58 protein-coding genes and 1 rRNA gene are annotated in these 57,671 nt (G+C 29.6%); 56 read left to right on the top strand and 3 right to left on the bottom strand.

The window, feature by feature from the left end; genetic code table 11:
* The first annotated feature begins 58 nt into the window (after positions 1-58).
* Both ABCP60_RS12190 and ABCP60_RS12185 read left to right on the top strand, forming a co-directional pair.
* Complete coding sequence (locus ABCP60_RS12190) at positions 59-1,174, top strand: M20/M25/M40 family metallo-hydrolase (RefSeq protein ID WP_092921473.1); 1,116 nt, start codon at positions 59-61, stop codon at positions 1,172-1,174.
* A gap of 230 nt (positions 1,175-1,404) precedes the next feature.
* A complete protein-coding gene (locus tag ABCP60_RS12185; RefSeq protein ID WP_092921471.1) occupies positions 1,405-2,205 on the top strand; it encodes a hypothetical protein in 801 nt (266 codons plus the stop codon).
* A gap of 51 nt (positions 2,206-2,256) precedes the next feature.
* Here the strand turns inward: ABCP60_RS12185 and murC are convergent, their stop codons facing one another.
* Positions 2,257-3,609, bottom strand: a complete 1,353-nt coding sequence (murC, locus tag ABCP60_RS12180; protein ID WP_092921469.1) for a UDP-N-acetylmuramate--L-alanine ligase — start codon at positions 3,607-3,609, stop codon at positions 2,257-2,259.
* A gap of 221 nt (positions 3,610-3,830) precedes the next feature.
* On the opposite strand from murC, the gene purR reads away from it, so the two are divergent.
* The 52 genes from purR to ABCP60_RS11920 all read left to right on the top strand — a co-directional run bounded on the left by purR (position 3,831) and on the right by ABCP60_RS11920 (position 54,588).
* A complete protein-coding gene (gene purR, locus ABCP60_RS12175; protein ID WP_343101824.1) occupies positions 3,831-4,700 on the top strand; it encodes a pur operon repressor in 870 nt (289 codons plus the stop codon).
* 148 nt (positions 4,701-4,848) lie between these two features.
* Positions 4,849-5,127 (top strand): septation regulator SpoVG, encoded by a 279-nt coding sequence (gene spoVG, locus ABCP60_RS12170; RefSeq protein WP_343101823.1) that lies wholly within the window; start codon positions 4,849-4,851, stop codon positions 5,125-5,127.
* Between the two features lie 201 nt (positions 5,128-5,328).
* A complete protein-coding gene (gene glmU / locus ABCP60_RS12165) occupies positions 5,329-6,702 on the top strand; it encodes a bifunctional UDP-N-acetylglucosamine diphosphorylase/glucosamine-1-phosphate N-acetyltransferase GlmU (protein ID WP_343101822.1) in 1,374 nt (457 codons plus the stop codon).
* 86 nt (positions 6,703-6,788) lie between these two features.
* Positions 6,789-7,739, top strand: coding sequence for a ribose-phosphate pyrophosphokinase (locus ABCP60_RS12160; RefSeq protein WP_092921462.1), 951 nt, complete (start codon positions 6,789-6,791; stop codon positions 7,737-7,739).
* Positions 7,740-8,280: 541 nt separating this feature from the next.
* The gene (locus ABCP60_RS12155; RefSeq protein ID WP_092921460.1) at positions 8,281-9,345 is read left to right on the top strand and encodes a type IV pilus twitching motility protein PilT; all 1,065 of its coding nucleotides are present in this window, start codon (positions 8,281-8,283) and stop codon (positions 9,343-9,345) included.
* A 181-nt stretch (positions 9,346-9,526) separates the two neighbouring features.
* Positions 9,527-10,303 (top strand): prepilin peptidase, encoded by a 777-nt coding sequence (locus tag ABCP60_RS12150; protein WP_343101821.1) that lies wholly within the window; start codon positions 9,527-9,529, stop codon positions 10,301-10,303.
* A gap of 56 nt (positions 10,304-10,359) precedes the next feature.
* Positions 10,360-10,989: a prepilin peptidase gene (locus tag ABCP60_RS12145; RefSeq protein ID WP_092921456.1), complete on the top strand. Its 630-nt coding sequence runs from the start codon at positions 10,360-10,362 to the stop codon at positions 10,987-10,989.
* Positions 10,990-11,002: 13 nt separating this feature from the next.
* On the top strand, positions 11,003-11,563 hold the full coding sequence (gene pth, locus ABCP60_RS12140; RefSeq protein WP_092921454.1) for an aminoacyl-tRNA hydrolase: 561 nt from the start codon (positions 11,003-11,005) through the stop codon (positions 11,561-11,563).
* Between the two features lie 15 nt (positions 11,564-11,578).
* Positions 11,579-14,965 (top strand): transcription-repair coupling factor, encoded by a 3,387-nt coding sequence (mfd, locus tag ABCP60_RS12135; protein ID WP_195238523.1) that lies wholly within the window; start codon positions 11,579-11,581, stop codon positions 14,963-14,965.
* A 19-nt stretch (positions 14,966-14,984) separates the two neighbouring features.
* Positions 14,985-15,989 carry a peptidylprolyl isomerase gene (locus ABCP60_RS12130; RefSeq protein ID WP_271893864.1) on the top strand — a complete coding sequence of 335 codons (1,005 nt, stop codon included), beginning with the start codon at positions 14,985-14,987 and terminating at the stop codon, positions 15,987-15,989.
* Positions 15,990-16,088: 99 nt separating this feature from the next.
* Positions 16,089-16,628: a stage V sporulation T C-terminal domain-containing protein gene (locus tag ABCP60_RS12125; protein ID WP_092921448.1), complete on the top strand. Its 540-nt coding sequence runs from the start codon at positions 16,089-16,091 to the stop codon at positions 16,626-16,628.
* Positions 16,629-16,888: 260 nt separating this feature from the next.
* Complete coding sequence (locus ABCP60_RS12120; RefSeq protein WP_166504667.1) at positions 16,889-18,502, top strand: polysaccharide biosynthesis protein; 1,614 nt, start codon at positions 16,889-16,891, stop codon at positions 18,500-18,502.
* Between the two features lie 209 nt (positions 18,503-18,711).
* Entirely contained in the window at positions 18,712-20,166 is a 1,455-nt protein-coding gene (gene mazG, locus ABCP60_RS12115; RefSeq protein WP_092921444.1) for a nucleoside triphosphate pyrophosphohydrolase, read from the top strand.
* Between the two features lie 71 nt (positions 20,167-20,237).
* Entirely contained in the window at positions 20,238-20,516 is a 279-nt protein-coding gene (locus ABCP60_RS12110) for an HU family DNA-binding protein (protein WP_092921443.1), read from the top strand.
* Between the two features lie 88 nt (positions 20,517-20,604).
* Positions 20,605-20,847 (top strand): RNA-binding S4 domain-containing protein, encoded by a 243-nt coding sequence (locus tag ABCP60_RS12105; RefSeq protein ID WP_092921441.1) that lies wholly within the window; start codon positions 20,605-20,607, stop codon positions 20,845-20,847.
* A 61-nt stretch (positions 20,848-20,908) separates the two neighbouring features.
* The gene (locus ABCP60_RS12100; protein WP_092921439.1) at positions 20,909-21,163 is read left to right on the top strand and encodes a YabP/YqfC family sporulation protein; all 255 of its coding nucleotides are present in this window, start codon (positions 20,909-20,911) and stop codon (positions 21,161-21,163) included.
* Positions 21,164-21,658, top strand: coding sequence for a spore cortex biosynthesis protein YabQ (gene yabQ / locus ABCP60_RS12095; RefSeq protein ID WP_092921437.1), 495 nt, complete (start codon positions 21,164-21,166; stop codon positions 21,656-21,658).
* A 6-nt stretch (positions 21,659-21,664) separates the two neighbouring features.
* Positions 21,665-21,949 carry a septum formation initiator family protein gene (locus ABCP60_RS12090; protein WP_343101820.1) on the top strand — a complete coding sequence of 95 codons (285 nt, stop codon included), beginning with the start codon at positions 21,665-21,667 and terminating at the stop codon, positions 21,947-21,949.
* Positions 21,950-22,078: 129 nt separating this feature from the next.
* Complete coding sequence (locus tag ABCP60_RS12085) at positions 22,079-22,999, top strand: Ppx/GppA phosphatase family protein (protein WP_166504669.1); 921 nt, start codon at positions 22,079-22,081, stop codon at positions 22,997-22,999.
* 89 nt (positions 23,000-23,088) lie between these two features.
* Positions 23,089-25,458, top strand: a complete 2,370-nt coding sequence (gene spoIIE / locus ABCP60_RS12080) for a stage II sporulation protein E (RefSeq protein ID WP_166504670.1) — start codon at positions 23,089-23,091, stop codon at positions 25,456-25,458.
* Between the two features lie 439 nt (positions 25,459-25,897).
* Complete coding sequence (gene pepF / locus ABCP60_RS12075; RefSeq protein WP_166504671.1) at positions 25,898-27,793, top strand: oligoendopeptidase F; 1,896 nt, start codon at positions 25,898-25,900, stop codon at positions 27,791-27,793.
* Positions 27,794-28,499: 706 nt separating this feature from the next.
* A complete protein-coding gene (gene glpX, locus ABCP60_RS12070) occupies positions 28,500-29,501 on the top strand; it encodes a class II fructose-bisphosphatase (protein ID WP_092921429.1) in 1,002 nt (333 codons plus the stop codon).
* 260 nt (positions 29,502-29,761) lie between these two features.
* Entirely contained in the window at positions 29,762-31,267 is a 1,506-nt protein-coding gene (gene rho / locus ABCP60_RS12065) for a transcription termination factor Rho (RefSeq protein ID WP_092921427.1), read from the top strand.
* 116 nt (positions 31,268-31,383) lie between these two features.
* Positions 31,384-31,584, top strand: a complete 201-nt coding sequence (gene rpmE, locus ABCP60_RS12060; RefSeq protein WP_092727659.1) for a 50S ribosomal protein L31 — start codon at positions 31,384-31,386, stop codon at positions 31,582-31,584.
* Between the two features lie 72 nt (positions 31,585-31,656).
* Positions 31,657-32,241: a thymidine kinase gene (locus ABCP60_RS12055; protein WP_092921425.1), complete on the top strand. Its 585-nt coding sequence runs from the start codon at positions 31,657-31,659 to the stop codon at positions 32,239-32,241.
* 139 nt (positions 32,242-32,380) lie between these two features.
* Positions 32,381-33,280, top strand: a complete 900-nt coding sequence (locus tag ABCP60_RS12050) for a DUF1385 domain-containing protein (protein ID WP_092921423.1) — start codon at positions 32,381-32,383, stop codon at positions 33,278-33,280.
* 10 nt (positions 33,281-33,290) lie between these two features.
* The gene (prmC, locus tag ABCP60_RS12045; protein ID WP_343101819.1) at positions 33,291-34,139 is read left to right on the top strand and encodes a peptide chain release factor N(5)-glutamine methyltransferase; all 849 of its coding nucleotides are present in this window, start codon (positions 33,291-33,293) and stop codon (positions 34,137-34,139) included.
* Positions 34,140-34,183: 44 nt separating this feature from the next.
* The gene (gene prfA / locus ABCP60_RS12040; protein ID WP_092921419.1) at positions 34,184-35,248 is read left to right on the top strand and encodes a peptide chain release factor 1; all 1,065 of its coding nucleotides are present in this window, start codon (positions 34,184-34,186) and stop codon (positions 35,246-35,248) included.
* A 118-nt stretch (positions 35,249-35,366) separates the two neighbouring features.
* Entirely contained in the window at positions 35,367-36,047 is a 681-nt protein-coding gene (locus ABCP60_RS12035) for a ZIP family metal transporter (RefSeq protein ID WP_092921417.1), read from the top strand.
* 28 nt (positions 36,048-36,075) lie between these two features.
* The gene (locus ABCP60_RS12030) at positions 36,076-37,116 is read left to right on the top strand and encodes an L-threonylcarbamoyladenylate synthase (protein ID WP_166504673.1); all 1,041 of its coding nucleotides are present in this window, start codon (positions 36,076-36,078) and stop codon (positions 37,114-37,116) included.
* A 59-nt stretch (positions 37,117-37,175) separates the two neighbouring features.
* Positions 37,176-37,628 carry a ribose 5-phosphate isomerase B gene (gene rpiB, locus ABCP60_RS12025; protein WP_166504674.1) on the top strand — a complete coding sequence of 151 codons (453 nt, stop codon included), beginning with the start codon at positions 37,176-37,178 and terminating at the stop codon, positions 37,626-37,628.
* 12 nt (positions 37,629-37,640) lie between these two features.
* A complete protein-coding gene (upp, locus tag ABCP60_RS12020) occupies positions 37,641-38,270 on the top strand; it encodes a uracil phosphoribosyltransferase (protein ID WP_166504675.1) in 630 nt (209 codons plus the stop codon).
* A 544-nt stretch (positions 38,271-38,814) separates the two neighbouring features.
* Entirely contained in the window at positions 38,815-39,042 is a 228-nt protein-coding gene (locus ABCP60_RS12015; RefSeq protein ID WP_092921409.1) for an AtpZ/AtpI family protein, read from the top strand.
* Positions 39,043-39,046: 4 nt separating this feature from the next.
* The gene (locus tag ABCP60_RS12010; protein WP_092921407.1) at positions 39,047-39,436 is read left to right on the top strand and encodes an ATP synthase subunit I; all 390 of its coding nucleotides are present in this window, start codon (positions 39,047-39,049) and stop codon (positions 39,434-39,436) included.
* A gap of 2 nt (positions 39,437-39,438) precedes the next feature.
* On the top strand, positions 39,439-40,143 hold the full coding sequence (atpB, locus tag ABCP60_RS12005) for a F0F1 ATP synthase subunit A (RefSeq protein WP_166504676.1): 705 nt from the start codon (positions 39,439-39,441) through the stop codon (positions 40,141-40,143).
* A gap of 57 nt (positions 40,144-40,200) precedes the next feature.
* Positions 40,201-40,446 carry an ATP synthase F0 subunit C gene (gene atpE, locus ABCP60_RS12000; RefSeq protein ID WP_092921403.1) on the top strand — a complete coding sequence of 82 codons (246 nt, stop codon included), beginning with the start codon at positions 40,201-40,203 and terminating at the stop codon, positions 40,444-40,446.
* 97 nt (positions 40,447-40,543) lie between these two features.
* Positions 40,544-41,044, top strand: a complete 501-nt coding sequence (gene atpF / locus ABCP60_RS11995) for a F0F1 ATP synthase subunit B (RefSeq protein WP_092921401.1) — start codon at positions 40,544-40,546, stop codon at positions 41,042-41,044.
* Positions 41,041-41,583, top strand: coding sequence for a F0F1 ATP synthase subunit delta (locus tag ABCP60_RS11990; RefSeq protein WP_166504677.1), 543 nt, complete (start codon positions 41,041-41,043; stop codon positions 41,581-41,583). The genes atpF and ABCP60_RS11990 overlap by 4 nt, the downstream gene beginning before the upstream one ends.
* Before the next feature lie 15 nt (positions 41,584-41,598).
* Positions 41,599-43,101 (top strand): F0F1 ATP synthase subunit alpha, encoded by a 1,503-nt coding sequence (gene atpA / locus ABCP60_RS11985; RefSeq protein ID WP_166504678.1) that lies wholly within the window; start codon positions 41,599-41,601, stop codon positions 43,099-43,101.
* A 27-nt stretch (positions 43,102-43,128) separates the two neighbouring features.
* Positions 43,129-43,986 (top strand): ATP synthase F1 subunit gamma, encoded by an 858-nt coding sequence (atpG, locus tag ABCP60_RS11980; RefSeq protein WP_092921398.1) that lies wholly within the window; start codon positions 43,129-43,131, stop codon positions 43,984-43,986.
* Positions 43,987-44,001: 15 nt separating this feature from the next.
* On the top strand, positions 44,002-45,396 hold the full coding sequence (atpD, locus tag ABCP60_RS11975; protein WP_092921397.1) for a F0F1 ATP synthase subunit beta: 1,395 nt from the start codon (positions 44,002-44,004) through the stop codon (positions 45,394-45,396).
* 2 nt (positions 45,397-45,398) lie between these two features.
* A complete protein-coding gene (atpC, locus tag ABCP60_RS11970) occupies positions 45,399-45,659 on the top strand; it encodes an ATP synthase F1 subunit epsilon (RefSeq protein ID WP_092921396.1) in 261 nt (86 codons plus the stop codon).
* Between the two features lie 192 nt (positions 45,660-45,851).
* Positions 45,852-46,232, top strand: coding sequence for a holo-ACP synthase (gene acpS / locus ABCP60_RS11965; RefSeq protein ID WP_092921394.1), 381 nt, complete (start codon positions 45,852-45,854; stop codon positions 46,230-46,232).
* A gap of 4 nt (positions 46,233-46,236) precedes the next feature.
* Complete coding sequence (locus ABCP60_RS11960) at positions 46,237-46,698, top strand: CBS domain-containing protein (protein ID WP_092921392.1); 462 nt, start codon at positions 46,237-46,239, stop codon at positions 46,696-46,698.
* A 21-nt stretch (positions 46,699-46,719) separates the two neighbouring features.
* Positions 46,720-47,310, top strand: coding sequence for a germination lipoprotein GerS (gene gerS, locus ABCP60_RS11955; protein WP_166504679.1), 591 nt, complete (start codon positions 46,720-46,722; stop codon positions 47,308-47,310).
* 15 nt (positions 47,311-47,325) lie between these two features.
* On the top strand, positions 47,326-48,483 hold the full coding sequence (gene alr, locus ABCP60_RS11950; protein ID WP_166504680.1) for an alanine racemase: 1,158 nt from the start codon (positions 47,326-47,328) through the stop codon (positions 48,481-48,483).
* A gap of 30 nt (positions 48,484-48,513) precedes the next feature.
* Entirely contained in the window at positions 48,514-48,798 is a 285-nt protein-coding gene (locus ABCP60_RS11945) for a ribbon-helix-helix protein, CopG family (RefSeq protein ID WP_092921386.1), read from the top strand.
* A complete protein-coding gene (locus ABCP60_RS11940) occupies positions 48,788-49,150 on the top strand; it encodes a type II toxin-antitoxin system PemK/MazF family toxin (protein WP_092921385.1) in 363 nt (120 codons plus the stop codon). Before ABCP60_RS11945 ends, ABCP60_RS11940 begins: the two co-directional genes overlap by 11 nt.
* 286 nt (positions 49,151-49,436) lie before the next feature.
* Entirely contained in the window at positions 49,437-50,264 is an 828-nt protein-coding gene (locus tag ABCP60_RS11935; protein ID WP_092921383.1) for a transketolase, read from the top strand.
* Complete coding sequence (locus ABCP60_RS11930; RefSeq protein ID WP_092921381.1) at positions 50,257-51,192, top strand: transketolase family protein; 936 nt, start codon at positions 50,257-50,259, stop codon at positions 51,190-51,192. The genes ABCP60_RS11935 and ABCP60_RS11930 overlap by 8 nt, the downstream gene beginning before the upstream one ends.
* Before the next feature lie 340 nt (positions 51,193-51,532).
* Complete coding sequence (locus tag ABCP60_RS11925) at positions 51,533-51,955, top strand: hypothetical protein (RefSeq protein WP_092921379.1); 423 nt, start codon at positions 51,533-51,535, stop codon at positions 51,953-51,955.
* 239 nt (positions 51,956-52,194) lie between these two features.
* Positions 52,195-54,588: an ATP-binding protein gene (locus ABCP60_RS11920; RefSeq protein WP_343101818.1), complete on the top strand. Its 2,394-nt coding sequence runs from the start codon at positions 52,195-52,197 to the stop codon at positions 54,586-54,588.
* A gap of 62 nt (positions 54,589-54,650) precedes the next feature.
* Here ABCP60_RS11920 and ABCP60_RS11915 read toward each other — a convergent pair whose 3' ends face one another.
* Positions 54,651-55,226 (bottom strand): 5-formyltetrahydrofolate cyclo-ligase, encoded by a 576-nt coding sequence (locus ABCP60_RS11915; protein WP_092921375.1) that lies wholly within the window; start codon positions 55,224-55,226, stop codon positions 54,651-54,653.
* Positions 55,227-55,381: 155 nt separating this feature from the next.
* Here ABCP60_RS11915 and ABCP60_RS11910 point away from each other — a divergent pair, with 155 nt between their 5' ends.
* Entirely contained in the window at positions 55,382-56,533 is a 1,152-nt protein-coding gene (locus ABCP60_RS11910) for a S41 family peptidase (RefSeq protein ID WP_195928989.1), read from the top strand.
* 418 nt (positions 56,534-56,951) lie between these two features.
* Here the strand turns inward: ABCP60_RS11910 and ABCP60_RS11905 are convergent, their stop codons facing one another.
* Positions 56,952-57,143: a hypothetical protein gene (locus ABCP60_RS11905; RefSeq protein WP_092921369.1), complete on the bottom strand. Its 192-nt coding sequence runs from the start codon at positions 57,141-57,143 to the stop codon at positions 56,952-56,954.
* Positions 57,144-57,605: 462 nt separating this feature from the next.
* Here ABCP60_RS11905 and ABCP60_RS11900 point away from each other — a divergent pair.
* A 16S ribosomal RNA gene (locus ABCP60_RS11900) occupies positions 57,606-57,671 on the top strand; the annotation flags it as partial.

Raw genomic sequence — 57,671 nt, 5'->3', positions numbered from 1 at the left:
AAATTTTTGGTAATGCTCTAAAATTATAGGTAGACCAAGTATAACTGGAGGAGAATATATGATAAATAATCAAAGACTAATCAATGAATTTTTAGAGCTAGTTCAAATCGACAGTCCATCTTCAAAAGAAGGTAAAATAGCTGAAGTTTTAGTTGAAAAACTAAAAGAAATAGGTTTAGAAGTTGTGATAGATGGTGCTGGTGTAAAAGCTGGTGGAGAAACAGGAAATGTAATTGCTACATTAAAAGGAAATAGAGAGGGTAAAACATTACTTTTCACTTCACATATGGATACAGTTAGTCCTGGTATAGGAGTAAAGCCTATAATAGATGAAGCTAATGGTATAATAAAAAGTGATGGAACAACAGTACTAGGGTCTGATGATAAAGCTGGTATAGCTGCTATATTAGAAGCATTAAGAACAGTTAAGGAAAATGATATCCAACATGCGGATATACAAGTTGTATTCTCAATATGGGAAGAAGGCGGATTATATGGTGCTAAGTACTTAGATTATTCTAAAGTAAATGCAGATTATGCATTTGTTTTAGATAGTGGTGGAGCTCCAGGAGAAATAATAATTCAAGCGCCAGCACAAGATGCTATAAAGGTCAAAATAATAGGAAAACCAGCTCATGCAGGTCTTGAACCAGAAAATGGAGTAAGTTCAGTAATGGTTGCAGCAAGAGCTATAGAAAATATGAATTTATTAAGAATAGATGAAGAAACTACTGCTAATATAGGTATAATAAATGGTGGAATAGCAACAAATATAGTTATGCCAGAATTAGAAATAGCAGCAGAAGCTAGAAGCTTAAGCGAAGAAAAGTTAGATGCTCAAACAAACCATATGGTAGATGTATTTAAAAAAGCAGCTAAAGAATTTGGAGCTAAAATAGAAATAGAAACTACAAGAGCTTATGCACCATTTAATATATCTGAAGATGATGAAATAGTAGTGCTAGCTAAAAAAGCTTTTGCTAATATGAATGTAGAAGGTCACACAACATCTACAGGTGGAGGTAGTGACACTAATATATTAAATAAAAATGGAATAAAAGCAGTTAACCTAGGTATAGGTATGAAAAATGCTCATACATTAGAAGAATATATAGCTATAAAGGATATAGAAAATTCTGCTAAAATGGTAACTGAGTTAATAAAAGAAGCATAAATTAAAAATTAAAAACTAATTAGAAAATAGTATCTAAATTGCTTTTAGATACTATTTTTATGTTAAAAGATAAGAGAAAAATGTATAAAATTTAAAAAATGTACAAGTATTTGTGTAGAAGGGTGTAGTAATTTCCCTGGAAATAAGTATAATAAGTAATTATGTCTTACAAAAACTACATAAAAGTAATATAATTATCTTATGATTATATGGATAAAGGAGGCGTGAAGATGGCTAAGAAGAAAAAAATCAAAAAAAAGGTTTTAGTAGCTCTTACTGTAGTGTTATTCTTTGTATGCTATTTCTTAGGATTTACCTTGTTCAAAGATACAAAAGACAAAGAACCAGGACAACAAACGACAGAGGCATTAGAAGATGACACAAGATCATTAATAAAACAATTGAGCTCTAAAAGTAAAATATACTTATCAGATTCAAAAGTAGAAAGTGTTAGAATAGAAAAGGATTATTGGGATAATATAACTGTGTTATTTACAGAATTTACAAAAATAAGAAAGCCACAATCATACACTCCTATATACAATGGTAACTCAGATGATGGAATTAGATTTTCAACAGACTTGAATTACTTTAGGGTATACACTGTCAGCAAAGAAGAGTACTATAAAGTTCCGGTTGCTACAAAAAAAGAACTTAGTAAGCTTTTAAGTGAGAGTATATATTTGTCATTTGACTTTATAAAGCAGTATAAGAGTTGGGATACTGTAAAAATAACTTATAAAGATGAAACTAAGAAAATATTTGGCTGGAATTTTAAAGACCTAGCACTTAAAATGGTTCAAAAGAGAATGGTTGGCAAAGTTCAGCCAGAAAAGAGTAAAGAAAGAAGTAAGTACAACTTTACTATAAACATTCAAGGCGAGAACTATGATGCGAAAGTAGAAACAATGGGTAAAGATTATGTAAAAATAACACAGGGTGAAGGAAAGAATAAAATTCAAGCATATTATGAAGTCCACACTGGATTATATGATTATCTTGTAAAAGACATATTTAAATTAGAGGAATAAGTATTTTAATAAGCAAAAAGGATATACTAGCTAGTATATCCTTTTTGTTTATTAATTTTCAACTAATTCTTCAGCTACCTTGTATATAGGTCCTGCACCAGCAGTTATTACTAAATCATTAGAAGAGACATTATCACGAAGATAGTCAACTATATCTTCAAACTTACTTATATAAGCAACATCAACATGGTTTTGATATAACTTTTCAACTAAATCTTTAGAATGAATATCTCCTGGATCATTTTCTCTGGCAGCGTATATGTCAGTTATAATAACTTTATCAGCAGAATAAAATGCTTCAGCAAATTCATTTAAAAGAGACTTAGTTCTAGTGTAAGTATGAGGTTGGAATATACACCATAACTTAGACTTCTTCATCTTTTTAGCAGCAGATAAAGTAGCCTTTAATTCAGTAGGGTGATGAGCATAATCATCAATTATTAAGGCATCATTATATTTACCCTTAACCTCAAATCTTCTTCCAACACCAGAATAAGATTTTATATTTTCTCTTATAAGCTCTAATTCTATATTAGAAACATAAGCAACTAATATAGCAGCAGTAGCATTGTAGATGTTATGAAGTCCTGGAACAGAAAGTTCAAATACACCTAAATTTTTACCATTCAATTCTATCTCGAATATACCATGACCTTTTTCATTGAAGCTTATATTTTTAATTAAAGCATCATTATCTAAATTTGTACCGTATTTTATAACAGTAGCTTTTACGTCGTGTAATATATCATTTGTATTTTCGTCATCTCCATTTATTATGAAATAACCATCTTTAGGAAGTAATTTACCAAATTTATTAAAAGATGCTTTTATTTCATCTAAGCCTGAGAAGTAATCTAAATGGTCTTCCTCTATATTTAAAACTGTTGATATCTTAGGGTTAAAGTTTAGGAAACTATCAACATATTCACATGCCTCTGTTATGAAATGATCAGAGTTACCTATTTTAACATTACCACCTATACTACTTAAATTTCCACCAACTAATATAGTTGGATCTAAATCCGCATATTGGAATATAGTAGATAACATAGAAGTAGTTGAAGTTTTACCATGAGTACCAGAAATTGCTATAGAATTTTTGTACTCTCTCATTATTTGACCTAAGAAAGTAGCTCTGTTTACAACAAGTTTATTCTTTTCTCTAGCTGCAATAAGCTCAGCATTATCATCATGAACTGCCGCAGTGTAAACAACCATATCTACATCATCTGCCAAATGTTCTTTTTCATGTCCTATAAATATATTAGCGCCTTGAGATCTAAGTTTATCTAATAAGTAAGATTCGTTTGAATCTGAACCAGAAACTTTATATCCTTTATTAAGGCATATTTCAGCTAAAGCACTCATGCTTATGCCACCGATTCCAATGAAATGTATCTTCATAAGAAAACCACCTTTCTTTTAATTAAGCCCTACAATATGAACTATGTTTGTGGTATAATAGTATAATGTTCAATATTTAATGATTAATATACATATACTATATTACATATACAATATATTAAAAAATTGCTTAAAACATAACCATTATTATATCATAATAAACATGGTTATGCATTATTTAGTTTATATAGAAGAAGCTGCAATCGTAGGAGGTTAAATGCATGAAATTTAAAAGAACGGAAAGAATTGGTGCCATAGTAAAGATATTATCGGACAATCCAAATAAGATATTTACATTAGGCTATTTTACAAATAAATTTAATGCTGCTAAATCTACAATAAGTGAAGATTTAATAGTAGTAAAAAATGTCTTTGAAAAATTAGAACTAGGGAAAGTAATAACAATATCAGGAGCAGCTGGTGGAGTAAAATATATACCAAAGACATCAAAAGCAGAAAATGAAGAATTTTTAATGGAATTATGTCAAAAAATAAGTGACGAATCTAGAGTATTATCAGGAGGATTTTTATATTTAATAGACTTAATATATGATCCTACTATAGCATCAAAAATAGGTAAAATATTTGCATCAAATATAGATTATGCAGAAGCTGATTGCGTAGTGACAATGGAAACTAAAGGAATTCCAATGGCTCTTATGACAGCTAAAGCAATGAATTTACCACTTGTTATAATAAGAAAAGATATAAAAGTATCAGAAGGACCTACACTAAGTATGACTTATGTTAGTGGAAATACTTCTAAAGTGGAAAGTATGAGTTTACCAAGAAGAGCAGTTAAGCCGAATAGCAAAGTTATATTAATAGATGACTTCATGAGAGGTGGAGGTACAATCAAAGGTATGACAGATCTTATGAGTGAGTTTGGAGCGGAAGTTATAGGAACGGGAGTATTTATATCTACAATGAAGCCAGAAGACAAAATGGTAAAAGATTATATATCTTTAATTCAATTAGATGTAAATGTAGATAATATAATAGTAGAACCAAATTTAAAGACATTTAAAGATGAATATCAGAAAGAATTTGTCGAAGGGGATTGTGACATAGAAGAAATAATAGAAGATTAGGTAAAAAATAAATTTACAAAAACCATAAATTTTCAAAAAATAAAAAAGGATATTCAAATATTTAATAGAATACTAAACTATAAGTAAATATATATATAAAATTTATAAATACATTAATTTGTCAAATTCAAAAGGGGGATATAAAAGGATGAAGATAACTGACGTAAGAATAAGAAAAATAACTGACGAAGGAAAAATGAAGTGTATAGTGTCTATAACTTTTAACAACTTATTTGTTGTACATGATATAAAGGTTATAGAAGGACATAATGGTTTATTCATCGCTATGCCAAGTAGAAAAATAGGGGAAGGTAATTTTAGAGATATAGCTCATCCAATAAACGCAGAGATGAGACAATTATTAGAAGATGCAGTACTAAATGCATATCATGAAGCAGTTGCTCAATTAGAAGTTGCAGCTGAATAATTAAATAGAATTTTTTTATTGTTTATTATAAAGAGTCGAACTATTCGACTCTTTTTTATATTTAAAATTTTTGTTTAAATGTATACTTTTTTGACAAAAGGTGTTATATTAATTAGTAGTAACAAAGTATTGTATACAAACTATATTATATACATAATATAATAACATAGATAAAATAGTTATAAAGAATGGAGTGGAGAAATGAACTTTAAATCTATAATCCTTGCAGCAGGAAAAGGAACGAGAATGAAGTCTAAATTCCCAAAAGTAATTCATAAAGTATGTGGAAAAGAAATGGTTAACCACGTAATAGATGTATGTAAAAATTCAGGGGTTAACGATATAGTAGCAATATTAGGCCACGAAAGTGAAGTAGTAAAATCAAAACTACCAGAACATACAATGATAGCAATGCAAACGGAGCAATTAGGTACTGGTCATGCTGTCATGATGGCTAAAGAATACATAAATGATGAAGATATAATCGTAGTATTATGCGGAGACACACCTTTAGTAAAAGAAGAAACACTTAAAAAACTATTCGATTATCACATAGAAAATGAGTATCACACAACAGTGCTTACAACAGTAGTAGACAATCCAACGGGGTATGGAAGAATAATCAGAGATGAAAATTCAGATTTACTAAAAATAGTAGAGCAAAAAGATGCTTCAGAAGAAGAAAAGTTAGCTAAAGAGATAAACTCAGGAATATACTGCTTCAATGGAAAGAGTTTAAGAGAATCTTTAGATTTATTAGATAACAACAATGCACAAGGAGAGTACTACCTAACAGATACTATACAAATAATGAGAAATAAGGGTCTTAAAGTAGGAGCTTTCAACGGTTCTACAATAGAAGAACTAATGGGTGTAAACTCAAGAGTAGAGTTATCTAGAGCAGAACAAATAATGAGACAAAGAATAAATGAATCTCACATGGTAAATGGAGTAACAATCATAGATACTAATTCAACATATATAGAAGCTGGAGTTGAAATAGGAAATGATACAGTAATATATCCAGGAACTATATTAATGGGAAGTACAAAAATAGGTTCAAGTTGTATAATTGGAATGAATTGTAGTATAACAAATTCAGAAATTGGCGATTATACAGAGGTGAAAAATTCAACTATAGTTGATAGTGTAGTAGGAGAAAACACTACAGTAGGACCATATGCATATTTAAGACCTAAGAGTAACATAGGGAACAATGTAAAGATAGGAGACTTCGTAGAAGTTAAGAATGCTACAATAGAAGATAATTCTAAAGCATCTCACCTAGCATATATTGGAGACGCTTATGTTGGAAAAGGTGTAAACATAGGATGTGGAGTAGTATTTGTAAACTATGATGGTAAAAATAAAGCAAAATCTATAGTAAAAGATGGAGCATTCATAGGTTCTAACTCTAATCTAGTAGCACCAGTAACTGTAGAAGAAAAAGGGTATATAGCAACAGGTTCAACTATAACAGACAATGTTCCACAAGGGGCGCTTGCAGTAGCGAGACAAAGACAAGTGAACAAAGAAGGTTGGGTAGAGAAGAAAGATCAAAAGGATAAAAAATAGCAACTAAACAGCTTATTATTTTTTTAGGCAAAAGCCTAGATTTTAAATAAATTAAACAAAGTTTCAAAAATTTTGGGAGGATTTACATGAACACTAGCGGAAGCGAAATAAAAATAATAGCAGGAAATGCATCTAATGAATTAGCTAAGAAAATAGCAGATCATATAGGTGTAGAATTATGTGACTGCCAAGTAAGTACATTCAGTGATGGTGAAATAAGCGTAAACATAAATGAAACAGTAAGAGGTTGTGATGTTTTCGTAGTTCAATCAACTAATAGTCCAGTTAATGACAACTTAATGGAATTATTAATAATAATAGATGCATTAAGAAGAGCATCAGCAGGAAGAATAACTGCAGTTATACCTTACTATGGATATGCAAGACAAGACAGAAAAGCTAAGGCAAGAGATCCAATCACAGCTAAATTAGTTGCAAACTTAATAACAGCAGCAGGTGCAGACAGAGTATTAACTATGGACTTACATGCTGCACAAATACAAGGTTACTTCGATATACCACTAGATCATTTACAAGGAGGAAGCATATTAGCTGATTACTTCAACAAAAAGAATATAGAAGATTTAGTAGTAGTTTCACCTGATTTAGGAAGTGTAACAAGATCAAGAAACTTTGCTAACAATTTAAACGGAGATGTTCCAATAGCTATAATAGACAAGAGAAGACCTAAAGCTAACGTATGTGAAGTAATGAACATAATAGGTGATGTGCAAGGTAAGAATGTTATATTATTAGATGATATGATAGATACAGCGGGAACTATAACAAATGCAGCAAATGCTTTAAAAGAATTTGGTGTTAAAGATGTATATGCTTGCTGTACTCATGGAGTATTATCAGGACCAGCTATGGAAAGAATAGAAAACTCTGCAATAAAAGAATTAATAGTTTTAGATACTATACAACTTCCAGAAGAAAAGAAAATAGATAAAGTACAAATAGAAACAGTTGCTCCATTATTTGGAGATGCTATAAAGAAAATATTTGCTAACGAGTCAGTTAGTAAGTTATTCTAGTCAAATAGATAAAGGATACCTATATAGGTATCCTTTTATTTTGTCGCAATTAAAATGGATAAAAGAATATTTGATAAAGTTTAATATGGAATTTAAGGTAAAATAAGTGATTCAGGTAAAATTAAGCTAAAAAAAGATTTAGGACATTGACTATATATATTAGCTTAAATAATTTCTGAAGTAATGAGAGAAGTTGAAGATCAAGGTCAGGAGTTACTAGACCTTGTATTAACAGATACAGAAATAACGAAGTTAAAGAAGCCTTAAAAGTTTTTGAAGAATTTAATCTAAAGCTAGAGGAGATATTTCAGCTAATATCCAATTTATAGTCTATAGATCAGAAAAAGATATCCTTAGGTTAGACACAGATAACCCTCAATACTAAAAAGCCAGAAAAGTATAATCTATTTCAAGATACACTAAAATTAAAAATTTAATATACAACATTCAAATTGCATCTTAAATTTTATAAGATGCAATTTAATTATATAAGTTTACTATAGCAGTATATTTAAAAACTATAATATATGAGGAGAAAATTATGAATATATTTAATTTATTAGAAATGGCAGTAGAGTTAGGAGCATCAGATGTACATATAACAGTAGATACTCCTCCGATAGCTAGGATAAAAGGAAGCTTCGTAAAGTTAAATGAAGAAAGTTTAACTGAAAAAGACACTGAAATTATGGCCAGGGAAATAGCAGGAAATAAAAAATTTAAAATTCTAGAAGAACACGGAGAAGTGGATCTATCCGTATCTTTTAAAAGTGGGGATAGATTTAGAATAAATGCATATAAGCAAAAAGGTAAATATGCAATAGCTGTAAGGACTATAACATCTAAAATACCGTCATTTAAAACCTTAGGATTACCTGATATTATAGCTAGTTTTACAGAAAAGAGTAAAGGGTTAGTACTCGTAACGGGACCAACAGGAAGCGGTAAAAGCACAACTTTAGCTAGTTTAATAGACACAATAAACTCAACTCAAGAGAGACATATAATAACGCTAGAAGATCCTATAGAATATGTTCATCATCATAAAAAAGGAATAGTAAATCAAAGAGAAATAGGTAGCGATACAGAAAACTTTAATTCAGCACTTAGATCAGCGCTTAGACAAGACCCAGATGTTATTTTAGTGGGAGAAATGAGAGATCCTGAAACTGTTTCAATAGCTTTAACTGCTGCAGAAACAGGACATCTAGTTTTCTCAACTTTACATACAGTAGGCTCGGCTAAGACAATAGATAGAATAGTTGATATGTTCCCACCGGAACAGCAACAGCAAATTAGAACTCAATTATCAACAGTATGTGAAGGGATTATATCACAGCAATTAATAAAAACTATAGATGGAACAAATAGAGTCGCAGCATTAGAAGTTATGGTAGCCACACCAGCAATAAGAAACTTAGTAAGAGAAAATAAAACATATCAAATACAAAATATTATACAAACAAGCTCTAAGTTAGGTATGCAATCTATGGATCAAGGGTTGGTAAATTTATACAGAGAAGGAAAAATATCAAGAGATAGTGTATTAAGTAAGTGCTCTGACTACGAATACACATCTAGATTAGTTGGAGGGATTAATTATTAATCAAGCAACTAAATATAAACAGTTTAATACAAAAATATATAGATAAAATTGGAAAATATAATGAGAAAAAGTAAAATTTTTTATAGATGATATAAACTTGATACTAAAATTTAAATGTGACTCAGGATATGTAAACTATTTATAATATGATAAAAAATTAAACAAGGAGATAAATTGACAGATGGGAATGTATTATATATATTTTTTTATATTTGGAATAATATTTGGCAGCTTCTTTAACGTATGTATATACAGAATACCAAATAAACAATCAATATCAAATCCCCCATCACATTGCTACAATTGCAAAACACGACTAAGGCCATTAGATTTAGTCCCTGTACTTAGCTGGACTTTTCTAGGAGGAAAATGCAGATACTGCAAACAAAAGATACCGCTAAGATATGCATTAGTAGAACTTCTAACAGGTATATTGTTTGTATTAGTATATAAAGTATACGGACTAAACACTATAACACTATACTACTTGTTATTAGTATCACTATTAGTAATAATAACCTTCATAGATATAGATCACTATATAATACCCGATGGATTAATAATTTTCGGTAGTATAGGAGCTCTAGCTTTTAATATCCTAGGACAAGGAATCGGGTTAAAAGAAAGTTTACTAGGAGGGCTAATCTGTGGAGGAGGTACACTAGTACTAATATACCTGATAGAGCTATTAGTAAAAAAAGAAGTAATGGGTGGGGGAGACATCAAACTTTTTGGTATGGTAGGACTATTTTTAGGAATGAAATATGGACTACTAACAGTATTATTAAGTGTATATGTAGGAGCAATTTACGGAGTTTGTACTATAATATATAGCAAGATAAAAAACAAAGAATATAATTCAATGATACCTTATGGACCATTTATATCCATAGGAACATTAATTAATGTTCTATGTGGAACATATATAATAGATTGGTATATGAGTTTGTTTTTATGATTAGATAATATAAATAGGGTCAATAATTAAATTGACCCTATTACTATGTTTAGATTATGATATATATAGTATTAATTTCAATAATAACATCATATATATGCAATAAAAAAATATATAAAATATGTGATGAACTTAATCAAAATAAGCTAAATACAATAATAATTTACACATTAAATCTGTTATCAATGTCTTTAATCTACTACAAATATGGAGTAAACGCAGAGTCAATAAAGTACTTATCGCTAATACCATTTATAATAGTTATATCAATAATAGATTATCATACTACATATATATATGATATAACTGTACTTAGTGGTATAATAATTCAAGGTGGAATTTTTCTAATTACAATAAAGTATGATGTTAACACAATGAGCCATATCATTGCACTATTAATAGGACTTATTGTACCATATATATTAGCCACAACAACAAAATCATTAGGACAAGGAGACATAGGCGTATACTGCTTATGTTGTTTTGTATTAGGGCATAACTATTCAATGTATTTAATCGCCTTATCATTTATTTTAGCTTGTCCGTATTCGATATATATACTTTTGTATAAAAGTAATAAGGAGAGGAAAATACCATTTGCACCATTTATATCTTTAGCAACAATAACAATAATAATAACAAATTATGATATATTAAATTTATATTTTGGCATAATAAGTAAATAGAGGAGGACAAAATATGTACGTAGTAGTAGGGTTAGGTAATCCAGGCAAGAAATATGAAAAAACTAGACACAATGTTGGTTTTGATGTTATAGATATTCTTGCAAAGGAATATAACATATCAGTGACGAAAATAAAGCATAAGGCCTTAATAGGAGAAGGAAGAATAGGTTCTGAAAAAGTTCTATTAGTTAAGCCACAAACATACATGAATTTAAGTGGTGAAACTTTAATAGATATATATAAATACTATAAGGTAGATTTGAGCAATATAATAGTAATATATGATGATATTGACTTAGATGTGGGTAAACTAAGAATAAGGAAAAAAGGTAGTGGTGGAACTCATAATGGTATGAGATCGATCGTTAAGTGCTTAGGTTCAACAGAATTTCCAAGGGTTAGAGTTGGAGTATCTAAGCCTATGCCAGGACAAGATTTAGCAGATTTCGTTCTTTCAAGATTTAGAAAAGAAGAAGTCGATGATTTAGAAAGAGGTCTTGAAAAAGCATATCATGCTGTTGAGACTATAATAAAGGAAGATATAGATTTATCTATGAACAAATATAATGGATAGTGAGGGGGAATTAATATGAATGATGTATTTGTATACCCTTTGCAAAATTCCAAAGAATATAAAGAAGTTATAAACTCTATACAGAAAAACAAAGGCTCATTACTTATTAATGGGCTTTTACCTGTACAAAAACCTCATATAGCATATTCACTATACAAGGATTTATCTAGACAAATGATAATTATAACAAGTAGTGATTTAGAGGCTAAAAAAGTATATGATGATTTAAACTTTTATATTAAGGATAAGGTGGAGTATTTAGGTTTTCAAGATATTTACTTCTACCATTTAGATGCAAAGGATAGAAATGAAGAAGCTAGAAAACTAAAGGTGTTGCTAAAATTGGCGAAAGGTGAGGAAATAATTTTGGTAACATCTATTGAAGCTGCTTTAAAAAAATATATACCTAAAGATGTTCTTTTAGAGAATATATCAACTCATAAGATAGGTGATACTCTAAATGTAGAATCACTAAGTGAGAGATTAGTTGAGTTAGGATATGAAAGAGTTTCTAAGATAGAAGGTTTTGGTCAGTTTAGTATAAGGGGAGGAATAATAGATATATTCTCCCTAGAATACACAAATCCAATTCGTATTGAACTATTTGATGATGAAATAGAATCTATACGAACTTTTGATGTTTTTACGCAAAAATCTATTGAAAAGATACAAGAATTTTCTATAACTCCGTCTAGAGAGTTTATATACCCTAAAAATATAGATGAATCTGTGGCTAGAATGAAAAAAGATGTTAGTAAGCATACAGATGATGATGTTTTACAGAATATAGATAAGATATTCAATAAGACTTACTTTGAAGGAATAGAAAATTATATAGATTATATATATACAGATGAAAATAAGAGTATTTTTAATTATTTAAGTGAAGATGCAATAGTATTTATAAGTGATATAAGCAGACTTAAGGAAAGATGTGAAAATTATATACATACTTTCAAAGAAAATTATAAGGTAAATCTTGAAAGAGGATTGGCACTTAAAAATCAAGGGAAACTTTTATATCATTATTCAGATTTAGAATTTATTGCATCTAATAAAAAGTTTGTAATAAACACTTTACTACCAAAGCCTATAAATGATTTTAATATAAAATCAATTGTAAACTTTGAGGCTAGGGAAATACCAACTTTTAATGCTAAGGTAGATATATTAGTAGAGGAATTAAATAGATTAAAATACAATGGATATAAAATAATTTTAGCTACGAATACTCTTGATAGAGCTAAGAAATTAAATTCAGATTTATTGGATTTAGGGCTTGAATCAACTATCTCAGAAAGTAGGGATATAGAGATAAAATCGTCTCAAATAATAATAATACCAGCTCGTATAAGTAGTGGATTTGAGTATAAATCTATAAAGTATGCAGTTATAACTGATAATGAAATGATAGGTGTACATAAAAGAACATCGTCATCTAAGTCTAAAAAATCTAAAAAAGGTAAAAAAATAGAATCTTTCTTAGAGTTAAGTGTAGGAGATTATGTTGTACACGAGAATAATGGAGTTGGTAGATACACAGGAATAGAGCAAATAACTGTGAATGCCGTAAAAAAAGACTATATGAAGATAGTCTATCAAGGTGGAGACAATTTATATGTACCAATAGACCAAATGGACAAAGTTCAAAAGTATATTGGGGTAGAGGAAGAGAAGGTAAAGCTTAATAAATTAGGAACAAATGAGTGGACTAAGGCAAAAGCTAAGGTTAAAAAAGAAATAGAGGATATGACAAAAGACCTTATAGAGCTATATGCTAAACGTGAAAAAGTAAAAGGTTACAAATTCTCTGAAGACACTCCTTGGCAGCTAGAGTTTGAATCATTATTCCCACATCAAGAAACAGATGACCAACTAAAAGCCATAGAAGATACTAAAAAAGATATGGAATCAGATAAAGTTATGGATAGACTTGTTTGTGGAGACGTTGGGTATGGTAAAACTGAGGTAGCTATAAGAGCTATTTTTAAAGCTTGTATGGAGCAAAAGCAGGTTGCAGTATTAGTTCCAACGACAATACTAGCTCAACAGCATTATAATACTTTTAGGGAGCGTTTTGATAATTACCCAATAAGAGTAGAAGTATTAAGTAGATTTAAAACTCCTAAGCAACAAAAACAAATAATTGAAGATGCTAAAAAAGGTTTGGTGGATGTACTTATAGGTACTCATAGAATAGTTTCTAAGGACATAAACTTACCTAACTTAGGATTAGTTGTTATAGATGAAGAGCAGAGATTTGGAGTAAGACATAAAGAGGCTCTTAAAAAGATAAAATCAACAGTGGATGTATTAACTTTATCAGCAACACCTATACCTAGAACACTACACATGTCGCTAAGTGGAATAAGAGATATGAGTGTTATAGAAGAGCCTCCTCAAGAAAGACATCCTGTAATAACTTATGTTACAGAAGCAAAAGAAAGTGTTATACAAGATGAAATAGAGAGAGAACTAGCAAGAGGAGGTCAAGTATTCTTTGTATATAATAGAGTAGAAAGAATTGAAGAAATGGCTAGTATGATACAACGTTTAGTACCAGATGCTCAAGTAGCCGTAGCTCATGGTAGAATGACTTCTAAAGCTTTAGAAGATATAATATTAGGTTTCTTAAATAAAGATTATAATGTATTGGTTTGTACAACTATAATAGAAACTGGTATGGACATATCTAATGCTAACACTATGATAGTATATGATGCAGATAAGATGGGCCTTGCACAACTTTATCAGTTAAGAGGTAGGGTAGGAAGAAGTTCAAGACAAGGCTATGCTTATCTAATGTATGAAAAGGATAAAGTATTAAGTGAAGTAGCAGAGAAAAGACTTAAAGCTATAAGGGAGTTTACAGAATTTGGTTCTGGGTTTAAAATAGCTATGAGGGACCTTGAAATAAGAGGTGCAGGAAATATACTTGGATCTCAGCAACATGGGCATATGGCTGTAATAGGATATGATTTATACGTCAAGATGTTAAATGAAGCTATTAAAAAGGTTAAAGGTGAGGCTATTATCGAAGAAATAGATGTAGAAATAGATTTAAGTGTAAATGCTTATATACCAGATAGTTATATAAGTGATGAGTTAATGAAAATAGAAATGTATAAAAAAATTGCATCTATAGAAGATAAAGAAGATATGAAGGAAGTAGAAGAGGAATTAGAGGATCGATTCTCTGATATACCTAAGTCTGTTAAATGTTTATTAAGAATAGCATATATAAAAACATTGTGTAAAAAGCTAAAGATAGAAAAAGTTAGACAGTTAAAAGATGAAATAATACTTGCTCCAATAACAAGATACAAAACAAGTGAAAAAATAGGGTATAATATAGTGATTGAGTTGGAAGAACTATTAGAAAAGATGTGTAGTATAAAATAAAATTAAATGAGGTGTTCAAATGAAAAAACTAATGTCAGTTGCAGTAGCTATGATGGTAGGGTTATCTGTCACAGCTTGCTCAAACTCGCCTAAAGGTGATGGTACGGTAGCTACAGTTAATGGTCAAAAGATAACTGTTAGTGAATACGAAACAACTCTAGCGTTATACAAGCAATCAGTAGAGGCTATGTATGGAAAAAATGTATGGGACACAGAAGTTGAAAAAGGCGTTAAATATAGAGATAAGTTTAAAGAAAATATCTTAGACCAAATGATAAATGTAGAAGTAGTATATGAACAAGCAAAAAAAGATAATTTACTACCTACTAAAGAAGAAGTAGACAAAAAATATAATGAATTAAAGAAAAATATAGATTCAGATAAAGAGTACAAGAAAGATATGGAAAAAATAGGAGCTAATGATGAGTTCCTAAGAACTCAACAAGAACAAGATTTAGCTGTTCAAAATTATAAAGAACATTTTGATAAGACTATTAAAATATCTGATGAAGAAATGAAAAAGTATTATGAAGACCATAAAAAAGACTACTACAAAGATGAAGTTAAAGCATCACATATATTAGTTTCAACACAAGATAAAAATGGAAAGCCACTTTCTGATGAAAAGAAAAAAGAAGCTAAGAAAAAAGCAGAAGATCTACTTAAGAGAGCTAAATCAGGAGAAGAGTTCTCAGAACTTGCAAAAGAAAATTCTGACGATCCAGGTTCAGCAGCACAAGGTGGAGATTTAGGGTACTTTAGCAAAGGAATGATGGTTCCTGAATTTGAAAAAGCAGCATTTAATCTTAAGCCAGGTGAAATATCAGACATAGTAGAAAGTAGCTTTGGGTACCATATAATAAAAGTTACAGATAAAGTAAATGAACAAACTCCATATAATGATGTAAAAGATTCAATAAAAACTATATTACTTAATGAAAAATTCACTGAACAAGTAACTAAACTTACAAAAGAAGCTAAAATAGAGAAAAATAAAGATGCATTAGACAAAATAAAAATATAAATATAAAGGCTATGCAAATTATGCATAGTCTTTTTTGTATATTTTTCTTATCATTGGTAAAAATAAGCTTAAAGTAATTTATGGAGGGATAAACTAAACATGAGAGCGACAGGAATTGTTAGAAGAATAGATGATTTAGGAAGGGTTGTTATTCCTAAAGAAATAAGAAAAACTTTAAGAATAAGAGAAGGAGATCCTCTAGAAATATTCACAGCTAAAGATGGAGAAGTAATCCTAAAAAAATACTCACCAATTGGAGAGTTAAATGAATTTTCTCAAGAATACACAGAAACTTTAGGAGAAACACTTGGTTTAGGTGTTGTTGTTACAGACTTAGATTCTATAATAGCTGTTTCTAAATTACCTAAAAAAGAATATAAAGAAAAAAGTATAAGTGATGAATTAGAACAATTAATAGAAAATAGAGAAACAAAAACTAGTAAGGATACTAAGTTGATACCTTTACATAAAGATGACAGCATGGATTATAAAAAACAAATTATAATACCTATAATAAGCTCATCAGGTGACTGTATAGGATCAATAGCACTAGTAGCAAAAGAATCAGATGATATGTCAGAAGCTGAAGAAAAAATATTAAAAATAGCAGCAAACTTCTTAGGAAAGCAAGTACAGTAAAAGATATAAAGTCAAAGACCCAAATAAATTTGGGTCTTTTTTATAGGGAATATTAAATTAAATTTTTAAAATGTTGAAAAACTGTAAGTATAAGTAATATCAATTGATTTACATATATAAAAAAGTGATTTAGATTAAGATACAAAGTCGTTTGGTTCATCAATAAAGCTAATTATTTAAAGTTATAGTAATATATTGAACATACTATTGAATATATGATATATTAAAGTTTGTTATACAAAAAATATGGAGGTCGTGTTATGAGTAATAACAAGAACAAAGACTCGTTCTTAAAAGGTGCCCTTATACTTGGATTAGCAGGTATAATTGTAAAGATAATGGGGGCATTCTTCAGAATACCTCTTGGAAACCTAATTGGGGCAGAGGGGATGGGATATTATCAAGCTGCATATCCTGTTTACACTTTATTTTTAACACTAGCAACAGCAGGATTTCCAACTGCACTTGCAAAGTTAGTATCAGAAAAGAACGCAATTGGAGACCATAAGGGTGCTCATAAAATATTTAAAGTGTCATATACAGTTTTATTTATAACTGGTTTAGTGGCATTCTGTATATTCTTCTTTGGAGCAGATTACATAGTAAATGACATAATGGAAAATCCAGGTGCATACTACGCTATGATGGCTATATCACCAGCGCTTTTATTCGTACCAATGATGTCATCTTATAGAGGATATTTCCAAGGTAAAAGAGAAATGACAAAGATAGCTATATCTCAAATCCTTGAGCAGTTCTTCAGAGTTATATTAGGGTTAGGATTAGCTTACTATCTAATGAATAATTATGGTCCAAAACTAGGAGCTGCAGGGGCTATAATGGGGGCTACAATAGGTGCAGTAGCATCTATAGGTTATTTAATACTAGTTTATTTAGGACAAAGAAAACAACGTAAATATGAGAATGAAGCTAGTGCTCATTTCAAAGACGAATCAGTGTCTAGGATAATGAAAAATCTTCTAGTAGTAGCTATACCTATAACAATAGGTGCATCTGTTATGCCTTTAGTAAATATGATAGATAATGTAATAGTTATTAGAAGACTTACAGAAGCAGGATATACTCCTGGTCAAGCATTAGCGTTATTTGGGCAATTAACAGGATTAGCTATGTCTATAATCAACTTACCATCAGTTGTTACAATATCTATGAGTATGAGTTTAGTTCCATCTATATCAGAATCATATGCTGTTAACAACAAAATTAAGGCAAGAAAAGATACAAAGACAGCTATAAAAGTAACTTTACTAATAGTTTTACCAGCAGCATTTGGTATTGCATCATTAGCAGGTCCAATAATGCATTTATTATATCCTAAAGAGCCAGCATACGTAGGAACTATATTATTAGTACTTACACCATGTATAATATTCTTAGGATTAATACAAACAATGAATGGTATACTTCAAGGTATGGGTAAACCAATGGTACCTGTAATAGCTTTATTAATAGGTATGCTATTTAAGGTAGTAATAAGTTATACATTAACAGGTATATATGAAATAAATGTATTAGGTTCAGCTCTAGGTACAGTTACTGCATATCTAGTAGCAGCGCTAATCGAAATCATTTACATAAGAAAAGTGATGAAAGTAAAATTCTCACCAAGTGAATTTATTATAAAACCACTAATAACAGTTATAAGTATGTTTATAGTTGTTAAGTTAAGTTATGGATTCTTATTTGGAATATTAGGTAATACATTATCTACTGTAATCTCAATATGTATAGGTGCTGTCATCTATGGATTAGTACTTATATTTATAGGTGGAATTAAGAAAGAAGAATTATTGACTATTCCAAAAGGTGATAAACTTTATAGAATACTTAAAAAATTTAATCTTATGAAATAGAAAAACACTACTATAGAACATCATATGTTAAAATAATTATAGTTGTTGTTAAATATAGTCAAAAAATTATGCCTAATACTAATAAGAATTAGGCATAATTTCCTTAAAATTAAATAAAAAGGCAGATTCATGAACATAATATTTATGAATTAGATAGTACATATTTATAAGATAACTAACAATTGAAATAAATTAAGAGGAGTGGTATTATGGGTAAGATAAGTATTGTAGGACTTGGCCCTGGAGATTATTCTTTAATTAGTCAGGGAGCATTAGAAGCCTTACAGTCAGCTCAAAAGATATTCTTACGAACAGAGAAACATCCAACAGTGGACAAGCTAAAAGAATCTATAAAATATACTTCTCTAGATTATTTTTATGAAAAAGAAGAAAACTTTGAAGACGTATATACAAAGATTTCAGAATTTATAATAGAAACATCTAAAGAAGGGGACTTAGTATATGCTGTCCCAGGGCATCCAAGAGTTGCAGAAAAGTCTGTAGGTATAATAGAATCTATGGCAAGAGAAAAGGGCATAGAAGTAGAAACAATTGCATCTATGAGTTTTGTAGACGCTATGTTTAATTACTTAGCAGTTGACCCTGCAGATGGATTTAAGTTGATAGATGCATTTGAGATACAAAATTCCTATATAGATACAAATACTGCAATGATAATAACTCAAATATATGATAGCTTTATAGCTTCAAATATTAAGTTACAATTAATGGAGTATTATGATTATGATCAAGAAGTATGTATAGTAAGTGGTGCAGGTGTCAAAAATCTAGAAAGTAAGAAATATGTACCTTTATTCGAGCTAGATAGAATGGAAAATAAATTCGATTATTTAACGAGTTTATATATACCAAAAAGCTCTAAAAAAGTGTATAATACAGTAAATGACTTATATCAAATAATGGAAACTTTAAGAGGTCCAGGTGGTTGTGACTGGGATAAAAAGCAGACTCATGAATCATTAAAAAAATATGTCATAGAAGAAGCGTACGAGCTTTGTCAAGCTATAGATAACGATGATATAGATGAAATGATAGAAGAGCTAGGAGATATCCTTTTACAAGTTATATTCCACTGTCAAATAGGACAAGAAGAAGGATTATTTGATTTAAAAGAAGTTGTAGCTGGTATATGCGAAAAACTTATACATAGACATCCTCATGTTTTCAAAAATGAAGATATTGATATGAATACATTTGATAAAACATGGGAAGAGTTAAAAAAAGAAGAAAAAGGTGAAGACACCGTAACAGAAGGATTAAAAAGAATACCTAAATATTTACCTGCTCTTACAAAGGCTGAAAAAATACAATATAAAGCAGCTTTAGTAGGATTCGACTGGGATAATATTGATGATGTATTAAAAAAAGTTGAGGAAGAATATAAAGAATTACTTGACGAACACAAACAAGGAAATATAAAATACATAAAGGAAGAACTAGGAGATTTATTATTCTCAATAGTAAATTTATCCAGATTTTTAGGTATAAATCCAGAAGAAGCATTAAACCTTACAAGTCAAAAATTTATAAATAGATTTGAATTTGTTGAGGAAGGCTCAAGAAAATTAAACAAAAAATTAGAAGATATGAGCCTTGAAGAAATGGACAACCTTTGGAATGAAGCAAAAGCTAATAAGTTATAATTTTTAGCTAAAAACTAGAATTTAAAAATAAGAATTCTATTATTATATAAATTTTTTAGGAGGTAAGTATCGTGAATAAAGCTGAATTAGTTGCAAAAATGGCAGAAAAGAGTGAATTAACTAAGAAGGAAGCAGAAGCAGCATTAAACGCTTTTATGAAATCAGTAGAAGAAGCATTAGTAGGTGGAGAAAAAGTTCAATTAGTAGGATTTGGAACATTCGAAACTAGAGAGAGAGCTGCTAGACAAGGAAGAAACCCAAGAAACCCAGAAGAAGTTATAGAAATACCAGCTTCTAAAGCTCCAGTATTCAAGGCTGGAAAAGGTCTTAAAGATATAATAAATGGATAATTATTAAATTAAAAAGTGTGGAATTTTATACCACACTTTTTCTATATACTAATATAAATATAATTTTTTAAGGAAGTGAACTTAGATAATGAGATTAGATAAATTTTTAAAAGTGTCTAGAATAATAAAGAGAAGAACAGTAGCTAAAGAGGCTTGTGATAAGGGGATAGTTACTATAAATGGGAAAGTTGCAAAATCTTCATCAGAAGTAAATGTAGGGGATTTATTAGAAATAACTTTTGGAGAAAAAGTTATGAAGGTAAAGATAAATGAAATAAGAGAGCATGTATTAAAAAATGATGCAAAAGAAATGTATGAAATAGTAGAATAAAAATAGGATATCCTCAGTATATTTATAGTAGTATTAATTGAAAATTTACTGGGGGGGTACTATGGAACATAATATAACCTTAAAGGATAGGAGCAATTTAATTGTTTCTGGTGTAGAGCACATCTACTCCTTTAGCGATAAAAAGGTAGAAGTTAAAACAAGCGCAGGTGAAATGGTAATAGAAGGTGAAAACTTAGATATGAGTAAGCTGAGCATAGACGAGAAAGTTATAAATGTAGATGGAACCATAAATGCTATAATTTACTCCAAGGAAAGAAAAACACAAGAAAGCTTTTTTAAGAAGGTGTTTAAGTAGATGACTCCGTTTACTCAAGATGCTAGTTATTTTTTTGCAACTATTTACGGTGGGATAGTTGTAGGCGTATTATTTGATATTTATAGAGTTATAAAATCAAATTTTAAATTTATAAAATACTGCTCTTTAGTTTTTGATGCATTATTTTGGATTTTAACTACAATAACAGTTTTTATAACCGTAAATGCAATAGAATCTTTTGAACTGAGATATTATCATTTTTTAGCCTTATTTATTGGTTTTATTTTATATTACAACACCATAAGCAAATTTGTTTTAGCAATAATGAATAAAGTATTATATATTTTAACAGCATTAATCAAAAATACCACAAAGTACATAGTCAGTATTTTGAAGAATTTGTATTACGTTATGATATACACACTACACTTTTTATTTGATATGATATTTTATATACCTAATATGATTGTACTTATAAATAGGGGAGTAAAGAGAAAAACATTAGGTAAGATAAAAATAAGAAAAAAGGTGTAGGTTAATATGAACTTAAGAAAAAAATTTTCGAGCCAGTTTATAGTATTAACATTATTTTTAGGTGTCATAATAGTAGGCATGATGAGTGGATTTATATTTCAACTAAAAAAGTATAAGGAATATAAAGAAGAAATTTATAGTCTCAATGAGCAAATAAAAGAGACTAGGCTAGAAATAAAAGAGGCTGAAAAAGCAAAGAGTAATAAGGACTTAGAGACTATGGCTAGAGAACGCTTAAATATGGTTAAGCCAGGGGAAATCATATATATTGATATAAAAGAAGGTAACTAAGTTACCTTCTTTTTAGATGATAAATATTTAAGGTATGTGAATACATGTAAATATGAGATAATTAACATATATAGTTAAAAAATTAGTTGTACCTTATTATTGAACAAAAAAGACAAAGGAGATATACCAATGAAGATAGGAGCAATTGATATTGGAACAAACTCAATGAGACTTTTAGTGGCTGATTATATAAATGGCAAGATAGAAAATAGAAAAAAATTTATAAATACTACACGAATAGGACAAGGTGTAGATAAAGAAGGATATATAAATAAAGAAGCGATAGATAGAAATATAAAAGCACTAGAAACATTCTCTGATATATGTAAAGAAGAAGGTTGTGAAAAAATATATGCAATGGGAACTTCTGCATTAAGAGACAGCAAGAATAAAAATGAATTTATAGACTTAGCCAAAGAAAAAACAGGCATAGATATAGAAATAATAAGTGGCGTAGAAGAGTCAAATTTAGGATTTAAGGGTGTGTTAGAAGGTCTAAATGAAAAAGATAATATATTAGTAATAGATATTGGTGGAGGATCAACAGAGTTTATAATTGGAAACCGAAAAGGAATAAGTTTTGCTAAAAGTGAAAATGTAGGAGCCTTAAGGATGACAGAAAAATTTTTAAAAAAAGATCCAATAGATAACAAAGAATTTGAAGATATGGAAGTTTTCATAGAAAATACATTAAAAGATACATTAGAGTATATAAAAAGTTGCAATATAAGTTATCTTGTAGGCATAGGCGGAACTATAACATCTTTATCAGCAATTAACCAGGAATTAGAAGTCTATTCTATGGAAAAAATACACAATAGTGAAATATGCAAAAAAGATATAGATATAGTTCTACAAAGTTTAAAGAATATGACACTAAATGATAAAAAAAGATTAAAAGGATTACAGCCTAAAAGAGCAGATATTATAACTGCTGGTGTAAAAATACTAGATAAAATAATGGAAAAACTAGAAAGTCAAAAAATAATTGTAAGTGAATACGATAATTTGGAAGGATTAATCTGTCAAAAATCAAAAAATATGTCTTAATGTTTTTATTATAGAGAACTCATTATGACAAAAACATTACCCCCCTCTTTGTTACAATCTCATTATAAACAAAAGAGGGGGATTTTTTTATGGAGAAGAGTTCAGTAAAATTAAAAGATAAAACTATTAAAATTAATTATAGAAAATTTAATAGATATATGGAATTAAACACAATTGTATTTATATTAATGGCATTTTTGCTAAGTAGGACTATTTTGATGGATACTATAGCACCTCTGGGATTAGCATTTTTCATATATGTATCTAAGATAGAAAAATATAGACTTCCTGCTTTTATGGCAACGTTGTTGGGAATAATTTTATCCGGAAACACTATGCCTTATATTTTGAAGTATATCCTATGCTTAATTATATATATGTCAATAAACAAGAAAATTAAAGGTGTTAATTCAACCTGGAAGATAGCTCTTTTGGGAACTTTTATTATATTACCTATATCTATTGGACAAGCTCTTTTATCTAATAGATATGTATATGATATTTTTATAGCAATTATGGAATCATCTATAGTATTTATCGGAATATATATATTTTCTTATGGTATTGATTTGCTGAGTAATTCTAATAAGAAAATAACTATGAATGTAGAAGAAATTATATCTTTAAGTATAATAGTTACTTTAAGTATTATGGGAATAGGAGATATGTATATCTTAGGGGTGTCTTTAAAAACAGTCTTGTCTACAATACTTATTCTTATGGCATCTATTATTGGAGGTGCAGCTATGGGAGCTACTTCTGGGGTTATAGTTGGAATAGCATTTATGATAAGTGATATAACTAGTGCTATATATATGGGAGTGTTCTCTGTATCGGGACTAATAAGTGGGGCTTTTAACAAATTAAACAAATATATTTGTATAATAGGGTATATATTATCTTGGTTTATGATATATGGCTATAGTCTAGGTGTTGGATTGGATATTCAACAAATGAGGGATATGTTAATAGGGTGCTTAATAGTATTATTATTACCAAAGAAAGCTTTTGATAGAATAGAAAATAGGATAAGAGTTAATGTGAACTCTAATGAAGTAGTTAATGACTATATAGATAGAATGAAAAGCTTAACTAATAATAGACTATTGAATATGAGCAAAGCTTATGATAGTATAGCAGATACTTTTGATAAGATTAGAGAAAAAGAAAAAGTTGTAGATCAAAAGGATATAGCAAGTATAATAGATATGATTTATATTGATCAGTGTAAAAACTGTGGAATGAAAAGAAGATGCTGGGACTTAAAATTTAATTATACATATACTCTTATGAATGAGATATTACAAAGCATAGAGGAAGAAGGAGAGCTTAAAATAGACAGCGTACCAGAAGATTTTGTAAAAGAGTGTATAACTCCAGAGGGAGTAATTAAAACAATAAATAATTATTATAAATTATTTTTAGTAGATTATAACTGGACAGTAAGATTTTCAGAAAGTAGAAAATTAATAGCAAACCAAATAAGAAGTATATCAAAATCTATGAAGTCTATATCCTATGATTTAGAAAATAATATTGTGCTAGACTTAGAGAAAGAAAATGATTTAAAAGATGAATTAGAAAGAAACTGCATTTCAGTAAACAAGATAAATTATATAACAAAGAGTGATGATGACTTTGAAATAGTAATAAATAAAGATAACTGCATAGATGGATGTCTATGCGATAAAAAGCTAACAAATATTATATCTGATTATATGGGAACTAGTGTATCTGCTCAAAAGGTTGGATGTAGATCTTTAGGTCAAGAATGTAAAATAACTTTTAGTAGAAGTCAAAAATATAAAGCTATAACTGAAGTGATATCAATGTCAAAAGATGGACATATATTGTGTGGGGATAATTATACACATATGGAGATAAGAGATAGTAAATATATGATGGCCATAAGCGATGGAATGGGTAAAGGTCGAAAAGCATATGAAGAATCATCTATAACTATAGATATATTAGAAAAAATGATGGATGCGAAAATTGAAGATGAAATAGTTATCAACACAATTAATAACATGTTATTATTAAAATCGTCAGATGAGATGTTCTCTACATTAGATTTAGGAATAGTTGATTTAAAAAGAGGAATACTAGAAACTATAAAGATGGGGGCATGCCCTACATATATAATGAGAGATAATAAAGATATAGATTTAATATCCTCATCATCATTACCAGTGGGGATTTTATGTGATATAAACTTAGATAGAAAGACAACAAAGGTTAAAGATGGTGATTATATAATTATGGTATCTGATGGAATATTAGATGCTGGTAAGAATAACAATATGGGTGATAACTGGTTAATATACTTCATAAAAGATATGCAAACTACCAATCCAAAAGAGATAGCTAATTTAATACTAGACAAATCTCTTGAAATGCAAGGTGAAACTATAGAGGATGATATGACAGTATTAGTTACTAAGATATATAAAAATTAACTTATCAACATATTGTTAATAATATGTTATTAAAATGTGGATAAGTTTAGAGTTGAGTAATATTAGCCTATATATATTGAAAACACAAAGTTCGACAAAGTAAAACAATAAATAAAAAAATATTTTTTTGATGCAATGAAATTGTATACAAATAAACTAAAAGTATTTATTAACAATATAAGTGAATAACCTACAAAAACTTGTTGATAAGTATTAAATAATTGTTAATAAGTATGTTAAAAGTCAAAATTAAAAAAATTCCAATAGAATAAGAATATTGGAAAAACTAAATATTTGTCGTAATATAGATTGTTAATATGTTGATAAGTATGTGGATAAAGTGTTTATGTATAAATATTTAAAATGGTAATAGTTGAATAATAAGGAACAAAAAAGCCATCCTATAAGTAAGTAGATTTTATTGAAAGGATGGCTTTTTATGAGCAATAAAATATATTATAAAGCAATTATGATTTTGTCTATATCTGTTTTTTGTATAGGAGCTATGCCAGAAATATCTTATGGTAATGATTTTTTGCATAATAAAAGTATTATAGCAATAGACAATCAAGAAGAGACTAAACAAGAAAATAAGAAACATATTGACTATAATAAGATGTGTTGGAATCTACAAGCATTATATAAAAATGATGCTGAATGGGAAAAAGATTTAAAAAAATTTACAAAAGATATAAAGGAATTAAAAAATTATACAGGTAAAATTACCAAGTCTAAGACTCATTTGGATTTTGCACTAGAAATAAAAGAAAGATTAGATATAAAATTAAATAAGCTTGGAGGATATGTAAAATTAAAAAAGGATATAAGTAAAAATTCGTATAAATACTTAGCAATGGATGAAAAATTAGATAATGTATATAGAGACTATAGAATGGTATGTTCAGGTTTAGAATTAGAGGTTCTGAAATTATCAGATAAAGAATTTAAAGAAATCTCATCTAGTAAGAAAATAAAAAGTAAATATAATAGATATTTGTCAAGCATAAGAAGTTCTAAAGATTATTATCTAGATCAAACTTCAGAAAACATACTTGCAGATGTATCGAAAATAACATCATTACCAGGATATATATATGAACTCTTTAGAAATATGGATAAAAAAACAAATTTAAATCCATCTGAGTATAGTCAAGCTTTAGAATCTTTTGATAGAAATGAAAGAAAATCAGCTTACCAAAATGAATTTGTATCTTATAATGACAATATAAATACTTTAGCAGGGCTATTAGTAGGACAAGTAAATAAGAATATATTTTATTCCACTCAAAGAGGATATGAGTCTTCTTTAGATATGTACTTAAAAAGTGATGGGGTAAACACCAAAGTATATGATAGATTAATCGAAACTGTGAGTGATAATACATCTAGCTTGCATAAATATATATCCTTAAGAAAAAAGGCTCTTAATTTAGATAAAGTATATTATTATGATATGTTTGTTCCGATAGTAGATAGTGTTGATAATAGTATAGGATATGAAAAAGCACAAGGAATTATATATTCAGCATTAGCACCTTTAGGTAAAGAATATAGTGATATAGTATATAAAGCTTTTAATGAAAGATGGATTGATGTATATTCGAAAGATGAAAAAGTAAGTGGTGCATATTGTTTATCTGTTTATGATGCTCATCCATATATATTATTAAATTATGGAAGCAATTTAAGTTCAGTATCTACATTAGCTCATGAACTTGGGCATGGAGTATACTCTTATATGAGTGCCAAAAATCAAAATTATTATAATTCAAATCCATCTATATTCACTCATGAGGTAGCATCAACAACTAATGAAGCTTTATTGTATGAAGTGTTAATAAAGAATGCTACAAATGATAAAGAAAAGGCATATTATATAACTCAATACTTAGACTTAATAAAAGATACAGTATTTATTCAGACTATGTATGCTGAGTTTGAAAAAATTATACATGAGATGATGGAAAATGGAGAAGTTTTAAATACACTAGTATTAGATGATACTTGGGGAAAATTACTTCAAAAATATTATGGTAAAGATTATGAATTAGATCAATTAGCAAAAGTAGGATGGTCTAGAATACCGCACTTCTATAATAGTTTTTATGTATATAAGTATGCTACAGGATGTAGTGCAGGTGTTGCATTTGCACAAGATATCTTAAAAAATGGTTCAGATAATTATATTAGTTTTCTAAAAAAAGGAAGTTCAGATTCCCCTACAAATCTTCTGAAAAAAGCAGGAGTAGATTTAACGAGTACACAACCTATAGAAAATACAATAAATAAATTTGATGAATTAGTTAAAGAGTTAGAAACGATTATAGTTAAATAATATAGGTTATTAGTAATATAACTATATAAAAAGTCCTATTTTTGCTAAGTAGGACTTTTTATATAGGATTGATTATTAATGGAAGGAAAGTCATATATAAGAATATAAAATGATTTTTTAAGCTATCAAAAGCATATTTAATATGATTAATACAATATGGATATAATTGAAGCAAAAAAGTAATTTTAAAAGATACTTATAAATATGGTATAATAGCAGCTAAGTATATAGAAGAGAGATTTTAAAAAATAATTTGTGGAGTACATTAACTCAATTATAGAGAGTATAATAAATAATTTATTTGAGGTGGAATAAATGGCAAAAAATCAAAAGAAAAAAAATAAAATTATAGCAATATCAGTAGTAGTAGTACTTGTTGCTACTAGCATGACGACACTATTTGGATTATTAGCAGCTATGATGTAAGAAACTAACCCTTTGGTTAGTTTTTTATTTTAAAGAAATTAAATTAGGTTCTATATAAAATATTAATTTATAAGATTTGTATTAGACATTAAAAAAATATATCTTTATATTAATTTATCATCTAATAAATTAAGTAAAATTTATTTAAAATATAACATACTAGTATGTGTAGGGTTATTATAATACACTAAATAATAAAAAGTGATACACATGTTTACTAATTAACAAATATAATATATAATTTTTCTTAGTAAAACTAACTAAGGAGATGGAGTATATTATGGATAGAAATTTAGCGCTAGAACTTGTTAGGGTAACGGAATCAGCTGCATTAGTATCTTCTAAATTCATGGGTAAAGGAGATAAAAATGGAGCAGATGGAGCAGCAGTAGAGGCTATGAGGAGAGCTTTTGAATCAATAAAAATAGATGGTGAAGTTGTTATAGGTGAAGGTGAACTAGACGAAGCACCAATGCTTTATATTGGGGAAAAAGTTGGTATGAGAACGAAGGGGAGTATGGAAGTTGATATAGCAGTAGATCCACTAGATGGGACTACATTAATAGCTAAAGGACTTCCAAATGCTATATCAGTAATAGCCATGGGAGCTAAGGGAAGTTTATTAAATGCACCAGATACTTATATGAAAAAAATAATAGTAGGGCCAAAGGCAAAAGGAAGTATAGATTTAAATAAATCTCATGAAGAAAATATAAAAAATGTTGCTAAAGCTTTAGGTAAAAAAACAACTCAAATGACTATAATAGTTCAAGATAGAGAAAGACATAATGATATAATAGAAGCTGCAAGAAAACTAGGGGCTAGAATAAAAATGTTTGGAGATGGAGATGTAGCAGCTGCTATAGCTACTTGCTTCGAAGAAACAGGAATAGATATGCTTATGGGAATAGGTGGAGGACCAGAAGGTGTAATAACTGCTGCTGCCATAAAATGTATGGGAGGAGATATGGAAGGCCAAATATATCCTTTAAGTGAACAAGAGAGAGAAAGATGTCATGAAATGGGATTTTCTGATGAGGACTTACAAAAAGTTTTAACTATTGATGACTTAGCAAAAGGAGATGAATTATTCTTTGCTGCTACAGGAATTACAGAAGGTGATTTATTAAAGGGAGTAATACAAATAGGGAACAATAGGGCTAAGACACAATCTGTAGTTATGAGAGCAAAAACTGGGACTATAAGGTTTGTTGATGCAATACATAATTTAGATAAAAATGATATATTAGTAGATTTAATGAAAAAATATAATATGGAATAGAAGTATAATAAATATAGGTTTATTGTCTGAATAAGCCTATATTTTTTTATCGAGGAAATATAAATATACATAAATAGTTTAAAGTTTTTAAAAATAGTATAATATATAGTATATAGAATAATTATTATATATAGCTATGTTTGTATGTTGACCAGTATAGAAGATAAGTGATATTATAAAAATTAATTATAAGTAAATCTTTTCTTTTTCACACCTTTAAATCCCATAGATTAAATGGAAGATATAATAAAGAGATATAGATGAGGAGGATTCTTTTGAATATAGATAACATAAAAGTATCTGAATTAGACGATAAGACTCTACTTCAGTTAAAAGAGATAGCAAAAGAAATAGGCATAAAGTCTATAAGCAAGTATAAAAAGAATGAATTAATAGATATAATAAAAGAAAGTTTAGAAAAAGACAGTGTAGAGAAAGAACAGAAAGTTAAACAAATAGAAGTTAAAGAAGAGAGAAATAGTCAACAAAGAAACGAAGAAAATAGAAATAATCGTAATACAGAAAACAGAAATCATAGAAATAATACGGAAAATAATCATAGAAATCATATAGAAAATAACAATACTAGAAATAATAAAGGATACTATACTCAAAAGGTAGTAGATGAATCTAAAATAATAGATGAATTTAATACATCAAAAGATGATGAGGTAGTAGGAGTTCTTGAAATACTTCCAGATGGGTTTGGATTCTTAAGAGGGTCAAATTACCTATCTACAGAAGGAGATGTTTATGTATCGCCTTCTCAAATAAGAAGATTTAATATGAAAACTGGAGATAAGATAAAAGGAATAACTAGACACCCTAAAACAGGAGAAAAGTTCAGGGCTCTTTTATATGTTCAAAAAATAAATGACGAGAAGCCTGAAACAGCGATACAAAGAAAGGCCTTTGAATTATTAACTCCAATATACCCAGAAGAAAGACTTACATTAGAAAGACATCAACATGATATAGCTACCAGATTAATAGATTTAATATCTCCGATAGGAAAGGGTCAAAGAGGATTAATAGTTGCACCTCCTAAAGCAGGTAAGACAAGCTTATTAAAAAATGTAGCAAATAGTATAGCTAAAAATCATCCTAATGTAGAACTTATAGTACTTCTTATAGATGAAAGACCAGAAGAAGTTACTGATATGAGAGAATCTATTAATGGAGATGTTATATACTCAACATTTGACCAAGTATCTAGCCACCATGTTAAAGTCGCTGAAATGGTATTAAATAGAGCACAAAGACTAGTTGAACATGGAAAGGATGTAGTTATATTATTAGATAGTATAACTAGACTTGCGAGAGCTTATAATTTAACAATATCTCCAACAGGAAGAACTTTATCTGGAGGACTTGATCCAGGAGCATTACATGGGCCTAAGAAATTCTTTGGTGCAGCTAGAAATATAAGACAAGGTGGTTCGTTAACTATACTTGCGACTGCTTTAGTAGAAACAGGTTCTAGAATGGATGATGTAATATTTGAAGAATTCAAAGGAACTGGAAATATGGAGCTTAACTTAGACAGAAAGTTAGCTGAAAAGAGAATATTCCCAGCTGTAGATATATACAAGTCAGGAACAAGAAGAGAAGATCTATTACTTACAGAAGAAGAGAAGTCAGCTTTATATAAATTAAGAAGAGAAATGAGTAATAATTCTGTATTAGAGGTTACAGATAAAGTTATAGAATTATTAAAAAGAACAAAGAATAATGAAGAGTTTATCAAATCGATAAAAGGAATTTAATCTAAAGAAAAACTGCTTGTACCAATAAAAAACTTATGTTATAATGGTGTAGTTGATAATGCAAAACGAAAAAATTAATATAGTTAATTTATAAAATTTGAGAAGAGGTGAATATGATGCAAAAAGATATACAACCAAAATACGAAGCTGTAGAAGTACGTTGTGCTTGTGGGAACACTTTCAAAGCTGGTTCTGTTAAGGACGAGATAAAAATAGAAATATGTTCTGAGTGCCATCCTTTCTATACTGGAAAGCAAAAGAATATAGAAGCAGGTGGAAGAATAGACAAGTTCAAGAAGAGATTCAAAATGGACTAATCTTTACAAAAATGGAGTTGGGCAGCCAACTCCTATTTTAATGTAATCTAACAATCATAGGGGGTACGAAATATGTATAGACCTGTAAATCACGGGTATATAGAGGTTGTCATAGGACCTATGTACAGTGGTAAAAGTGAAGAGCTTATAAGAAGATTGAGAAGAGCTAAAATAGCAAAACAAAATGTAGTAGTATTTAAGCCTCAAATAGATAATAGATATAGTAAAGAGGATGTTGTTTCACATAATGGAGACAGTATAAATGCAATACCTATAAGTAATGCAAGAGAGATATATAATCATATAGATAATAAGACTCAGGTGGTAGGAATTGATGAAGTTCAGTTCTTTGATGAAGAAATAGTTGAAATAGCTATGAACTTAGCAGATAAAGGTATAAGAGTTATTGCTGCTGGTCTTGATATGGACTTTAAAGGAGAGCCTTTTGGACCAACACCAAAGTTATTAGCTGTTGCAGAATTTGTTGATAAGATACAAGCTATATGTTCAGTATGTGGACAGCCAGCTAATAGATCTCAAAGATTAATAAATGGAGAACCTGCAAGATATGATGACCCTATAATACAAGTAGGGGCTGTTGAAACTTATGAAGCTAGATGCAGAAAATGTCATGTGGTTTATAAAGATAAAAAATAATTGAAAGTAAAGGGAGTTTCTTAAAATGATGTTAATCACCAAGGAATGCTCCCTTTTATAATATAAAAAGTCTATTTTAATACATACTCTTATATTATAATAAAGAAATAAGTAAAGTATAAAATAAAGAGGTGAATTAATGAAGAAGCAATCTGTAGGTGGTCAGGCTGTAATCGAAGGGGTTATGATGCAGTCTAAAGAAAAAAGAGCCGTTGCAGTGAGGAAAAGCAATGGGGAGATTGTTGTAAAGAAAAATAGAGTAAAAAGTTGGATAAAAGATAAGAATATAGATAAAATACCATTTTTAAGAGGTTCATTTGTATTAATCGAGACAATGGTAGAAGGTATTAAAAGTTTAAACTTCTCATCAGAATTTTTTTTAGATGAAGAAGAAGAGGATGCTTTTGACAGGTTTTTCAAGAGTATATTTAAAGATAAAGCTAATGATGTGATGATAGGTTTGACTATGATAATATCTATTATTTTATCAATAGGATTATTTGTACTAATTCCTACTGTAGTAGGAGGTTTGTTTTCAAAATATATACAAAGCGATTTCGTATTAAACCTAATAGAAGGCTTTGCTAGAATAGCTATTTTATTTATATACATAGTAGGAATATCTAAGAGTAAAGATATAGAAAGGGTATTTCAATATCATGGTGCCGAGCATAAATCTATATACTGCTATGAAAGTGGAGAAGAGCTTACAGTAGAAAATGCTAGAAAATTTACTAGACTACACCCGAGGTGTGGGACTAACTTTTTATTTATAGTTATGTTTACGTCTATTATACTATTCTCTTTCTTTGGATGGCCTAATCCCATATTAAGAGTGGTTATGAGAATAATATGTATTCCTGTGGTTGCTGGAATATCTTATGAAATAATAAGATTTCTTGGGAAATATAATAATAGTCTTACTAAAATTGTCGCATATCCAGGAATGTTTTTACAAAACTTTACAACTAAAGAACCTGATGATGAGCAATTAGAAGTAGCACTAACAGCATTAAAAGCTGTAATAGAAGAAAAATAAAGGTGATAATATGACAATAAGAGACATACTTATAAAGTATATGGAGGAATTAAAAGAAATAAGTGACACTCCAAGATTAGACACGGAAATTATTTTACAAAAAGTACTTGGAGATGTGGATAGAATTTATATCCATTTAAACTTAAATAAAGAATTAACTAAAGAACAATATAAAATGTTTTTAAGTTTAATATCAGAAAGGATAAATGAAAGACCGATAGCTTATATAGTAGGTAATAGAGAATTTATGGGACTTGATTTCTTTGTAAAAGAAGGTGTTTTAATACCTAGACCTGATACAGAACCTTTAGTGGAAGAAATTATTGAACTTTGTAAGGATAAAGAAGTTAATATAGTGGATATAGGAACAGGTTCAGGGGCTATAACTGTAAGTCTAGCTAAGTATATAGAAAAATCTAAAGTTGTATCTTTAGATATATCGGATATACCTTTAGAAGTGGGAAAAATAAATGCAATAAACAATGGTGTAGATGATAAGGTCGTATTTAAGAAATCAGATTTATTTTCAGCTATTGAAAATATAGAAACTAAATTTGATGTTATAGTTTCAAATCCACCATATATACCTAAAAGGGACATAGAAACACTTCATACGCAAGTTAAAGATTATGAGCCATACAATGCCTTAGAAGGTGGAGAAGATGGACTTGATTTCTATAGAGATATAACCAAACAATCAGTAAGATATATTAAAGAAAATGGAATATTGGCATATGAAGTTGGGCATGATCAAGCAGAAGATGTAAAGCGAATTATGGAAGCTAATGGATACACAAATATATATACAAAGAAGGATATACAAGGTATTGATAGAGTTGTTATAGGCTATAAACTATGATATAATGAAAAATTGATATGTTACAATAAACGAGGTGAAAAAGGATGCTAAAAAAATTAGATGTATTAGAAGATAAATACAAAGATTTAACAGAAAAAATAAGTGATCCGGAAATAATAAATGATCAAAAAACTTGGCAAAAGTACATGAAAGAACATTCTGACTTAGAGCCAATAGTAATGAAGTATAGAGAATATAAAAATGTTTTAACTAGTATAGCTGATTCAAAGGAAATACTACAAGAAGAATCAGATGAAGAGTTAAGAGACCTAGCTAAGATGGAATTATCTGAGTTAGAAGAGCAAGTAGAACCTCTAGAAGCGGAATTAAAGATATTATTATTACCAAAGGACCCTAACGATGAAAAGAACGTAATCGTTGAGATAAGAGGAGGAGCTGGTGGAGATGAAGCAGCTCTATTCGCAGGGGACCTATTCAGAATGTATTCAAGATACGCTGAAAGAAGAAGATGGAAAATGGAATTATTAAGTGCAAGTGATACTGGTGTTGGTGGATATAAAGAGGTATCATTCTTAATAAAAGGTAAGGGAGCTTACTCAAGACTTAAATATGAGTCAGGAGTTCATAGAGTTCAAAGAATACCATCTACTGAATCAGGAGGAAGAATCCATACATCTACTGCAACAGTTGCAGTTTTACCAGAAGTTGAAACAGTAGAAGTAAACATAAACCCAAATGACTTAAGAATAGATGTTTTCCGTTCTTCAGGAAATGGTGGGCAAAGTGTTAACACTACTGACTCTGCGGTAAGAATAACTCACATACCTACAGGAGAGGTAGTATCTTGTCAGGATGGTAAATCACAGTTAAAAAATAAAGAACAAGCATTAAAAATACTAGTAGCAAGACTTAATGATAAAGCTATAGCTGAGCAAAACAAAGATATAGCAGCGGAAAGAAAGAGTCAGGTTGGTACTGGAGATAGATCTGAAAGAATAAGAACTTACAACTTCCCTCAAGGAAGAGTTAGTGATCATAGAATAAACTTAACATTATATAAGTTAGATTCATTCTTAGATGGAGATATAGATGAAATGATAGATGCTTTAATAACTGTAGATCAAACTGAGAAAATGGCATCACTATAATTTGATTAAATCTAATCCTTCTATTAATCCCTATTAATTTAGGGATTTTTATATAACATGAATAAATATGTTCCTTCTTTAAGTATACATTAGTATATAAAATTTAAAGGAGGAGCATATGATACTTAAAATAACATTAATAGGACTTTTAGCAGGTGTAATAGGAACTGGTATGGGTGGTGTTATATCCGCAGTTTTCAAGAAAAATGTGGACAAATATCTTAGTTTTTTTATGGGGATATCTGGAGGCATAATGTTAGCTGTAGTAGTTTTCGATTTGATGAATGAGTCAATGGAGGAAATGGGAATAGCATATACTTCCTTATTTGTATTAATTGGTGTACTTATCACCATGTATATAAAAAATAAGCTCGATATACCTAGTGACTTAAAATCTGGATATCTTGTTTTTATTAGTATATTACTTCACAATCTACCGGAGGGGTTAGCGATTGGATCGTCTTTTATATCGGAGGAATCCTTTGGTATAACTTTAGCAATAATAATTGGAATTCACAATATTCCAGAAGGATTAGCTATGGCACTTAGTTTAGTGGGGTCTAAAATTAAAATACCAAAAGTGATTGGATTTACACTGTTAGCAGGAGTTCCTATGGGTGTGGGTAGTTTTTTAGGTGGTTGTTTTGGGATAGTATTTAATTCTTTAATGGGTATTTTTCTTTCTTTAGCTGCAGGAACTATGATATATGTAGTTTTAGAAGAAATATTTCCAAAGTCAACGACATTACATTGTATAATTGGTTTTTTAGTAGGTACAATAATTGTAAAGTGTATTTAAGCTAAAAATGAAAGTAGGCATACAAAAGATGAAAACAATAATAAGTAAAATAGATGTTAATAACATAAATGTAGAAGAATTAAAAAAACAAGCAGAATTATTAAAAGAAGGAAAGACTGTAATATTCCCGACTGAAACAGTATATGGTCTAGGAGCAAATGCTCTAGATGAAAATGCCGTAAAGAAAATATATGAAGCTAAAGGCAGACCTAGCGATAATCCACTTATAGTACATATATATGATAGAGAAGAAGTTAGAGATCTGGCTAAAGATATAAGTAATAAAGCCGAGATTGTTATGGATAAGTTTTGGCCAGGACCAATAACTATAATACTTAATAAAAAGGACATAGTTCCTAACACGACTAGTGGAGGATTAGATACGGTAGCTATAAGGATGCCGTCTCATAAAATAGCAAGAGAACTTATAAAACAATCAGGACTACCTATTGCAGCACCATCTGCTAATATATCAGGTAGACCATCTCCAACTAAAGGTAACCATGTAAAAGAAGAAATGGATGGAAGAGTTAGTGGTATTGTTTTAGGTGGAAATTGTGATTTTGGACTGGAATCTACAGTGTTAGACCTTACAGGTGAGGTACCTATGATACTTAGACCTGGAAGTATAACAAAAGAAGATCTAGAAGAAGTTTTAGGAGAAGTTTTGGTCGATCCTTCTCTATTAAAAAAAGAAGATAATAAAAAAGCAAAAGCACCTGGGATGAAGTATACACATTATTCTCCTGATGCAGACGTATACATAGTGTCAGGGAATGATAAAGATGTTATCAATAAAATAAATCAAATCATACGTGAAAACTCTGAAAATGGTATTAAATCTGGAGTGATGTGTGTAGAAAAAAATAAAGAAGTATATGAAGGAGAAGTTATTTCTTTGGGGAATACTTTAGAAGAAGTAGGAAGCAATTTATTTGATGTACTAAGAGAAATGGATAAAAGAAATGTAGATATAGTTTATTCTGAATCCTTTGAAATGACTGGTGTAGGTCAAGCTATAATGAATAGATTACTTAAATCGGCAGGATATAAAGTAATAAAAGCATAAATTTATGGCAAAAGTAGGTTAAAATATATTATAATAATATAAATTGGAGGACTAGGCAGATGAAAATAGGACTAGGTAGTGATCATGGAGGATATAATCTTAAGGAAGAAATAAAAAAGCACTTAGAAGCTAAAGGCATAGAGTGTGTAGATTTTGGACCAAAAAATGACTTAGAATCAGTGGACTATCCTATATATGGGGAGACAGTTGCCAATTCAGTAGTAAATAAAGAGATTGATTATGGAATAATTTGCTGTGGAACAGGAATAGGTATATCTTTAGCAGCTAATAAAGTTAAAGGAATTAGATGTGCTGTAGTATCTGATGTTTTCTCAGCTAAGATGTCTAAAGCTCATAATGATGCAAACATGTTATCTTTAGGCGAGAGAGTTTTAGGAAGAGGATTAGCTTTAGAAATAGTAGATGCATGGATAAATACAGAATTTGAAGGCGGTAGACACTCAAAAAGAGTTGATATGATAAAAGAAATAGAAAAAAAGCACAGCAAATAGGAGGTAGTCATAATGGGTAAAGTAATAATCACAGATCATCCATTAATACAACACAAGTTAACATTAATGAGAGATAAGAACACTGGGTCAAAGGATTTCAGACAACTTTTAACAGAAATAAGTATGTTAATGGGATATGAAATAACAAGAGACTTACAATTAGAAGAGGTGGAGATAGAAACACCAGTAGTAAAAACTGCATCTAAGGTTATAGCAGGTAAAAAGTTAGGAATAGTACCAATACTAAGAGCAGGTTTAGGTATGGTAGATGGACTTATAAGTTTAACACCAGCTGCAAAAGTTGGTCATGTAGGCTTATACAGAGATCCAGAAACATTACAACCAGTAGAATACTACTGTAAATTACCACAAGATATAGAAGAAAGAGAAATGATAGTTGTAGATCCAATGCTTGCTACGGGTGGATCTGCAGTTGCAGCTATAGATGTACTTAAAGCAAGAGGGGCTAAGTTTATAAGATTAGTTAACTTAGTTGCTGCTCCAGAAGGTATAGCAGAAGTTCAAAAATATCATCCAGATGTAGATATATATGTTGCATCAGTAGATGAAAAATTAAATGAGCATGGTTATATAGTTCCAGGTTTAGGAGATGCAGGAGACAGACTATACGGTACAAAGTAATAAGACAACATGGAAAAGGTATCTATAAAATTTATAGATGCCTTTTTAATAACGAGTAAGGAAAAGGATATCTGTTAAAGAGGTGAAGTTAAAAAAAATAACAAAACTTTAAATGAAGAAATTTCTATATTATGCTAGTCGGTTTAAATTGTTATTGAGAATCAGAATATTTAATTATTAATCTTAAAACATGCATAAATGAGTGAATAGGTAGAATAATATACAAAAACCATTAAAATTTTATAAATATATATTAAATATTATTTAAATGGGATAGAAATTGTATAGTTTGAATAATATATTTATGAAAACATTTTATTCAAGTTATATACCTATAATGGCTTAAATTGGTGCTTTCACAAAACTTCAAATGAATTCAAAAAAAATCAAATTTAATAAAAAAATGTTTAAAAATTGCTGAAAAAGTGGTAATATAGGATATATGGTTTTTTATATAAAGGGCTCAAAGTGGGTCTTATAAATCATGTACATAAGTAAATTTAATGAATATATAAGAAACTATTCATAGAGAGGTATCTAATGTATGAGTAAACACAAGATATACATGGAAATAGCTAAGATGCTTTCTTTGATAAGTCAAGTAGGGTTGATGATATTAATTCCTATATTTGGGTGTACCTTTTTAGGAAAGTTTTTTGATTCCAAATTTAATACAGAACCAATATTTATGATAGTATTTTTATTATTAGGAGTTGGTGGAGCATTTATGGGAGTTTATAAAACTTTAATAGTATACACAAAAAGGAAGTGATTATATGCATACAAAACTACAAGATGAAATAAACTACGTAACAAAGGGAGTTATAGTTTACGATCTTATAGCTATTATATTATTGTTGATAACTTCAACATTTAGCAAAGAAATGCTTTTAGGGTTGATATTTGGTACGATAATAGCTGTACTTAATTTTAGATTGTTAGCTATAACAATAGAAAAATCGGTAACTATGCCTGTTTCTAAGGCTCAAATATACTCAGCTGGTCAATATTTGCTGAGGATGACTGTGACAGGAGTAGTGCTATTTGTCTCTGTAAAAGCCCCATACATACATGTATTAGGGGTTGCAATAGGGTTATTAAGTCCTAAGTTTGTTATATTAACAAAAACATTCTTAATAGACAAACTCAAAAGAAAGGAGGCGTAAGTATGAGCCAAGCAAAATGGGTTATATTTTTCGGTAACTTTAAATTAAGTGAAACCGTAGTAACAAGTTGGTTAATACTTGCAGGGCTTGCTTTAGCTTCTTACTTAATGACAAGAAACCTAAAGAAAGTTCCAACAAGTAAATTGCAAATATTCTTAGAATTTGCTATAGGTGGGCTTGCTAAATTAGTAGAAGATACTATGGGTAAGGAAACTGTAAAAAGAATGCCAAATGTGGTTCCGTACATAGGAAGTTTATTTTTATTCTTTGCGGTTTCTAACTTAATAGGATTATTAGGATTTAGATCACCTACAACAGATTTAGATACTACATTAGCATGGTCATTAATAACATTCGTTATGATTTATTATGCAGGTGTTAAATTTAATGGTCCAGTATACTTCAAAGGATTATTAGAGCCAAACCCACTGTTATTACCACTTAACTTAATAGGAGAATTAGCGAAACCAGTTTCACTAAGTTTCCGTCCATTTGGTAATATACTTGGTGGAGCCGTTATAATGGCTTTACTATATGACTTCTTGGGATATCTATCAACATTAATCCCAGGTGTTACAATACCTTTTGGTCAGTTAATAATACCAGTACCACTGCACTTATATTTTGATATATTTGCTGGATTATTACAGTCATTTATATTCATAATGTTAACGATGGTATTCGTAGGAAGTGCAGCAACAGAATAAAAAAATATTAAATAATCAAAATTTTAAAAAATTAGAATTTCTAAGGAGGAAGTAATTATGGAAACAGCTATAATAGCAGCAGCTTCAGCTATAGGAGCAGGTATCGCAGTTGCAACAGGTATAGGAGCAGGAATAGGACAAGGATTCGCAGCAGGTAAAGGTGCAGAAGCAGTTGGAAACCAACCAGAAGCACAAGGTGATATAATAAAAACAATGTTACTTGGAGCAGCAGTAGCAGAGTCTTCAGCAATATACGGACTAGTTATAGCAATAATCCTTCTATTTGCTAATCCATTAATGTAAGGAAATTATGAATGAATATTAAGAAATTTTGTAAATAGGAGATGGGGAGAGCCATCTCCTACTTACGAATTGTGATTAGTAGGAAGGAGGATAACATATGGAATTCAAGCCACTTATAGGCATATCATATGAATTAATATTCCAGCTTATAAATACATTCCTAGTATTTGTAATATTAAAGAAACTTTTATTCAAACCAGTATTAGGAATAATCGAAGCTAGAGAAAAAGACATCAGAGAAAACTTAGCACAAGGAGAAGTTGCTAAGACAGAAGGTTTATCTTTAAAGAAAGAATATGAAGAAAAGATAATCTCAGCTAAAAACGAAGGTCAAGAAATAATAAAACAAGCTACATTAAGAGCAGAGCAAAAAGAATCTGAAATGATAGCTAATGCTAAAAATGAAGCACAAAATATAAGAGAAAAAGCTAATAAAGATATAGAACAAGAAAGACAAAAAGCTATGAATGAAATCAAAAACGATATATCTGATATAGCATTATTAGCAGCATCTAAAGTTATTGAGAAAGATATAGATAAATCTAAGCACAAGGATTTAATAGATAACTTTATAAAAGAGGTAGGCGAAGCTAAATGATGAATGTAGTCGCGAGTAGATATGCTGAAGCCTTATTTCAAGTAGGAGAAGAAACTAACACAACTGCTAGCTTAAATGAAGAATTAGTAGCAGTTGTAAACATACTAAAATCTAACGAAGATTTTTTCAATGTTTTAAAATCTCCTCTTGTAGGAAAAGGAGAAAAGAAAGACTTATTAAAGAAGGTTTTTCAAAATCAGTTGAGTGAAAATTTAAGCAATTTCTTAAAAATAATGATAGATAAAGATAGAGTTTCAGTTATAGAAGCTGTTCAAAACTCATTTAAAGCATTATTAAATGAAAAAGAAAATGTGTTAGAAGGAACTGCAATAACTGCAGTACCTATGTCTCAAGAAGAAATTAAAGAACTTGAGTTAAAACTTTCAAAAAAATACAACAAAAATGTTACTTTAGAAAACAACGTTGATGAATCTATACTAGGAGGAGTTCTAGTTAGACTTGGAAACGAAGAGATAGACGGAACTGTTAAAACTCGTTTAGCAGGAATGAAAAATATACTATCTCAAGTAATATCTTAGAATGGTGGTGAACCCATGAACTTAAGACCTGAAGAAATAAGTTCTATAATTAAAGAGCAAATAAAAAATTATGAGAATAAAGTTGAATTAACAGATACAGGTAGTGTTTTAAAAGTTGGGGACGGTATAGCTAGTGTTTACGGATTAGATAAAGCTATGGCTGGTGAATTATTAGAGTTCCCAGGAGAAGTATACGGAATGGCTCTTAACCTTGAAGAAGACATGGTTGGGGCAGTTATATTAGGTAACGACTCTGGAATAAAAGAAGGAGATATCGTTAAGAGAACTGGTAATATAGTTCAAGTTCCAGTTGGTGATGCTATGATAGGTAGAGTTGTAAACTCACTAGGGCAACCAGTTGATGGAAAAGGACCTATAAACACTAATAAATTTAGACCAGTTGAATCAGAAGCTACAGGAATAATGGCTAGAAAGTCAGTTCATGAGCCTCTACAAACAGGAATAAAAGCTATCGATGCCATGATACCAATAGGTAAAGGACAAAGAGAGCTTGTAATAGGTGATAGACAAACAGGTAAAACATCTATATGTATAGATACAATACTTAACCAAAAAGGTAAAGATGTTATATGTATATACGTTGCAATAGGACAAAAGCGTTCGACAGTTGCACAAGTTGTTAGTACATTAGAAAAAGGCGGAGCTATGGACTACACAATAGTAGTGTCTGCTACAGCATCTGAATCTGCACCACTTCAATTCTTAGCACCATATGCAGGAGTTGCTATGGGTGAAGAATTTATGTTCAACGGAAAACATGTATTAATAGTATATGATGATTTAACTAAGCACGCGGTTGCATACAGAGAAATGTCATTATTACTTAAGAGACCACCAGGACGTGAAGCTTACCCTGGGGATGTATTCTACTTACACTCAAGATTACTTGAGAGAGCAGCTAAATTATCTGATGAGTTAGGTGCAGGATCTATAACTGCATTACCTATAATAGAAACTCAAGGTGGAGACGTTTCTGCTTATATACCAACTAACGTTATATCAATAACAGACGGACAAATATACCTTGTGCCAGAATTATTCTACTCAGGAATAAGACCAGCAGTTGACCCTGGTATATCAGTATCAAGAGTTGGTGGATCTGCTCAAATAAAATCAATGAAAAAAGTTGCAGGACCATTAAAACTTCTTTACTCTCAATATAAAGAACTTGCAGCATTCTCTCAATTCGGATCAGACTTAGATGAAGATACTAAGAAGAGACTTGCTCAAGGGGAAAGAATAGTTGAGGTTCTAAAACAAGGTGAACATCAACCTATGGATGTTAAAGATCAAGTAATAGCTATATTTGCAGTTGTTAACAACTTATTAGCAGATATACCTGTAAATAATATAAAGAGATTTGAAGCAGAATTAATTGAATTCATAGATGCTAATTATCCACAAATAGGAGAAAAAATTCTTGCGAATGGAGATTTCACTCAAGAATTAACAAACGCTATAAACGATTTCAAGAAGAAATTTGTTATAGAAGCGTAATCCTTTTTAAAAAAGGAGGTAACCCAATTGGCAGGAGCTGGAATGAAAGAAATTAAAACTCGTATTGCCAGTGTTGAAAATACTAAGCAAATAACTAAAGCTATGGAATTAGTTGCTTCTTCGAAGTTTAGAAAAGCTAAGGAAAGAGCAGAAAGTTCTAAGCCATATTTTAATACTTTACAAGAAGCTGTTCAAAATATAGCTAAGAATACGAGTGGAGTTAAAAGTGAATTTCTCAAAGAAAGAGAAGTTAAAAATAAATGTTATATAGTTATAGCAGGAGATAGAGGACTTGCAGGAGGATACAACTCGAATGTATTTAAAACATTAGTTGCAGAGACTCAAGGTTCTAATAATGTTAAGGTTGTAGCTATAGGAAAAAAAGCAAAAGAGTTTGTTAGCAAAAGATCTTTTGACTTAATTGGAACAATAGATTCTGTTGAAGACGTTAAGTATGAAGATATAATCGAGATATCTAATAATATAATGGATTCTTATCAAAACGGAGATATAGATGAAGTTAAGTTAATATATACAGAGTTTGTTTCAGCATTAAGTCAAGAGCCAAGAGTAACTAGATTGTTACCAATAGCAGTAGACAAAGATAAAGAAGAGAAGAATAGTAGAGCTTCTGTTCAATACTTACCTTCTCCAGATGCTGTACTTGGTTTTATCGTACCTAAGTATGTTTCAGGAAGAATATACGGAGGTATAGCTGAAGCTTATGCTTCAGAACAAGCAGCGAGAAGAACAGCTATGGAATCAGCTACAGACAATGCTAATGAAATGATATCTAATTTAGAGTTACAATACAATAGAGCAAGACAAGCAGCAGTTACTCAGGAAATATCTGAGATAGTTGCGGGGGCTTCTTCAGCTCAATAATAAGGAGGTTAGGACATGGCAAATGTAGGTAAAATAGTTCAGGTTATCGGTCCAGTTGTTGACGTAAAGTTCGATGATGAAAAAAGCTTACCTAATCTATTAAATGCATTAGAGATAAAGCACGGAGATAAAAAAATAGTTATAGAAGTTGCACAACATGTTGGTGATGACACAGTTAGATGTATATCGATGAGTTCTACTGATGGACTTGTAAGAGGTATGGAAGTTGTTGATACAGGAGCTGCAATAAGTGTACCTGTAGGAGACGAAACTTTAGGAAGAATATTCAATGTATTAGGTGAGCCAGTTGATGGTAAGGAAGCACCAAAAAATGCTCCTAAGAGTCCTATACATAGAGAAGCTCCAGCATTTGACGAATTAAAGCCAGGTGTTGAAATACTAGAAACAGGAATAAAAGTTGTTGACTTACTAGCACCATACTTAAAAGGTGGTAAAATCGGTCTATTCGGTGGAGCCGGAGTTGGTAAGACAGTTCTTATACAAGAGCTTATAAACAATATAGCTACTCAACACGGTGGTATATCAGTATTCGCAGGTGTTGGGGAAAGAACAAGAGAAGGTAATGACCTTTACGGTGAGATGAGCGAGTCTGGAGTTATCAAAAAGACTGCTCTAGTATTCGGACAAATGAACGAGCCACCTGGAGCAAGAATGAGAGTTGCTTTAACTGGTCTTACAATGGCTGAGCACTTCAGAGATCAAGAAGGACAAGACGTTTTATTATTCGTAGATAATATATTCCGTTTCACTCAAGCAGGATCTGAGGTTTCAGCATTACTTGGACGTACTCCATCAGCAGTTGGATACCAACCAACATTAGCTACAGAGATGGGTAAATTACAAGAGAGAATAACATCTACAAATAAAGGGTCTATAACATCAGTTCAGGCTGTATACGTACCTGCCGATGACTTAACTGACCCAGCACCAGCTACAACATTCACACACTTAGATGCTAAGACAGTTTTATCTAGACAAAAAGCGTCTCTAGGTATATTCCCAGCTGTTGACCCATTAGAGTCTACATCTAGAGTACTTGACCCAGCTGTAGTTGGAAAAGAACATTATGAAGTTGCAGTAGCTGTTCAATCTATACTTCAAAAGTATAAAGAGCTTCAAGATATAATAGCTATACTTGGTATGGACGAATTATCTGATGAAGATAAGGTAACAGTACAAAGAGCTAGAAAGATAGAGAGATTCTTATCTCAACCTTTCACAGTTGCTGAGCAATTCACAGGATTTGAAGGTAAATATGTACCTGTTAAAGAAACTGTAAGAAGTTTCAAAGAAATATTAGAAGGTAAGCATGATGACTTACCAGAATCAGCATTCTTATTCGTAGGAAGTATAGAAGAGGCAGTTGCAAAAGCGAAGGAGAGTAGATAATAATGGCAAGCGAATTTGCGGTTAAAATTGTTACTCCTGATAAAATCTTCTATGAAGATAAAACAGAGATGATAATAGTTAGAACTACTGAAGGAGACAGAGGTATATTAAAAAACCATAGACCTTTAGTTGCAGGATTATCTGATGGAACTCTACGTCTAAAAAAAGAAGGTAAATTTAAAGAAGCAAAAATATCTGGGGGATTCATGCAAGTTGAAAAAGAACAAGCTGTTATTTTAACTGAATCTGCAGAGTGGTTATAAAAAAAGACTAGAGTTTAACTCTAGTCTTTTTATTTTAAAAAACATCAGTACTAATAGAAAATTCTAATTATCTATTAAAAATAATTCTACTGTAGTATTATAATAGGCATATGACAGGATTTTATAATGTCGAGTTGAATATATTTATATATATGCAACAAAATAATACTATAATAGGAACCGGAGGCATCTATGAATATATTAGATATTGGTATAGATATAGTGGAGATAGGAAGAATAAAAGAAGCTATAAATAAAAATAATAGATTTTTAGAAAAGATATTTACAGAAAATGAAATAGAATATTTTAAATCTAACAATTTTAGAGTTGAAAGTATAGCAGGGAATTTTTCAGCCAAAGAAGCTATAAGCAAGTCTTTAGGGACAGGTATAAGAAATTTTAATTTTAAAGATATAGAAATATTAAGGAATGAAATAGGAAAACCTATAGTTAAAACCTATAATAATTTGGAGAAGATATGCATAGACTATAATGTTTTAGAAATAAAAGTATCTATATCTCATTGTAAAGAATATGCGGTAGCTAATGCTATAACTATAATTAAGGAGTGATATTATGAACAATAAAATAGCTAAGGACATAATGACAACGGATGTAATAGTGGCAAATAGAGAAGAAAGTATAGTTAATGTTGCAAGGTTACTAATTAAAGAAAGAATAGGAGGGGTACCTGTAGTAGATGAAGATAATAAGGTAGTAGGTATTATTTCTGAGACAGACATAATGAAGAAAGAACAGCATGTAGAAGCTCCTCATATAATTAACTTTTTCCAAGGGTTAATATTTTTAGATGATTACAAGAAGATGGAAGAAGAGTTTAAAGAAATAGCAGCATACAAAGTAAAAGACTTAATGTCAACTGATATAGTAACTGTAAATGAAGAAGATAATTTTGATGATGTAGCTAATATTATGATAAAAAAATCAGTAAATAGAGTTCCAGTAGTAGATAAAGAACATAAATTAAAAGGAATTATATGTAGATACGATATAATTAGAGCTATGTATAATGAATAAGAATTAATATAGGAGGATTTTGTGAGAAGTAAGCTAACGCTACTAGCAGTGCTTATTATAAGTATGCTAGTTATTATTGTAGGTTGCCAAAAAAGGCAATTAACTAAAGAAGAGGCCTATGAAGAATTTCAAAAGGTAATATCTGAAATTGATTCATATACATGTAAGGCTGAAGTAGAAGTAGTTGGCAATAAGAGTTCACATAATTACGTATTTATTCATAATTATAATAAGCCAGATAATTATAAATTAGAGTTAGTATCACCAGAGCATTTAAAAGGTAAAACTATTGAATACAAATCAGATAAAATAATAGTAAAAAACCCAGGAATAAAAGATGAAATTGAACTACCTAATGTAGGTGAAAATGATCAAAATATGTTTATTGGGGATTTTATAAAAAATTACCTGCAAAGTGAAGAGGTTGATATAAAATTATCTGATGGTAGTCTTGCCTTAGAAACGTACATACCAGGTGAAGATGAATATTTTAACAAACAAATATTGTATATTAATATTAAGACTAAACAACCAGAAAAAATGGAAATAATAGATTCTAAAGGAATGATTAGATTCACTATTACTTACAAAGATTTTCAATATGAAAAGTAAGGGGGAACTAAAGAAATGAACAAAATAACAGCTCCGACATGGGCAGAGATAAATCTAGACAATATCAAATTTAACCTTGATAATATAAAAAAATCCTTAAATGAAAATACAAAAATTTGTGGTGTGCTAAAGGCTAATGCCTATGGGCACGGTTCAGTACCGATTGCAAAATTATTAGAAAAAGAAAATGTTGATTATATAGCAGTAGCTAGATTAGAAGAAGGAATAGAATTAAGACAAAATAAAATAATGCTTCCTATACTTTGTTTAGGTTATATTCCGGAAGAAGCATTAGCAACTGCTATAGACAATGATATAACTATTACTATTTACTCAGTAGAAATGGCTCAAAAACTTAATGATATCGCCAAGCATATAGGTAAACATGCTAAAATCCATATTAAAATTGACACAGGTATGTCAAGGATAGGGTTTATACCTAATTCTCAATCAATAAATGATATAAAGTCGATAAATGATTTAGAGTTTGTAGACATTGAGGGTATCTTTACACATTTTGCTACAGCAGATGAAAAAAGTAAAGAATTCACTAAGCTTCAAGTACAAAGATTTAAATATATGGTTGAAGGGTTAGAAGCTATAGATATAAACATACCTATAAAACATGTATCAAATAGTGCTGCAATTATAGATTTACAAGATTTGAATCTTAATATGGTAAGATGTGGAATAATACTATACGGTCATTATCCATCAGAAGAAGTAGATAGAGACATTATTCAATTAAAGCCTGCAATGACTTTAAAAACGAGAGTAGCTCATATAAAAGATGTGGATAAAGGTACTGGGATAAGTTATGGATTAAAGTATAGAAGTGATGAAACAGAAAAAATCGCAACTATACCTATAGGATATGCAGATGGATTTTCTAGAATACAAAAAAATCCTAAGGTGATGATTAAAGGAAATATATTTGATGTCATAGGTAGGATATGTATGGATCAGTGTATGGTCAAAATTAACAAGAATATAGACATAAAAATTGGCGATGAGGTTATAATATTTGGGGAAGAGAAATTGACAGCAGAAGATGTAGCAAAAAGCCTAGAGACTATAAACTATGAAGTGTTATGTATGGTATCAAGAAGAGTAGATAGAATCTATATGGAAAGAAATGCAATTTTACAATCAGATAGTTATTTGATAAAATAATAATGATAGTATACCCCGGGAGGCGATTTTGTGCACAAAAAAAGTAAGGAAAAGATAGTATTTACTTTACCGGATTCCCTCGTTTCTGAGGTAGACCATATCGTTGAGATGGAGAATAGTAATAGAGAAGATTTTGCAAAGGCTGCCTTTCAATTTTATATAACTCAAAAGAGAAAAATAGACATAAAAGAGTCTATGATCAAAGGTTATAAAGAAATGGGGCAAATTAATCTATCGCTGGCTGAACTAGGTATGACAAATGAAGTATCTTCTGAGGATTGTATTGAAGGGAAGATAGCCCAGGGTGAGTATTAACCTAGACATAAAGCGAGGAGATTTATACTACGCTGATTTAAGCCCTGTTGTCGGATCGGAACAAGGTGGAGTTCGTCCTGTTTTAATTATACAGAATGATATAGGAAATAAATATAGTCCAACGGTAATAATAGCTGCTATAACATCACAGATTAACAAGGCGAAATTACCAACACATATAGAAATTAGTGCGAACGAATATGGGCTTAATAAAGATTCTGTTATTCTCTTAGAACAGATACGGACTATAGACAAAAAAAGGTTAAGAGAAAAAATTGGTTGTCTAGATGATAATATGATGGTAAAAGTTGACAGTAGTCTTCAGATAAGTCTAGGACTATTTGCGTTATAAAATTATTGGTATTATTTTTAATATCAATAATTTTTTTTATTAAAAATGAAATATGATATATTAAAGATAAAAAAGTGTATCATAAATAATGTCTAATATATATTTTGATATATAAAAATCATAATTGTTAAAAATTATATATCAAAATATATAAAAAGTATACATAATATATCTAAATTAAAAAAATAAAGTAAAAAAAATCTATAAAAGTGATATAATAATATGAGATTACAAAAATATATTACATAAGTAATATTTACTTTATGAAAAACAGGGAGGTAATTACATGAGAGACCATAAGGGATTAAATGAGATTGCACGTATTATCAGAAAAGATATAGTCTCTATGATACATGAATCTAAATCTGGACATCCAGGAGGATCATTATCAGCTGTAGAAATACTAACAGCTCTTTATTTTAATGAAATGAATATAGATCCTAACAATAGCAAAATGGAAGATAGAGATAGATTTGTTTTATCTAAAGGACATGCAGCACCAGTACTTTATGCAACTTTAGCTCAAAAGGGTTACTTTGCTAGAGAAGAATTAATGAAGCTAAGAAAAATAAATAGTATGTTACAAGGTCATCCTGATATGAAGGGAATACCTGGAGTTGATATGTCAACGGGTTCATTAGGACAAGGTTTTTCAGCAGCTTGTGGTATGGCTATGGCATCTAAATTAGATAATGCACCATGGAGAGTGTATACTATACTTGGGGATGGAGAAGTTCAAGAAGGGATAGTTTGGGAAGCTGCTATGAGTGCAGCTCACTACAAACTTGATAATATGGTAGCATTCTTAGATTATAATGGTCTTCAAATAGATGGAGCAGTAGAGAAAGTTATGAACATAGGTCCTATAGTAGATAAGTTTAAAGCTTTCGGATGGAATGTAATAGAAATAGATGGACATGATTTCGATCAAATTTTTGCAGCTTTAGATATGGCTAAAGAAACAGTAGGAAAGCCAACAATGATAATTGCAAAGACTATAAAAGGTAAAGGTGTATCTTTCATGGAAAATGAAGCTGGATGGCATGGAACAGCTCCAAGTGATAGCGATTTAGAAAGAGCCTTAGAAGAATTAGGGGGTGCAGACAATGAGTAAGATAGCAACTAGAGAAGCATACGGAAAAGCATTAGTTAAATTAGGACAAATAAACGATAATGTTGTAGTATTAGATGCAGATTTATCAAAATCAACTAAGACAAATGATTTTTATAAAACATTCCCAGATAGATTCTTCAATATGGGTATAGCTGAACAAAACTTAATAGGTGCAGCTTGTGGATTTGCTGCAGCTGGTAAAATACCTTTTGCAAGTAGCTTTGCTATGTTTGCAACAGGAAGAGCTTTTGAAGTTATCAGAAACTCTGCTTGTTATCCAAAGTTAAACGTAAAAGTTTGTGCTACTCATGCTGGTATAACAGTTGGAGAAGATGGAGCAACACATCAAAGTGTAGAAGATATAGCTATAATGAGAAGTATACCTAATATGACAGTTATGGTTCCTGCTGACGGTGTAGAAGCAGAACAAATGATATTTGAAGCAGCTAAAGTTTACGGACCTATGTATGTTCGCTTAGGAAGAAGTGCAGTTCCTACAATATTTGATGAAAATTATAAATTTGAAATAGGAAAAGGTACAGTAGTTAGAGAAGGAAATGATTTAACAATAATAGCCTGTGGAATAATGGTTAACGAAGCTATAATAGCATCAGAAGTTTTAAAATCAGAAGGTATAAATGCTAGAGTTATAAATATGTCTACTATAAAGCCTATAGATAAAGAGTTAATAATAACTGCCGCTAAAGAAACTGGTGCAATAGTAACTGCTGAAGAACATAGTATATTAGGTGGTCTAGGTTCAGCAGTAAGTGAAGTTGTTACTGAAGAATGTCCAGTTGTAGTTAAAAAAGTAGGTATAAATGATACTTTCGGAGAATCAGGTACACCTGCTGAATTAGTAAAAAAATATGGATTAACATCTAACGATATAGTTAAAGCTGCTAAGGAAGCAATAGCTAAGAAATAATATAAAAAGGATATAGCGTAAGCTATATCCTTTTTAATTATCAAATTTATTTACTATAAAAGATTTTATATTTTCGTTATATTTCACTAAATACATATCATATAATAACATTCCTCAAACAATAGAAGGTAAAATCCAACTAGTTTTGTATCTTAAATAATTTAATAAATTTTAAAATATTGTATTTTAGCAATGGATATGGTCTTTTGAGATATTAAGATGTTTGTCATCACGTAGATTAATCAAGCAAATTTTTTATGAGGTTTTGGAAATATACTAATAAATAATATTCTAAGGCTCGTATAAATTTCATATATTAAAATATATGGGGGTGAAATAAATGAATATAAAATTTAATGTAAAGGGAGTTATATATGGAGTACTTCTATTAATACTAGTAATAGGTGGGTTTATAGTAATCCCAAATATGTTTATGGAAAAGTCAAATCCAGTAGATTACACTATAGTACAAAGAGAATCTATACCAGAAAAGATACTTGATATGATGGACAAATATACAGATGAAGAAAGAGCTTTAGCTGTGAAGTTAAACGAAAAGATATATGTTATTGTAACCAGAGGTAAAGATAATGAAAAGGGAATAGAGATGAATAAAATAGAAATGGTTCAAGAAAATGATAGAAGTTTAATGAAAGTAAAAATTTCATATAAAGAAAAAGAAAAATCATATCCGTATATAGTTGTAGAAACCAATTTAACTGATCTTCCTGAAAATATAGAATTAAATGTGACAGAGGAATAACAGACTACATATTATATTAATAAGAATTTAGAAAAATAAACATGTACATAAGCTAATAAAAATCGCCTTAAAATATTTTAAGGTGTTTTTTTATGTCTAAAAGATATTTTTAAATTTTAAATAAAATAATTAAATTAGATGAATTTATTAAAAAAATATTATTATTGCATATTAACTAATTATTTATCAATAAGCGGGGAAAAATAAAACTTAACATAATATGAAGAGGTGAATGATTGTTGAATATAGATAAATATAAAGTTAGAGTAGAAGACTTAAAACCGAGCTCATTGATAGAGAATCTATCATTTAGTACTACAGAAGAGATAGATTCTAAAAGAGAAATAATAGGCCAAGATAGAGCTGTGAAGGCTATTGAGTTTGGACTTAAGATGAAAAAAAGTGGATATAACATATATGTTGCAGGTACAAATGGATTGGGAAGAGTTAGTTACACTAGTGAACTTATAAAAAAGTATACCAGCAATAATAAACAAAATAATAATAGAGATTGGGTATATGTAAATAATTTTAAAAACATTAATGAACCTACAGCTTTATCTTTTAAATCAGGGGTAGGAAAAATATTTAAAGAAGATATAGAAGAAATAATTCAAAAATTAAAGTGCGAGGTACCTAAATTATTTAATTCAAAAGAATATGAATACCATAGCAGAATACTTATGAGTGAACTTGAAAATAGTATTCAAGGAATAATATCAGAGTTAAATGAATTTGCTAAGCCTAGAGGATTTAAGTTTGAAGTTACAGAAAGAGGACTTGTTAGTATCCCAATAAAAGAAGATGAAACATTAATGCAAGAACAAGAGTTAGGTCAACTAACTCCTACACAAATCAATAAATTAAGAGAAGAGGGTCTTAAGCTAAATCAAGATAGCAAGGAATATATAGATAAGATAAAAAATTGTGAAGATGATTATAAAAATAAAACTATTGATTTAGATAAAAATGTAGGAAGAAGTTTAGTTGGGTTTTATGATAAATACTTACTAGATAAGTATGGAAAAGAAGAAAAAATACAAAGATATATAAATGATTTATGCAATGATATAGTTAATAACATTGATAAATTTAAGGATAAAAATGAAGGTAATCAACAAAACCCTATGGCGCTATTTGGTATGATGGGTCAAAAAAATGATGATAAGTTTTTTAATAGATACAAAGTAAATTTATTTATAGATAATAGTGAGTGTGAAGATTGTAAGATAATAGTAGAAAGCAATCCTGCATACTATAATTTGATAGGGTGTATAGAGTATAAAAATGAGATAGGAGCTTTAACAACAAGTTTTACGGAAATAAAGCCAGGAGCCTTACATAAGGCGAATGGAGGATACTTAATCATAAATGTAAAAGATTTATTATCGAATCCTTTTTCTTGGGATTGTCTAAAGAGAAGTTTAAAAACAGGAAAGATATCAATAGAATCTCTTAATAAACAATATGGATATTTAGTAACATCTACATTAAAGCCAGAACCAATAGATTTAGATGTGAAAGTCATATTAATAGGAGACAGTCGTTATTATGGACTTTTATACTCATATGAAGAAGATTTTAGAAATCTATTTAAAGTGATGGCTGACTTTGATATAGAAATAGATAAAAATGATGAAAATATATATAAGACAATTCAGCTAATAGCTGATACTTGCAACAATGAAAAATTAAAACACTTTGAAAGAGATGCAGTTGAAAAGGTAATAGAATATAGTATTAAGTTAAGTGACAATAAAGATAAATTAACAGCAAGAGTTAGTAATATAATAGATTTAGTATATGAGTCAGAGGCTATAAGTGATGATAGTGAGTTATATGTCACTGCAAAAGATGTTCAAAATGCAATAGAACAAAAAGTATATAGAAATAATAAATATGAAGAAAAATTAAATGAGATGTTTGAAGACAAAACTCTGTTAATTGATATAGAAGGAGAGAAAGTAGGTCAAATTAATGGATTAGCTGTTATGGGTACAGGTGAATATTCATTTGGTAAGCCATCAAAAATAACAGCATCTACTTATAGGGGAAGACATGGTGTAATAAATATTGAAAGAGAAATAAAGCAAAGTGGAAGTATTCATGATAAAGGAGTTTTAATATTAAGTGGATATTTAGGAGAAAGGTATGGAAAAGAGAGACCATTATCTATAACTACATCAATAACTTTTGAACAAAACTATAGTGGTGTAGATGGAGATAGTGCATCTAGTACTGAATTGTACGCTATAATATCTAGTATAGCTGATATACCTATAAAACAAAGTATTGCAGTAACTGGTTCTGTTAGTCAAAAAGGAGAAATACAACCTATAGGCGGAGTGAATCAAAAGATTGAAGGATTTTTTGATGTATGTAAGCTAAAAGGTTTCTCTCAAAAACAAGGTGTTATGATTCCGATACAAAATGTTAAGAATTTAATACTAAAAGATGAGATAGTGGAAGCTGTAAAAGCTGGAACTTTTAGTATATATGCAATAAGTAGTATAGAAGAAGGTTTAGAGATACTTACAGGTAAGACTATAGATGAAATAGATAATTTAGTTAAGGATAAGCTTGAGAGTTTAAGACAAATAGATAAAAAAGATAGAGATGATAAAAAGGAATAAAAAATACTAAGGGTTAAAATACTAAGTTTTAACCCTTAGTATCATTTTTAAATTAATATTATCTAAAATTTATTAGGTGTAAGTATTTGGCTTTCTGTAATTATATAGTCAAGTTGAGCATCGTGATCTTCTTTAGGTACAGAATCAAAAATTTGTAAATCAAAAGCAATTCCTACTGTGATAGCATCTTCTCTTAACCTTTCTATGAATCTATCATAAAAGCCACCACCGTAACCGAGTCTATAGCAATCTTTATCATAAGCAACGGCTGGAACTATTACTACATCTATATCTTTAACCTCTACCTCTGGAGAGCATTCAGGTTTTGGTTCCCTTATTCCATAAGTACCGATTTTTACTCCATCTTTTAAATCAATTATTTGAGATGGTATTAATTTTTTTTCTTCTTTAATCGTTATAGGAGATGAGACAGTTTTACCCAAAGAAAGAAGCTTAACTATAAGTTCATCTGTTTTAACTTCATTATTAAAATCAAGATAAAGCATAATATTTTTAGCTTTTTTTATACAATCTAAAGCTAATATTTTTTGAGTTATTATTGATGAGTTTTTACATAAAGATTCATAATTTTGGTTATTTCTATCAGAAATAACTTTTTTTCTAAATTCCTTTTTCATAAAATCTACCCCTTTTACTATGGTATAATATGGATATGTATCCATTATAAATTTTAGTACATAAGTTAAAAACTAAGCAACAAAAATAGAAATGGTAATAAAAAGAATAGCTAGTCATATAATATATACTAGATTAGATAAAGGAGATGCCTAGAATGATATCAAAGAAAAGAGCTATCGTGTATGGAATAGTTTTAGTAATAGTAACAGCTTTGTTTACCTCTACTTTGCAAATAGGATTAGGTAATAAGGTTGTAGTGTCGAAAGATTTATATGAAAAATATAGTAAGTACAATAAGATGATAGGTCTAGAAGGAGCTATAAAAGAAGATTTCTATCAAAAAACAAAAGATGATAATTTGGTTAATGGAGCTATAAAAGGAATGTTTTCAGGATTAGATGATCCATATTCTCAGTATTATACAGAAGATGAGTTTAAAAGATTGAAGGAACAAACGAGTGGGTCTTTTGTTGGTATAGGTGTGATAATAAGTCCTTCTCCAGATGATGATTACTTAACAGTAGTATCTCCTATACAAGGTTCTCCGGCAGAAAAAAGTGGAATAGAAGCGGGAGACAAGATAGTAAAGGTAGATGGAAAGAATGTATTTGCTAAAAATTCAGATGAAGCAATTAGCATGATAAAAGGTAAAGAGGGGACAACTGTAGAATTAACTTTAAAAAGAGATGGCAATGAATTTGATGTTAAAGTTAAAAGAGAAGAGATTGTTTCAAAAAGCGTAGAAGGTAAGATGCTAGAAGATAAAATAGGATATTTAAGAATAACTTCTTTTAGCGAAAATACATATAAAGAATTTAAAACTGTACTAGATAAATTGAAATCAGAGGGAATGAAGGGGTTAATATTAGATGTAAGAGATAATGGTGGAGGACTATTAAATATATGCAAAGATATAGCCGATGATTTAATAGGAGAAGGAACTATAGTTTACACTAAAGACAATAAAGGAAATACAGAATACTTAAAATCAGATAAAGATAAGCTAGGATTGCCAATAGCTATTTTAACTAATGAGAATAGTGCATCAGCATCAGAAATATTAACAGGAGCTATTGTAGATAATAAAGCTGGTATCTCAATAGGAACTACAACTTTTGGTAAAGGTTTAGTACAAAGTGTAAGAGAGCTTAAAGATGGTACAGGTTTTAAATTAACCACTGCTCAATATTTTACTCCTAATGGAGATTATATAAATGGAAAAGGAATAAAACCAAATATAGAGGAAAAAAATCCTGAAAAGCAATTAGATAAAGCTATTGATTGGATGAAAAAGGAAATAAAATAGAATATATCAATAAAAACAGGCATAAAATATAAAAAGTGCCTGTTTTTTAATGAAAAATATAATTAAAATTTATAAAAAAATAGAATGTAAAAATATAACATATTATAAAGAATTAAAATATAAAATATGAATATATTTAAGAAATTTTGTATATTTTATAGAAGGGAATATTAATTAAGTATAGAATTAATATATTAAGTTTATAATTAAAATAGGAAGTGGTTATTATGAAGAAGAACAGAGGAAAAGTTGTTAACTTCAATGAATATAAAGAGCATAAAAAACAAATGGAAGTAGATAGAGTGGAATTATTAAACCTTATAAAGAAGCTAGTTACTACAAAATAGAGAGTGTGAAAACTCTCTATTTTTGTAGTTTAATATCTAATTTTAAAATTTAAAATGAAAAATAAAATTAGTTATGACATCTTTAAATCATTAATATATCCTTGAAATTGATTAAATTCATTTTCATCTGATATCTCAATAGTTTGAGAATCTTCAGAATCAAAATTCTTAAGATATATAGTGTAATTATTATCTGTACAGTTATGGTAAATACATCTGTAGCCATCCTCATATAAATCTTTGATTTTGTTGAAAGTAGACATAGAATTTGTTAGCTATAATTATATATAGCATCTCCTTTCTTAGAGTTTATACAAGTATATAAAGTTGTATTTATTTAATATTTTATGAAGTTTAAGAATTAATATTCAATATCGTGGGTAATATATATGTAAACATTAGTATATATAGTAATTTAAATGAAAAGATAAATAAAATTAGAAAAAAACAAAAAAAGTGTTGACGAAATGGATTTGAGATGGTATAGTTATACTTGTCCTTAAGAAAAGGGCAAACACAAAAGAAAAGCAACAGAAAAAAGTTGACAAAGTAAAATTACTTTGGTAAACTAAAGAAGTTGTAAAAAAGTAGCGCCGACACGGTCGCTTAAAATGAACTTTGAAAATTAAACAGTAGGTTAATTTAAATAACTAATGATTCTTTAAAGAATCGAATACAACCAAGCCAGATATTCAGATAATGATAGTCTGAGCGGGTAACAACTTTTATTTGAGAGTTTGATCCTGGCTCAGGATGAACGCTGGCGGCGTGCCTAACACATGCAAGTCGAG

The sequence above is a fragment of the Romboutsia sp. MSSM.1001216sp_RTP31141st1_G3_RTP31141_220114 genome, assembly GCF_039031195.1.
GTDB lineage: Bacteria > Bacillota > Clostridia > Peptostreptococcales > Peptostreptococcaceae > Romboutsia_C > Romboutsia_C hominis.
Note: the sequence above shows the minus strand (reverse complement) of the source record. Positions and strands in the feature narration are given on the sequence as shown.

What these genes read in the sequence shown, in the direction of transcription:
- ABCP60_RS12190 (WP_092921473.1), top strand. Translation starts at nt 59, where the DNA reads ATGATAAATAATCAAAGACTAATCAATGAATTTTTAGAGCTAGTTCAA.
- ABCP60_RS12185 (WP_092921471.1), top strand. Translation starts at nt 1,405, where the DNA reads ATGGCTAAGAAGAAAAAAATCAAAAAAAAGGTTTTAGTAGCTCTTACT.
- murC (WP_092921469.1), bottom strand. Translation starts at nt 3,609, where the DNA reads ATGAAGATACATTTCATTGGAATCGGTGGCATAAGCATGAGTGCTTTA.
- purR (WP_343101824.1), top strand. Translation starts at nt 3,831, where the DNA reads ATGAAATTTAAAAGAACGGAAAGAATTGGTGCCATAGTAAAGATATTA.
- spoVG (WP_343101823.1), top strand. Translation starts at nt 4,849, where the DNA reads ATGAAGATAACTGACGTAAGAATAAGAAAAATAACTGACGAAGGAAAA.
- glmU (WP_343101822.1), top strand. Translation starts at nt 5,329, where the DNA reads ATGAACTTTAAATCTATAATCCTTGCAGCAGGAAAAGGAACGAGAATG.
- ABCP60_RS12160 (WP_092921462.1), top strand. Translation starts at nt 6,789, where the DNA reads ATGAACACTAGCGGAAGCGAAATAAAAATAATAGCAGGAAATGCATCT.
- ABCP60_RS12155 (WP_092921460.1), top strand. Translation starts at nt 8,281, where the DNA reads ATGAATATATTTAATTTATTAGAAATGGCAGTAGAGTTAGGAGCATCA.
- ABCP60_RS12150 (WP_343101821.1), top strand. Translation starts at nt 9,527, where the DNA reads ATGGGAATGTATTATATATATTTTTTTATATTTGGAATAATATTTGGC.
- ABCP60_RS12145 (WP_092921456.1), top strand. Translation starts at nt 10,360, where the DNA reads ATGATATATATAGTATTAATTTCAATAATAACATCATATATATGCAAT.
- pth (WP_092921454.1), top strand. Translation starts at nt 11,003, where the DNA reads ATGTACGTAGTAGTAGGGTTAGGTAATCCAGGCAAGAAATATGAAAAA.
- mfd (WP_195238523.1), top strand. Translation starts at nt 11,579, where the DNA reads ATGAATGATGTATTTGTATACCCTTTGCAAAATTCCAAAGAATATAAA.
- ABCP60_RS12130 (WP_271893864.1), top strand. Translation starts at nt 14,985, where the DNA reads ATGAAAAAACTAATGTCAGTTGCAGTAGCTATGATGGTAGGGTTATCT.
- ABCP60_RS12125 (WP_092921448.1), top strand. Translation starts at nt 16,089, where the DNA reads ATGAGAGCGACAGGAATTGTTAGAAGAATAGATGATTTAGGAAGGGTT.
- ABCP60_RS12120 (WP_166504667.1), top strand. Translation starts at nt 16,889, where the DNA reads ATGAGTAATAACAAGAACAAAGACTCGTTCTTAAAAGGTGCCCTTATA.
- mazG (WP_092921444.1), top strand. Translation starts at nt 18,712, where the DNA reads ATGGGTAAGATAAGTATTGTAGGACTTGGCCCTGGAGATTATTCTTTA.
- ABCP60_RS12105 (WP_092921441.1), top strand. Translation starts at nt 20,605, where the DNA reads ATGAGATTAGATAAATTTTTAAAAGTGTCTAGAATAATAAAGAGAAGA.
- ABCP60_RS12100 (WP_092921439.1), top strand. Translation starts at nt 20,909, where the DNA reads ATGGAACATAATATAACCTTAAAGGATAGGAGCAATTTAATTGTTTCT.
- yabQ (WP_092921437.1), top strand. Translation starts at nt 21,164, where the DNA reads ATGACTCCGTTTACTCAAGATGCTAGTTATTTTTTTGCAACTATTTAC.
- ABCP60_RS12090 (WP_343101820.1), top strand. Translation starts at nt 21,665, where the DNA reads ATGAACTTAAGAAAAAAATTTTCGAGCCAGTTTATAGTATTAACATTA.
- ABCP60_RS12085 (WP_166504669.1), top strand. Translation starts at nt 22,079, where the DNA reads ATGAAGATAGGAGCAATTGATATTGGAACAAACTCAATGAGACTTTTA.
- spoIIE (WP_166504670.1), top strand. Translation starts at nt 23,089, where the DNA reads ATGGAGAAGAGTTCAGTAAAATTAAAAGATAAAACTATTAAAATTAAT.
- pepF (WP_166504671.1), top strand. Translation starts at nt 25,898, where the DNA reads ATGAGCAATAAAATATATTATAAAGCAATTATGATTTTGTCTATATCT.
- glpX (WP_092921429.1), top strand. Translation starts at nt 28,500, where the DNA reads ATGGATAGAAATTTAGCGCTAGAACTTGTTAGGGTAACGGAATCAGCT.
- rho (WP_092921427.1), top strand. Translation starts at nt 29,762, where the DNA reads ATGAGGAGGATTCTTTTGAATATAGATAACATAAAAGTATCTGAATTA.
- rpmE (WP_092727659.1), top strand. Translation starts at nt 31,384, where the DNA reads ATGCAAAAAGATATACAACCAAAATACGAAGCTGTAGAAGTACGTTGT.
- ABCP60_RS12055 (WP_092921425.1), top strand. Translation starts at nt 31,657, where the DNA reads ATGTATAGACCTGTAAATCACGGGTATATAGAGGTTGTCATAGGACCT.
- ABCP60_RS12050 (WP_092921423.1), top strand. Translation starts at nt 32,381, where the DNA reads ATGAAGAAGCAATCTGTAGGTGGTCAGGCTGTAATCGAAGGGGTTATG.
- prmC (WP_343101819.1), top strand. Translation starts at nt 33,291, where the DNA reads ATGACAATAAGAGACATACTTATAAAGTATATGGAGGAATTAAAAGAA.
- prfA (WP_092921419.1), top strand. Translation starts at nt 34,184, where the DNA reads ATGCTAAAAAAATTAGATGTATTAGAAGATAAATACAAAGATTTAACA.
- ABCP60_RS12035 (WP_092921417.1), top strand. Translation starts at nt 35,367, where the DNA reads ATGATACTTAAAATAACATTAATAGGACTTTTAGCAGGTGTAATAGGA.
- ABCP60_RS12030 (WP_166504673.1), top strand. Translation starts at nt 36,076, where the DNA reads ATGAAAACAATAATAAGTAAAATAGATGTTAATAACATAAATGTAGAA.
- rpiB (WP_166504674.1), top strand. Translation starts at nt 37,176, where the DNA reads ATGAAAATAGGACTAGGTAGTGATCATGGAGGATATAATCTTAAGGAA.
- upp (WP_166504675.1), top strand. Translation starts at nt 37,641, where the DNA reads ATGGGTAAAGTAATAATCACAGATCATCCATTAATACAACACAAGTTA.
- ABCP60_RS12015 (WP_092921409.1), top strand. Translation starts at nt 38,815, where the DNA reads ATGAGTAAACACAAGATATACATGGAAATAGCTAAGATGCTTTCTTTG.
- ABCP60_RS12010 (WP_092921407.1), top strand. Translation starts at nt 39,047, where the DNA reads ATGCATACAAAACTACAAGATGAAATAAACTACGTAACAAAGGGAGTT.
- atpB (WP_166504676.1), top strand. Translation starts at nt 39,439, where the DNA reads ATGAGCCAAGCAAAATGGGTTATATTTTTCGGTAACTTTAAATTAAGT.
- atpE (WP_092921403.1), top strand. Translation starts at nt 40,201, where the DNA reads ATGGAAACAGCTATAATAGCAGCAGCTTCAGCTATAGGAGCAGGTATC.
- atpF (WP_092921401.1), top strand. Translation starts at nt 40,544, where the DNA reads ATGGAATTCAAGCCACTTATAGGCATATCATATGAATTAATATTCCAG.
- ABCP60_RS11990 (WP_166504677.1), top strand. Translation starts at nt 41,041, where the DNA reads ATGATGAATGTAGTCGCGAGTAGATATGCTGAAGCCTTATTTCAAGTA.
- atpA (WP_166504678.1), top strand. Translation starts at nt 41,599, where the DNA reads ATGAACTTAAGACCTGAAGAAATAAGTTCTATAATTAAAGAGCAAATA.
- atpD (WP_092921397.1), top strand. Translation starts at nt 44,002, where the DNA reads ATGGCAAATGTAGGTAAAATAGTTCAGGTTATCGGTCCAGTTGTTGAC.
- atpC (WP_092921396.1), top strand. Translation starts at nt 45,399, where the DNA reads ATGGCAAGCGAATTTGCGGTTAAAATTGTTACTCCTGATAAAATCTTC.
- acpS (WP_092921394.1), top strand. Translation starts at nt 45,852, where the DNA reads ATGAATATATTAGATATTGGTATAGATATAGTGGAGATAGGAAGAATA.
- ABCP60_RS11960 (WP_092921392.1), top strand. Translation starts at nt 46,237, where the DNA reads ATGAACAATAAAATAGCTAAGGACATAATGACAACGGATGTAATAGTG.
- alr (WP_166504680.1), top strand. Translation starts at nt 47,326, where the DNA reads ATGAACAAAATAACAGCTCCGACATGGGCAGAGATAAATCTAGACAAT.
- ABCP60_RS11935 (WP_092921383.1), top strand. Translation starts at nt 49,437, where the DNA reads ATGAGAGACCATAAGGGATTAAATGAGATTGCACGTATTATCAGAAAA.
- ABCP60_RS11930 (WP_092921381.1), top strand. Translation starts at nt 50,257, where the DNA reads ATGAGTAAGATAGCAACTAGAGAAGCATACGGAAAAGCATTAGTTAAA.
- ABCP60_RS11925 (WP_092921379.1), top strand. Translation starts at nt 51,533, where the DNA reads ATGAATATAAAATTTAATGTAAAGGGAGTTATATATGGAGTACTTCTA.
- ABCP60_RS11915 (WP_092921375.1), bottom strand. Translation starts at nt 55,226, where the DNA reads ATGAAAAAGGAATTTAGAAAAAAAGTTATTTCTGATAGAAATAACCAA.
- ABCP60_RS11910 (WP_195928989.1), top strand. Translation starts at nt 55,382, where the DNA reads ATGATATCAAAGAAAAGAGCTATCGTGTATGGAATAGTTTTAGTAATA.
- ABCP60_RS11905 (WP_092921369.1), bottom strand. Translation starts at nt 57,143, where the DNA reads ATGTCTACTTTCAACAAAATCAAAGATTTATATGAGGATGGCTACAGA.